The organism is Gottfriedia sp. NPDC058432, assembly GCF_042721555.1.
GTDB lineage: Bacteria > Bacillota > Bacilli > Bacillales > Bacillaceae_G > Gottfriedia.
Window position 1 is genome coordinate 173,014 of sequence record NZ_JBHXLC010000004.1, and the last position, 57,671, is coordinate 230,684.

General features: G+C 35.0%; 56 protein-coding genes and 2 pseudogenes (2 of these 58 only partly in view). 56 read left to right on the forward strand and 2 right to left on the reverse strand.

Annotated features, from left to right (window positions below; all coding sequences use genetic code 11):
- The 3 genes from icmF to ACFWM3_RS06575 all read left to right on the forward strand — a co-directional run.
- Positions 1–3,144, forward strand: the 3' portion of a protein-coding gene (icmF, locus tag ACFWM3_RS06565) for a fused isobutyryl-CoA mutase/GTPase IcmF (RefSeq protein WP_390310798.1). 96 nt of this gene lie to the left of the window's left edge; the window shows 3,144 of its 3,240 coding nt (coding positions 97–3,240); the start codon falls outside the window, past its left edge; the stop codon is at positions 3,142–3,144.
- Positions 3,145–3,412: 268 nt separating this feature from the next.
- On the forward strand, positions 3,413–3,961 hold the full coding sequence (rpoE, locus tag ACFWM3_RS06570; RefSeq protein ID WP_056469225.1) for a DNA-directed RNA polymerase subunit delta: 549 nt from the start codon (positions 3,413–3,415) through the stop codon (positions 3,959–3,961).
- A gap of 313 nt (positions 3,962–4,274) precedes the next feature.
- Positions 4,275–5,876, forward strand: a complete 1,602-nt coding sequence (locus ACFWM3_RS06575) for a CTP synthase (protein ID WP_056469227.1) — start codon at positions 4,275–4,277, stop codon at positions 5,874–5,876.
- A 70-nt stretch (positions 5,877–5,946) separates the two neighbouring features.
- Here ACFWM3_RS06575 and ACFWM3_RS06580 read toward each other — a convergent pair whose 3' ends face one another.
- The gene (locus ACFWM3_RS06580) at positions 5,947–6,471 is read right to left on the reverse strand and encodes a DUF2529 family protein (RefSeq protein ID WP_390310799.1); all 525 of its coding nucleotides are present in this window, start codon (positions 6,469–6,471) and stop codon (positions 5,947–5,949) included.
- A 201-nt stretch (positions 6,472–6,672) separates the two neighbouring features.
- On the opposite strand from ACFWM3_RS06580, the gene ACFWM3_RS06585 reads away from it, so the two are divergent.
- The 38 genes and pseudogenes from ACFWM3_RS06585 to ACFWM3_RS06770 all read left to right on the forward strand — a co-directional run.
- Positions 6,673–7,050, forward strand: a complete 378-nt coding sequence (locus ACFWM3_RS06585; protein WP_025671030.1) for a response regulator — start codon at positions 6,673–6,675, stop codon at positions 7,048–7,050.
- Positions 7,051–7,344: 294 nt separating this feature from the next.
- Positions 7,345–8,199 (forward strand): class II fructose-bisphosphate aldolase, encoded by an 855-nt coding sequence (locus ACFWM3_RS06590; protein ID WP_056469233.1) that lies wholly within the window; start codon positions 7,345–7,347, stop codon positions 8,197–8,199.
- Positions 8,200–8,644: 445 nt separating this feature from the next.
- Complete coding sequence (locus ACFWM3_RS06595; RefSeq protein WP_056469236.1) at positions 8,645–9,943, forward strand: UDP-N-acetylglucosamine 1-carboxyvinyltransferase; 1,299 nt, start codon at positions 8,645–8,647, stop codon at positions 9,941–9,943.
- 69 nt (positions 9,944–10,012) lie between these two features.
- Entirely contained in the window at positions 10,013–10,978 is a 966-nt protein-coding gene (gene glpX / locus ACFWM3_RS06600) for a class II fructose-bisphosphatase (protein WP_056469239.1), read from the forward strand.
- A gap of 355 nt (positions 10,979–11,333) precedes the next feature.
- Entirely contained in the window at positions 11,334–12,608 is a 1,275-nt protein-coding gene (gene rho, locus ACFWM3_RS06605) for a transcription termination factor Rho (RefSeq protein WP_056469242.1), read from the forward strand.
- A gap of 159 nt (positions 12,609–12,767) precedes the next feature.
- Complete coding sequence (locus tag ACFWM3_RS06610; protein ID WP_025671035.1) at positions 12,768–13,013, forward strand: type B 50S ribosomal protein L31; 246 nt, start codon at positions 12,768–12,770, stop codon at positions 13,011–13,013.
- Between the two features lie 206 nt (positions 13,014–13,219).
- Positions 13,220–13,834: a thymidine kinase gene (locus ACFWM3_RS06615; protein WP_056469245.1), complete on the forward strand. Its 615-nt coding sequence runs from the start codon at positions 13,220–13,222 to the stop codon at positions 13,832–13,834.
- 235 nt (positions 13,835–14,069) lie between these two features.
- Entirely contained in the window at positions 14,070–15,137 is a 1,068-nt protein-coding gene (gene prfA / locus ACFWM3_RS06620; protein ID WP_056469249.1) for a peptide chain release factor 1, read from the forward strand.
- A complete protein-coding gene (gene prmC / locus ACFWM3_RS06625) occupies positions 15,137–15,997 on the forward strand; it encodes a peptide chain release factor N(5)-glutamine methyltransferase (RefSeq protein WP_390310800.1) in 861 nt (286 codons plus the stop codon). Before prfA ends, prmC begins: the two co-directional genes overlap by 1 nt.
- 137 nt (positions 15,998–16,134) lie before the next feature.
- The gene (locus ACFWM3_RS06630) at positions 16,135–17,040 is read left to right on the forward strand and encodes an ATP-grasp domain-containing protein (RefSeq protein ID WP_390310801.1); all 906 of its coding nucleotides are present in this window, start codon (positions 16,135–16,137) and stop codon (positions 17,038–17,040) included.
- Positions 17,037–17,894: an ATP-grasp domain-containing protein gene (locus ACFWM3_RS06635; protein WP_390310802.1), complete on the forward strand. Its 858-nt coding sequence runs from the start codon at positions 17,037–17,039 to the stop codon at positions 17,892–17,894. Before ACFWM3_RS06630 ends, ACFWM3_RS06635 begins: the two co-directional genes overlap by 4 nt.
- A gap of 379 nt (positions 17,895–18,273) precedes the next feature.
- Positions 18,274–19,017, forward strand: coding sequence for a stage II sporulation protein R (gene spoIIR, locus ACFWM3_RS06640; RefSeq protein WP_483867258.1), 744 nt, complete (start codon positions 18,274–18,276; stop codon positions 19,015–19,017).
- 57 nt (positions 19,018–19,074) lie between these two features.
- A complete protein-coding gene (locus ACFWM3_RS06645; protein WP_056469258.1) occupies positions 19,075–19,533 on the forward strand; it encodes a GNAT family N-acetyltransferase in 459 nt (152 codons plus the stop codon).
- Positions 19,534–19,639: 106 nt separating this feature from the next.
- Entirely contained in the window at positions 19,640–20,683 is a 1,044-nt protein-coding gene (locus tag ACFWM3_RS06650; protein ID WP_056469260.1) for an L-threonylcarbamoyladenylate synthase, read from the forward strand.
- A gap of 172 nt (positions 20,684–20,855) precedes the next feature.
- Entirely contained in the window at positions 20,856–21,413 is a 558-nt protein-coding gene (locus tag ACFWM3_RS06655) for a manganese efflux pump MntP (RefSeq protein ID WP_056469263.1), read from the forward strand.
- Positions 21,414–21,535: 122 nt separating this feature from the next.
- Positions 21,536–21,976: a low molecular weight protein arginine phosphatase gene (locus ACFWM3_RS06660; RefSeq protein ID WP_390310804.1), complete on the forward strand. Its 441-nt coding sequence runs from the start codon at positions 21,536–21,538 to the stop codon at positions 21,974–21,976.
- A gap of 124 nt (positions 21,977–22,100) precedes the next feature.
- Positions 22,101–22,550, forward strand: a complete 450-nt coding sequence (gene rpiB, locus ACFWM3_RS06665; RefSeq protein ID WP_025568584.1) for a ribose 5-phosphate isomerase B — start codon at positions 22,101–22,103, stop codon at positions 22,548–22,550.
- A gap of 72 nt (positions 22,551–22,622) precedes the next feature.
- On the forward strand, positions 22,623–23,234 hold the full coding sequence (locus ACFWM3_RS06670) for a TIGR01440 family protein (protein ID WP_390310805.1): 612 nt from the start codon (positions 22,623–22,625) through the stop codon (positions 23,232–23,234).
- A gap of 168 nt (positions 23,235–23,402) precedes the next feature.
- Positions 23,403–24,644, forward strand: a complete 1,242-nt coding sequence (gene glyA, locus ACFWM3_RS06675) for a serine hydroxymethyltransferase (protein WP_056469271.1) — start codon at positions 23,403–23,405, stop codon at positions 24,642–24,644.
- 226 nt (positions 24,645–24,870) lie between these two features.
- Complete coding sequence (locus tag ACFWM3_RS06680) at positions 24,871–25,389, forward strand: DoxX family protein (RefSeq protein WP_390310806.1); 519 nt, start codon at positions 24,871–24,873, stop codon at positions 25,387–25,389.
- Between the two features lie 271 nt (positions 25,390–25,660).
- Entirely contained in the window at positions 25,661–26,290 is a 630-nt protein-coding gene (upp, locus tag ACFWM3_RS06685) for a uracil phosphoribosyltransferase (protein ID WP_025568588.1), read from the forward strand.
- A gap of 240 nt (positions 26,291–26,530) precedes the next feature.
- Positions 26,531–27,472 (forward strand): DNA-binding transcriptional repressor DeoR, encoded by a 942-nt coding sequence (locus ACFWM3_RS06690; RefSeq protein ID WP_390310807.1) that lies wholly within the window; start codon positions 26,531–26,533, stop codon positions 27,470–27,472.
- A 315-nt stretch (positions 27,473–27,787) separates the two neighbouring features.
- On the forward strand, positions 27,788–28,453 hold the full coding sequence (gene deoC / locus ACFWM3_RS06695; RefSeq protein ID WP_335473517.1) for a deoxyribose-phosphate aldolase: 666 nt from the start codon (positions 27,788–27,790) through the stop codon (positions 28,451–28,453).
- Between the two features lie 139 nt (positions 28,454–28,592).
- On the forward strand, positions 28,593–28,997 hold the full coding sequence (locus ACFWM3_RS06700; RefSeq protein ID WP_056469282.1) for a cytidine deaminase: 405 nt from the start codon (positions 28,593–28,595) through the stop codon (positions 28,995–28,997).
- A gap of 121 nt (positions 28,998–29,118) precedes the next feature.
- Complete coding sequence (locus tag ACFWM3_RS06705; protein WP_056469285.1) at positions 29,119–30,303, forward strand: NupC/NupG family nucleoside CNT transporter; 1,185 nt, start codon at positions 29,119–29,121, stop codon at positions 30,301–30,303.
- A gap of 114 nt (positions 30,304–30,417) precedes the next feature.
- Positions 30,418–31,050, forward strand: a complete 633-nt coding sequence (locus tag ACFWM3_RS06710) for an AmiS/UreI family transporter (protein WP_335473515.1) — start codon at positions 30,418–30,420, stop codon at positions 31,048–31,050.
- 175 nt (positions 31,051–31,225) lie between these two features.
- Positions 31,226–33,430 carry a S8 family serine peptidase gene (locus ACFWM3_RS06715; RefSeq protein WP_390310808.1) on the forward strand — a complete coding sequence of 735 codons (2,205 nt, stop codon included), beginning with the start codon at positions 31,226–31,228 and terminating at the stop codon, positions 33,428–33,430.
- Positions 33,431–33,691: 261 nt separating this feature from the next.
- Positions 33,692–33,916, forward strand: a complete 225-nt coding sequence (locus ACFWM3_RS06720; protein WP_390310809.1) for an AtpZ/AtpI family protein — start codon at positions 33,692–33,694, stop codon at positions 33,914–33,916.
- A 4-nt stretch (positions 33,917–33,920) separates the two neighbouring features.
- Positions 33,921–34,301, forward strand: coding sequence for an ATP synthase subunit I (locus ACFWM3_RS06725; protein ID WP_390310810.1), 381 nt, complete (start codon positions 33,921–33,923; stop codon positions 34,299–34,301).
- 64 nt (positions 34,302–34,365) lie between these two features.
- Positions 34,366–35,037 carry a F0F1 ATP synthase subunit A gene (gene atpB / locus ACFWM3_RS06730; RefSeq protein WP_390310841.1) on the forward strand — a complete coding sequence of 224 codons (672 nt, stop codon included), beginning with the start codon at positions 34,366–34,368 and terminating at the stop codon, positions 35,035–35,037.
- 80 nt (positions 35,038–35,117) lie between these two features.
- The gene (atpE, locus tag ACFWM3_RS06735; protein ID WP_098118931.1) at positions 35,118–35,333 is read left to right on the forward strand and encodes a F0F1 ATP synthase subunit C; all 216 of its coding nucleotides are present in this window, start codon (positions 35,118–35,120) and stop codon (positions 35,331–35,333) included.
- Positions 35,334–35,507: 174 nt separating this feature from the next.
- Positions 35,508–36,032, forward strand: coding sequence for a F0F1 ATP synthase subunit B (gene atpF / locus ACFWM3_RS06740; protein ID WP_098170530.1), 525 nt, complete (start codon positions 35,508–35,510; stop codon positions 36,030–36,032).
- A complete protein-coding gene (locus tag ACFWM3_RS06745; RefSeq protein ID WP_056469304.1) occupies positions 36,029–36,568 on the forward strand; it encodes a F0F1 ATP synthase subunit delta in 540 nt (179 codons plus the stop codon). Before atpF ends, ACFWM3_RS06745 begins: the two co-directional genes overlap by 4 nt.
- A 22-nt stretch (positions 36,569–36,590) precedes the next feature.
- Positions 36,591–38,099 carry a F0F1 ATP synthase subunit alpha gene (gene atpA, locus ACFWM3_RS06750; RefSeq protein ID WP_056469307.1) on the forward strand — a complete coding sequence of 503 codons (1,509 nt, stop codon included), beginning with the start codon at positions 36,591–36,593 and terminating at the stop codon, positions 38,097–38,099.
- Positions 38,100–38,185: 86 nt separating this feature from the next.
- The gene (locus ACFWM3_RS06755; RefSeq protein ID WP_056469310.1) at positions 38,186–39,040 is read left to right on the forward strand and encodes a F0F1 ATP synthase subunit gamma; all 855 of its coding nucleotides are present in this window, start codon (positions 38,186–38,188) and stop codon (positions 39,038–39,040) included.
- A gap of 63 nt (positions 39,041–39,103) precedes the next feature.
- A complete protein-coding gene (gene atpD / locus ACFWM3_RS06760; protein WP_025568604.1) occupies positions 39,104–40,516 on the forward strand; it encodes a F0F1 ATP synthase subunit beta in 1,413 nt (470 codons plus the stop codon).
- Between the two features lie 83 nt (positions 40,517–40,599).
- Positions 40,600–41,001, forward strand: a complete 402-nt coding sequence (locus tag ACFWM3_RS06765) for a F0F1 ATP synthase subunit epsilon (RefSeq protein WP_390310811.1) — start codon at positions 40,600–40,602, stop codon at positions 40,999–41,001.
- Positions 41,002–41,774: 773 nt separating this feature from the next.
- Positions 41,775–42,230: pseudogene (locus ACFWM3_RS06770) on the forward strand (nuclease-related domain-containing protein); the annotation flags it as partial.
- 505 nt (positions 42,231–42,735) lie between these two features.
- Here the strand turns inward: ACFWM3_RS06770 and ACFWM3_RS06775 are convergent.
- A complete protein-coding gene (locus tag ACFWM3_RS06775; protein ID WP_082459427.1) occupies positions 42,736–43,356 on the reverse strand; it encodes a TetR/AcrR family transcriptional regulator in 621 nt (206 codons plus the stop codon).
- Between the two features lie 226 nt (positions 43,357–43,582).
- Between ACFWM3_RS06775 and ACFWM3_RS06780 the strand changes: the two genes are divergently transcribed.
- The 15 genes and pseudogenes from ACFWM3_RS06780 to ACFWM3_RS06850 all read left to right on the forward strand — a co-directional run.
- The gene (locus ACFWM3_RS06780; protein WP_390310842.1) at positions 43,583–44,227 is read left to right on the forward strand and encodes an HlyD family secretion protein; all 645 of its coding nucleotides are present in this window, start codon (positions 43,583–43,585) and stop codon (positions 44,225–44,227) included.
- Between the two features lie 12 nt (positions 44,228–44,239).
- A pseudogene (locus ACFWM3_RS06785) lies at positions 44,240–45,952 on the forward strand (DHA2 family efflux MFS transporter permease subunit); the annotation flags it as partial.
- Positions 45,953–46,406: 454 nt separating this feature from the next.
- Complete coding sequence (locus ACFWM3_RS06790; RefSeq protein WP_056469320.1) at positions 46,407–46,775, forward strand: NADH-quinone oxidoreductase subunit A; 369 nt, start codon at positions 46,407–46,409, stop codon at positions 46,773–46,775.
- The gene (locus ACFWM3_RS06795) at positions 46,766–47,284 is read left to right on the forward strand and encodes a NuoB/complex I 20 kDa subunit family protein (protein WP_056469321.1); all 519 of its coding nucleotides are present in this window, start codon (positions 46,766–46,768) and stop codon (positions 47,282–47,284) included. Before ACFWM3_RS06790 ends, ACFWM3_RS06795 begins: the two co-directional genes overlap by 10 nt.
- The gene (locus tag ACFWM3_RS06800; RefSeq protein WP_390310812.1) at positions 47,281–48,621 is read left to right on the forward strand and encodes an NADH-quinone oxidoreductase subunit C; all 1,341 of its coding nucleotides are present in this window, start codon (positions 47,281–47,283) and stop codon (positions 48,619–48,621) included. The genes ACFWM3_RS06795 and ACFWM3_RS06800 overlap by 4 nt, the downstream gene beginning before the upstream one ends.
- A gap of 8 nt (positions 48,622–48,629) precedes the next feature.
- Complete coding sequence (locus ACFWM3_RS06805) at positions 48,630–49,730, forward strand: NADH-quinone oxidoreductase subunit D (RefSeq protein ID WP_056469327.1); 1,101 nt, start codon at positions 48,630–48,632, stop codon at positions 49,728–49,730.
- Positions 49,730–50,731 (forward strand): NADH-quinone oxidoreductase subunit NuoH, encoded by a 1,002-nt coding sequence (nuoH, locus tag ACFWM3_RS06810; protein WP_390310813.1) that lies wholly within the window; start codon positions 49,730–49,732, stop codon positions 50,729–50,731. The genes ACFWM3_RS06805 and nuoH overlap by 1 nt, the downstream gene beginning before the upstream one ends.
- Before the next feature lie 31 nt (positions 50,732–50,762).
- Positions 50,763–51,182: an NADH-quinone oxidoreductase subunit NuoI gene (gene nuoI / locus ACFWM3_RS06815; protein WP_025568978.1), complete on the forward strand. Its 420-nt coding sequence runs from the start codon at positions 50,763–50,765 to the stop codon at positions 51,180–51,182.
- Positions 51,179–51,697, forward strand: coding sequence for an NADH-quinone oxidoreductase subunit J (locus tag ACFWM3_RS06820; RefSeq protein ID WP_056469334.1), 519 nt, complete (start codon positions 51,179–51,181; stop codon positions 51,695–51,697). Before nuoI ends, ACFWM3_RS06820 begins: the two co-directional genes overlap by 4 nt.
- Positions 51,694–52,008, forward strand: a complete 315-nt coding sequence (gene nuoK, locus ACFWM3_RS06825) for an NADH-quinone oxidoreductase subunit NuoK (protein ID WP_025568976.1) — start codon at positions 51,694–51,696, stop codon at positions 52,006–52,008. Before ACFWM3_RS06820 ends, nuoK begins: the two co-directional genes overlap by 4 nt.
- Before the next feature lie 17 nt (positions 52,009–52,025).
- Positions 52,026–53,882 carry an NADH-quinone oxidoreductase subunit L gene (gene nuoL / locus ACFWM3_RS06830; RefSeq protein ID WP_056469337.1) on the forward strand — a complete coding sequence of 619 codons (1,857 nt, stop codon included), beginning with the start codon at positions 52,026–52,028 and terminating at the stop codon, positions 53,880–53,882.
- Positions 53,879–55,387, forward strand: coding sequence for a complex I subunit 4 family protein (locus ACFWM3_RS06835; protein ID WP_390310814.1), 1,509 nt, complete (start codon positions 53,879–53,881; stop codon positions 55,385–55,387). The genes nuoL and ACFWM3_RS06835 overlap by 4 nt, the downstream gene beginning before the upstream one ends.
- 3 nt (positions 55,388–55,390) lie before the next feature.
- Positions 55,391–56,887, forward strand: coding sequence for an NADH-quinone oxidoreductase subunit NuoN (gene nuoN, locus ACFWM3_RS06840; RefSeq protein WP_390310815.1), 1,497 nt, complete (start codon positions 55,391–55,393; stop codon positions 56,885–56,887).
- Between the two features lie 157 nt (positions 56,888–57,044).
- Positions 57,045–57,281 (forward strand): DUF1146 family protein, encoded by a 237-nt coding sequence (locus ACFWM3_RS06845; protein ID WP_025568971.1) that lies wholly within the window; start codon positions 57,045–57,047, stop codon positions 57,279–57,281.
- Positions 57,282–57,361: 80 nt separating this feature from the next.
- A protein-coding gene (locus ACFWM3_RS06850; RefSeq protein ID WP_056469346.1) for a YwmB family TATA-box binding protein crosses the window boundary here: on the forward strand, positions 57,362–57,671 show its start. Its footprint extends 410 nt past the window's final position; 310 of the gene's 720 nt are visible here — the first part of the coding sequence; the start codon lies at positions 57,362–57,364; the stop codon falls past the right edge of the window.

Genomic DNA, 57,671 nt, shown 5'->3' on the forward strand with positions numbered 1-57,671 from the left:
TTATTGCAAGAAAATGGTGTTGAAGTTGTTCACTTAGGCCATAACCGCTCTGTTGAAGAAATTATTAACGCAGCAATTCAAGAGGATGTACAAGGTATTTCAATTTCTTCCTACCAAGGTGGACATATGGAGTACTTTAAATATATGTACGATTTGCTTCAAGAAAGAGGCGCATCCCACATCAAGTTATTTGGTGGCGGTGGTGGCGTAATTTTGCCTAAAGAGCAAGAGGAGCTAGAAGGATACGGAATCACTAAAATCTATTCACCTGAAGATGGCCGTATAATGGGACTTCAAGGAATGATCAATCATATGTTACAAAGCACAGATTTTCTTCCGCCTTTGAAGGACTTAGAAAACGTTCAAAAACTATCTGCTACAAATCATAAAGAAATTGCTAGATTTATTACTCTAGCTGAAAATAAAGGTTCTCTAGATTCAAGCTTAGAGATGGCTGCAACATTAGAAAAATCAGAAACTAGTAAAAGTGTAGTAATTGGTATGACTGGTACTGGTGGAGCGGGTAAGAGTTCATTAACAGATGAGCTAGTGCGCCGTTTTATTCAAGAGTTTCCAGAAAAAACTATCGGTATTGTTTCAATTGATCCAACAAAACGTAAAACAGGTGGAGCATTATTAGGTGATCGTATTCGTATGAATTCAATTCACCATCCAAATGTATATATGAGAAGTTTAGCTACTCGAGATAGTCAATCTGAAATCTCAAATGCATTAGAGGATACTATTTCAATCTTAAAAACAGCTGATTTTGATGTTATTTTTGTTGAGACAAGTGGTATAGGTCAAGGTGATGCTGCAATTACACAGTACAGTGATATTCATCTGTATGTTATGACAAGTGAATTTGGAGCACCTTCTCAATTAGAAAAGATTGATATGATTGACTTTGCAGATTTGATTGCAATTAATAAATTTGAACGTCAAGGCTCAGAAGATGCATTACGTCTTGTTCAAAAACAATATCAACGTAGTCGCCATCTTTTCCATGATGATATAGCTACAATGCCTGTATACGGAACAATAGCTAGCCAGTTCAACGATGCAGGAACAAATAATTTATTTTTAGCTTTAACAAAATCAATTGAAAAACACACTGCTAATGAATGGAATACGACATATATTAAGCCGGGTAATGTTGAGAAACAACATGTCATTATTCCAAGTAATCGTCGTTTTTATTTAAGAGAAATTGCTGAAACTATAAGAAACTATCACGAAAACACTGAACTTGAGGCAGCAAAAGCTTCAAAGCTTTATCAAATTGAAGGAACACTGTCTGAAATAGAGTCACAAAATATTGAAGATGCAAAACCTACATTAGTAGATTTGAAAAATAAATTTGAAGAATCTCTTGCTCCATCTACAAAACAAGCTCTAAATCATTTTAAATTAATTAAAGAAGCATATTCACAAGATCAATTAATTCAAAAAATTAGAGATAAAGAAATTAAAGTTGAGTTAACAACTACAACTTTATCGGGCACAAAAATACCGAAAGTATCTGTACCTACTTATCGAGATTATGGAGATTTATTAAGATGGGTAGCGAAAGAAAACGTGCCAGGATATTTCCCATTTACAGCTGGAGTTTTCCCATTCAAGCGCCAAGATGAAGATCCGAAGAGACAATTTGCTGGTGAGGGACCTCCAAGCAGAACAAATAAACGATTCCACTATCTATGTGAGAATGACCCAGCTAAACGTTTAAGTACAGCATTTGATTCAGTAACTCTATACGGAGAAGACCCAGCAATTCGTCCTGATATTTTTGGGAAAATTGGTGAGAGTGGTGTAAATGTATGTACTTTAGATAATATGATTGAGCTTTATAATGGTTTTGATTTATGTAGTCCTTCAACATCTGTTTCTATGACAATTAATGGTCCAGCACCAATTATTTTAGCTATGTTCTTAAACACTGCTATCCATCAACAAGTTGAATTAAAAGAAAAAGAATTAGGCCGAATTTTAACAGTTGAAGAATTCACTGAAATCAAGAGAGTAACTTTACAAAAAGTTCGTGGTACTGTTCAAGCTGATATTTTAAAAGAGGATCAAGGGCAAAATACATGTATTTTCTCAACAGAATTCGCTTTAAAAATGATGGGCGATATTCAACAGTATTTCATTGATAATAGTGTTCGTAATTATTATTCAGTTTCTATTTCTGGATACCATATTGCTGAAGCTGGAGCAAATCCAATTTCACAACTTGCATTCACTTTATCAAATGGATTCACTTACGTTGAATATTATTTAAGTCGAGGCATGAAAATTGATGATTTTGCACATAATTTATCGTTCTTCTTTAGTAATGGACTTGATGCAGAGTACTCAGTAATAGGACGTGTAGCGAGAAGAATTTGGGCTGTTACGATGAAAGAAAAATATGGTGCATCTGAACGTAGCCAAAAACTTAAATACCATGTTCAAACATCAGGTCGCTCATTACATGCTCAAGAGATGGCATTTAATGATATACGTACAACGTTACAAGCATTACTGGCTTTATATGATAACTGTAACTCACTTCATACAAATGCATATGATGAGGCTGTTACAACTCCTACTGAGGAATCTGTACGTCGTGCAATGGCGATTCAGCTTATTATTCAAAAGGAAAATGGTCTATCGAAAAATGAAAATCCAATCCAAGGATCATTTGTCATTGAGCAGTTAACAGACTTAGTAGAAGAAGCAGTATTAAAAGAGTTTGAGAGAATCAGTGACCGTGGTGGCGTATTAGGTGCGATGGAGCTTCAATATCAACGCGGTAAAATTCAAGAAGAATCACTTTATTATGAAACACTTAAACATAATGGTGACCTTCCTATCATAGGGGTAAATTCTTACATCAATCCGAACGAACAAATGGAATCAATCAATACAATGGAAATCGCTAGATCAAGCTACGAAGAAAAACAATCGCAAATTGATCATGTAGAGCAATTCCAAGTGAAACATAAATCAGAAGCACAAGTCGCTCTAGAACAATTAAAACAAGTTGCTCGTCAAAATGGCAATCTATTCGAAGAGCTAATGAATACTGTTCGCGTTGCTAGTTTAGGGCAAATCACTCAAGCATTATATGAAGTAGGCGGACAATACCGTAGAAATATGTAAAAAAGAATTGCGAAAAGCCACTTGTCCGCTTTAAGACAGCAAAAGGGGCATGTGACTGGAGCTAGATAGAATGGGCGTCTTTTTAGACGCTCATTTTACTATTTTCGCGAAAAATTAATCTAATATTGAAAAATATAGACAAGGTGCTAGCATATTTAACTTAGTTTTGTTTATAATGAAAGATATGTATTTTATAACTAACTAGTAAAATTTATACATAATGTTATTGAATTATGGTGAAAATATTATTTTTAAAGGAGTGCTTACCTTGAGTTTAAAGCAATACTCGGAAGAGCAATTAAAAGAATTATCGCTTATTGAATTAGCATATGAACTTTTTTCAGAAACAAAGGAACCTATTTCTTTTTATGATTTAGTTGACCAAATGGCAACAGTTTTAGGTGTAACTAGAGAGGCACTATTAGAAAAACTTCCTCAATTTTATACAGAACTAAATATTGATGGACGTTTCGTATGTTTAGGTGAAAATCGTTGGGGATTACGCGCTTGGTATCCATATGATCAAGCTGAAGAAGAAGTATTACCTGTTGCAAAACCTAAGAAGAAACGTAAACAGGTTGAAGAAGATGAAGAGTTCGAAGATTATGACAATTCTGATGAAGATGAGTTTGAAGAGGAAGAACTTGAATTAGACGAGATAGATGAAGATCTAGTTGATGATGATGAAACTGATGAGTTTGATGACGAAGAAATCGATGAAGACGATGAAGACATTGAAATTGATGATGAAGATTTAGAACTAGAAGATGAAGACGATGAAGAATTAGATGAATTTGAAGAGGAAGAAGAACGATAAGTTCTTGACTTTTAAGTACTGAATGAGTAGAATTCTTATTGGGCTCTTTAAAAAGAACGAAATATATTTTGACGCTCCCTATTTTAAATAGGGGGCGTCTTTGTTTTTTTACAAATACTTAATGTAATAAAACAATAAATGAAATGTTTGATTTAGATTCAAATGTTAAAAATTTGCATGAAAAAACCCAATTTTGGATGACAATAAAGCATGCATACAAAATGTTATTAAATAATTTTTTATAAAGGTTTAGCTTTGTAATTTCTTGTAAGGAAAATAAAATACGAATGCTAAAAATGAAAGGGGCTCAATTATGACAAAGTATATTTTTGTAACAGGTGGCGTAGTTTCTTCTCTTGGTAAAGGGATTGTAGCAGCATCTTTAGGACGACTACTAAAAAACAGAGGATTAAATGTAACAATTCAAAAGTTCGATCCTTACATTAACTTAGACCCAGGAACAATGAGTCCTTATCAACATGGTGAAGTTTTCGTAACAGATGACGGTGCAGAAACAGACTTAGACTTAGGGCATTATGAAAGATTTGTTGATATTAATGTTACTAAATTCAACAATATAACTAGTGGTAAAGTTTATTCTACAGTTTTACAAAAAGAACGTCGTGGAGATTACTTAGGAGGAACTGTACAAGTTATCCCACATATTACAAATGAGATTAAAGATAAAGTTTTCCGTGCGGGTCGCGAAACGAACGCGGATGTTGTTATCACTGAAATCGGTGGAACTGTTGGTGATATCGAATCATTACCATTTATGGAAGCTATTCGTCAAATTAAAAGCGATGTAGGCCGCGACAACGTAATGTATGTTCACTGTACGCTTGTTCCTTATATTAAAGCAGCTGGTGAGTTAAAAACAAAACCAACTCAGCACAGTGTAAAAGAACTTCGTAGCATTGGTATTCAACCAAATGTGATCGTATTACGTTCAGAAACATCTGTACCTCAAGAAATGAAAGATAAAATTGCTCAATTCTGTGATGTGGATGCGAAAGATGTAATCGAATGTGTAGACGCAGATACTCTTTACGAAATCCCATTAGCTTTACAAGCTCAAGGATTAGATAGCATCGCATGTAATCATTTAAAACTTCAAACAAATGAAGCAGATATGACAGAGTGGATTTCTTTAGTAGATAAAGTTAAAAACCTAACTAAATCAACAAAAATCGCTCTAGTTGGTAAATATGTAGAATTACAAGATGCTTATATTTCAGTAGCAGAAGCATTAAAGCACGCAGGATTTGCTTTTGATAGTGAAATTGAAATCAAATGGATTAATGCAGAAGAAGTTACAACAGCTAATGTAAACGAACTTTTAAGTGACGTAGATGGAATTCTTGTACCAGGTGGATTCGGAGACCGTGGTATAGAAGGCAAAATCTTAACTGCACAATTTGCTCGTGAAAATAACGTACCATTCTTAGGAATTTGTCTAGGTATGCAAATTGCTTCAATTGAATTTGCTAGAAATGTTTTAGGATTGAAAGGTGCTCACTCGGCTGAAATCGATCCTACTACTAACTATCCAATTATCGATTTATTACCAGAACAAAAAGATGTAGAAGATTTAGGTGGTACATTACGTTTAGGTTTATATCCATGTAAATTAGTTGAAGGTTCAAAAGCACACGAAGCTTACGGAGAAGAAGTTGTTTACGAACGTCACCGTCATCGTTATGAGTTCAATAATGAATACCGTCAACAAATGGAACAAGAAGGATTTATCTTCTCAGGTACTAGCCCTGATGGTCGTTTAGTAGAAATTATTGAGTTGCCAAATCACCCTTGGTTTGTAGCTTCTCAATTCCACCCAGAGTTTATTTCTCGTCCAAATAGACCACAACCATTATTCAGAGATTTTGTAGGAGCATCACTACAAAATCGAGGTTAAGGCAATAAAAAACACCCAACAGATTTTATTATAATCATGTTGGGTGTTTTTGTTATTTTAGAATTATTTTTCAGTCAAAATCTAATAGGATTTCACTCATTGTAAGTAGTAGGCAATGATAAATGAATAATCCTGTGAGTAGGGTAGGTAAACAGATTCGATCTCCCTCATCAGTTGGAACAAGCTTTCTTGTTAATTCATAGTTAATAAATACATCAGCTAGTTCTGATAAATGGTCTTCTCCATTGATTATGGTAGAGACGATCACTAATCCAATATTTGATTCTGATAGTTTATTAGCAAGAAGAATAGCTTCTTGATCATCCGTCTGTCTTGTAAATAAAAGCACTCGATCTACTGGTGATAATGACTGGATTTCACCGTTAATCATTAAAGGTTTAATTGAGTCGTTTTGTTCTGCGCCATCAGTTATTTCTGAAACAATACCAGCAAATTCTTTTGTACCATGAACATAAACGCATCCTTCTCCAATAACTGCCTGTGCTAAGAAGCGTGAAGCATCTTCAAATACTTCCTCTTGCTTTACTATTTTTTGAAAAACGCCATTCAATTGTGTCGAAAAAATTTTTAACATTAAATGATACTCCCTCTTATAAAAGTATGTTCTAACCATTATACTGTAATTTAGATAGATACAAAAAAATTTTAAAAAAGTAGTTTTTTGTAAAATTTTCAAACTAATGCAGGAAAAAAGGTTTTTAAGTAGAATGTAAAAATTTAGGGGATTTTGTGTTTTTTTAAGAACGTTATCTGGTTAAGAAAGGTGGTACTATTTTTGGGAAGTAAATTACTTATAGTAGACGATCAGTACGGAATTCGTTTGCTTTTACACGAAATTTTCAAAAAAGAAGGCTATGAGGTATTTCAGGCAGCTAATGGTTTTCAAGCTATTGATATTGTAGTGAAGGATTGTCCCGACTTAGTTATTCTTGATATGAAAATACCAGGTATGGACGGAGTGGAGATTCTAAAACGAATCAAAGAAATTAATAAAGATATTAAAGTTATATTGATGACGGCTTATGGTGAACTCGATATTATTGAAGAAGCTAAAAAATTAGGCGCACTACAATATTTTCCAAAACCATTTGATATTGATGAAATTAAAAAGGTTGTTAGAGAGCATACTTCACAACCACAATCTCAGCAGTAAAGTAGCAGATGGGTAGCGGACCATCTGCTTTTATTTTTATCTTGAAATTGAAAGCGTTTTCGGAAATACCGAATAAATCCGGTTGAAATTGCGTTTAATTATCCAAAATGTTACGATAATACGAACATTTGATGATATTTGTTGTGTTTTCATTTCATTTTTTGTATTCTTATGTTGTGATATAAATACCTAATAATTTACATAATAAAGAACGATTTGTAGCATTCTATTCTTGTTAGTAAAATTATGGGTGCAGATTAATTTTCATAAAAGAGTATATAAGGAGGGCTTAAAATGCCTTTAGTATCTATGACTGAAATGCTTAATAAAGCAAAAGAAGGTAAATACGCTGTTGGTCAATACAATATTAATAACTTAGAGTGGACTTTTGCTATTCTTACTGCAGCTGAAAAAGAAAAATCACCTGTAATTCTTGGTGTTTCTGAAGGTGCAGCTAAATACATGGGTGGATTTAACACTGTTGTAAAAATGGTAGAAGGTTTATTAATTGATTTAAAAATTACTGTACCTGTAGCAATTCATCTTGACCACGGTTCAAGCTTTGAAGCATGTAAAGCTGCAATTGACGCTGGATTTACTTCAGTTATGATTGATGCTTCTCATGATCCATTTGAACAAAACGTTGAAACAACTAAAAAAGTAGTAGACTACGCTCATTCTCATGGTGTATCTGTTGAAGCTGAATTAGGAACTGTTGGTGGACAAGAAGATCACGTTGTTGGAGACATTATTTATGCTAACCCAGCAGAGTGTAAAGACCTAGTTGAGCGTACTGGCATTGATTGCTTAGCTCCAGCTTTAGGATCTGTTCATGGACCATACAAAGGTGAACCAAAATTAGGTTTCGACGAAATGGAACAAATCGGTAACGAAACTAATGTACCATTAGTTTTACACGGTGGAACTGGAATCCCAACTGAACAAATTCAAAAAGCAATCGCTCGTGGAACTGCAAAAATTAACGTAAACACTGAGAACCAAATTGCTTTCAATAAAGCTGTTCGTGAATTTGTTGCAAATGATGAAAAACAATATGACCCACGTAAAGTTCTTGGACCAGGTCGCGAAGCAATTATCGCAACAGTAGCTGGCAAAATCCGTGAGTTCGGTACTAGCAACAAAGCATAATATTTTAAGTTTTTTAGCTTGAAATATGATATATTATAATAAATTAAGCCGTCTAAATCATGTTTAGACGGTTTTCTTGTTTAACAAATCCATTTTTTAGCAATAAATTTATATGTTTTTTCATTTAGACTTGAAGATATAAGATAATAATGATTAGAATTAGTTTAGGTCTAGTTAAGAAATTACCAAATATCTAATTCTACTTAATTAACTAATCAAAATTTATTTAAAGGTTCTACTCAATCTCAATTTTTATTAAAATTCATGATATTGTAATTAACCAAACAAAAGCAAAAGTCTTTACATTAGACTGTAGCTCTCGTATAAACTAAGATTAGAGAAGTAGAATTTTGGAGAAAATAGGTAAAAACTATTCGACAGTTGAGAAGATTAAATACTTTACTTCTCTACTATTTTCTTCTGCTCATTTAGAAGGGAGTATGCTATGGAAAAGCTTGTATTAGAAGGCGGTATACCTTTAAAAGGGACAATTCGTGTTAGCGGTGCCAAAAATAGTGCAGTGGCTCTAATCCCAGCAACTATTTTAGCAAGCTCACCTGTAACACTTGAAGGAGTTCCTTCTATTTCAGATGTTCAAACACTTTGTGACCTTTTAGAGGAAATAGGTGGTCAAGTAGAAGTATCTGATGAAAAAATAATGATTGATCCAACAAATATGGTTGCAATGCCACTTCCAAGTGGGAAGGTAAAAAAATTGCGAGCGTCTTATTATTTAATGGGTGCAATGTTAGGTAGATTTAAGCAAGCGGTTATAGGCTTACCAGGGGGATGTTATCTTGGACCAAGACCTATTGATCAACATATAAAAGGTTTTGAAGCATTAGGTGCAAAAGTAACGAATGAGCAAGGTGCAATCTATTTAAGGGCAGAAGAACTAAAAGGTGCACGTATATACTTAGATGTAGTTAGTGTTGGTGCAACGATTAATATCATGTTAGCAGCGGTTTTAGCAAATGGTAGAACTGTTATTGAAAACGCTGCAAAAGAGCCTGAGATTGTAGATGTAGCTACCTTATTAACTAGTATGGGTGCTAAAATTAAAGGTGCAGGTACTGATGTAATTCGAATTGATGGAGTAGAATCTCTATCTGGCTGCACACATACAATTATCCCTGATCGCATTGAAGCAGGAACATATACAATATTAGCTGCTGCAACTGTGCAAGATGGGGACAAGGTTATTGTTGATAATGTTATTCCTCACCATTTGGAATCACTTATAGCGAAAATGAGAGAAATGAATATAGATATTGATACGAATGACGATCAAATTATCGTTTCTGGATCAAATAAAGAACTAAGATCAGTAGATATTAAAACTTTAGTTTATCCAGGTTTCCCGACTGACTTACAACAGCCGTTTTCTGTGCTGTTAACGAAGGCAAATGGGACAGCCGTTATAACTGATACAATTTATGGTGCAAGATTTAAGCATATTGATGAGCTTAGAAGAATGAGTGCAACCATTAAAGTCGAAGGTAGTACGGCTATTATTTCCGGTCCTTCGCAGTTACAAGGCGGTCGTGTAAAAGCAAGTGATTTACGTGCTGGCGCAGCGTTGGTTATAGCAGGCCTAATTGCGGAAGGTAAAACAGAACTAACAGGTTTAGAACATGTTGACAGAGGATATGAGGATTTAGTTGAAAAGCTTTTAGGATTAGGAGCAAATGTATGGCGTGTTCAACTAACCAAGCAAGAAGTTGAACAATTAAAAAATGCGTAAAATTGGGTGTCTATATACTCATTAACATATTAAAGATAGTTTTCATTTACATCAAAGGGGGAGTTTTGAATGGAAAGAAGTTTATCAATGGAGTTAGTTCGTGTTACTGAGGCAGCAGCACTAGCATCTGCAAAATGGATGGGTTTAGGTAAAAAGGATGAAGCAGATGATGCTGCTACAACAGCAATGCGTGATGTATTTGATACGATTCCTATGAAGGGAACAGTTGTAATTGGAGAAGGCGAAATGGACGAGGCTCCAATGCTATATATCGGTGAGAAACTTGGTAATGGATATGGTCCAAGAGTGGACGTAGCAGTTGATCCACTTGAAGGTACTAATATCGTTGCATCTGGTGGTTGGAATGCTTTAGCAGTTATTGCAATTGCTGACCATGGTAATTTATTACATGCTCCTGATATGTACATGGAGAAACTTGCAGTTGGACCTGAAGCGGTTGGTAAAGTTGATATCAATGCATCTGTTCTTGAAAACTTAACAGCTGTAGCAAAAGCAAAAGGAAAAAATATTAATGAAGTTGTTGCAACAGTATTAAATAGAGAACGTCATGCGAAGTTAATTGAAGAAATTCGCTCAGCAGGAGCTCGAATTAAACTAATCAACGATGGTGACGTAGCGGGAGCAATTAACACAGCTTTTGATCACACAGGTGTTGATATTTTATTTGGAAGCGGTGGAGCGCCAGAAGGAGTTATCGCTGCAGTTGCTTTAAAATGCTTAGGTGGAGAACTTCAAGGTAAGTTATTACCTCAAAATGAAGAAGAGATTGAACGTTGCAAACGCATGGGTATAGAAGATCCAAACCGTATTTTATATATGGATGATTTAGTTAAAGGTGACGACGCAATTTTTGCTGCTACTGGTGTAACTGATGGAGAATTGCTAAAAGGTGTACAATACAAAGGGAATGTAGGATCTACGCAATCGTTAGTTATGCGTGCTAAATCAGGAACTGTTCGTTTTGTAGATGGACGTCACAGCCTAAACAAAAAACCAAACCTAGTTATTAAATAATTTAATCATTTAATAACTTGTTTATGATGTTCGTTAATAATGAATCAAAATTCTTTGTTATCGAAATCGAAATCTAGATATTAATTTAGTAGAATAATGACTCTTTCCTTTATTTACCGAAGGGGAGAGTCATTAAATAGTTTAGTCGAAAAATAGTTGGCATAAAAAACTCTTTCGAATTATAATCTCAATAGATAGTAAACCTATTAATTCTAATTACTTAGAATATTTTTAGGGGAAAAGGTTACACTAAAGAGTAATACTTTATGTAAGTTTCCTTCAAAAAACCTTCTAAATAACCTTCCGAATTAAGAAAACCCAAATTTGAACGAATAAAAGTAAAGAGTGGTGTTATATGAGTTTAACAATCTCTGCATTAGAAAACATGAAATTAAAAGATTTGTATGAACACGCGAAGGTAATGAAAATTTCGTATTACAGCAAATTATCGAAAAAAGAACTTATTTTTGCAATCCTTAAAGCGCAAGCGGAAAAAGACGGATTAATGTTCATGGAAGGTGTACTAGAAATTATCCCTTCAGAAGGATATGGATTCTTACGTCCGATTAATTATTCACCTAGTTCAGAAGATATTTATATTTCTGCATCTCAAATTCGTCGTTTTGATATGCGAAATGGTGATAAGGTTTCTGGAAAGGTACGTCCACCGAAGGAAAATGAAAGATACTTTGGTCTACTTCAAGTAGAAGCAGTCAATGGAGATGATCCTGAGAATGCTAAAGAACGAGTTCACTTCCCGGGATTAACTGCTTTATATCCTAATAGACAAATGAAGCTTGAAACATCTCCTGCAAAGTTTTCAACAAGAATTATTGATATGATCGCCCCAGTAGGATTTGGTCAACGTGGTTTAATTGTTGCCCCTCCAAAAGCCGGTAAGACTGAGTTATTAAAAGAAATTGCAAATAGCATCACAACAAATCACCCAGAAGCTGAACTAATTGTATTGCTAATTGATGAGCGACCAGAAGAGGTAACGGACATTGAACGTTCTGTAAAAGGAGACGTTGTAAGTTCGACTTTCGATGAAACTCCTGATAGTCATATCAAGGTTGCCGAATTAGTATTAGAGCGCGCTATGAGACTAGTAGAGCACAAGAAAGATGTAATTATTTTAATGGATAGTATTACTAGGCTAGCTCGTGCGTATAATTTAGTTATTCCACCAAGTGGTCGTACGTTATCAGGTGGTATTGATCCTGCTGCATTCCATAGACCAAAACGATTCTTCGGTGCTGCACGTAATATCGAAGAAGGTGGAAGTTTAACGATTTTAGCAACAGCTCTAATCGACACTGGCTCACGTATGGACGATGTTATTTATGAAGAATTCAAAGGTACTGGTAATATGGAGCTTCACTTAGATCGTTCATTAGCTGAACGTCGTATCTTCCCAGCAATTGACATTCGTCGTTCTGGAACACGTAAAGAAGATTTATTAATACCAAAAGATCATCTGGACAAGCTATGGTTAATGAGAAAAACAATGTCAGATATTCCAGACTTTGTTGAACGTTATTTCAGAATGCTTCGTCAAACGAAAACAAATGAAGATTTCTTCAACACGATGACTGAAGAAAGTAGAAAAACGCCTGTCTCTAATAAATAGTTGGAAGATATAAGCAATCTGAAAGAGAAATAGTGGGTTGCATTCTCCCGGGTTAGTTGCTATAATTTCATTTGTATGTGAAATGTAAATTATGTGTTAAACACATAGTTTCTTATAACTCTGATTTCAAGGATTTCAGGGCGGAAGGAGATGAAAGACATGAAAGCGAATATTCATCCTAATTACAAGAAAGTAGTGTTTATGGATATTAACACTGGTTTCAAATTCTTAAGCGGATCAACAAAATATTCTAACGAAACAATCGAATGGGAAGATGGCGAAACTTACCCTCTAATCAAAGTTGAGGTTTCTTCTGATTCACACCCATTCTACACTGGACGTCAGAAATTTGCTAACGCTGCAGGACGTGTTGAACGTTTCAACAAAAAATACGGCCTTAAGTAATATTGATGAAAAGCAGGCGAGTTATTGCTACTTTGCCTGCTTTTTTTACGCATTTATAGTCAAATAACATATAAGTTAAATTCAATTTAGTGAATTTTTATATAAATAATCAAGATACTTACACGAATTATAAATACAGATGAATTAACCATCGTTAAAAATAAATAAAATAGTCTTTGTACTGATATAGAAAGGTGAGACACATAATGTTCTTTATGATGAAAAAAAATGGTTGGATTGAAATGATTTGCGGAAGTATGTTTTCTGGAAAATCAGAGGAACTGATTCGCCGTGTTCGTCGTACGCAGTTTGCTAAGCAAAGCTGTGTTACATTCAAGCCATCAATTGATAATCGATACAGTGAAGTAGAAGTGGTGTCTCACACAGGTATGAAAGTACCTGCTTATGCAGTAACACACTCATCACATATTCTTAAATATGTTACAGAAGAAGTTGAAGTAGTTGCAATTGACGAGATTCAATTCTTTGACGATGAAATAGTTATGGTAGTTCAAGAACTTGCGAACTCTGGAAAACGTGTGATTTGTGCAGGTTTAGACCAGGATTTTAGAGGATTACCATTTGGTAAAGTACCTGAGATATTATCAATTGCAGAACATGTAACGAAATTAAACGCAGTTTGTGCTTCATGCGGATCGCCTGCAAGTAGAACTCAAAGATTAATAAATGGTAAACCAGCTTTATTTGAAGACCCTATTATTTTAGTAGGTGCATCTGAATCGTATGAACCAAGATGTAGACACTGTCACGAAGTACCAACGAAAACAATTCAACCAGCACTACAAAGTCAGAACGATTAATTAGACAGTAGGTTGAAAATTAGCTATTAAGACCATATACTAAGAAATGTGGAGAAAGTTCGCCCAGCTTTGAATGGAATATTATCGAAGAGCTAGCTTTCGGAACTGGACAATAATAATTGTGGATAAAGTGTTTTAGGCGCTTTTACCTTAGAATTAAAGAAGCGATTTAGAATCGCTTTTTTTCGATATATATTTAGAAACTATTTAAGACGAAAATGTCGAGGTGAAAATTATGTTTGATCGATTACAAGCTGTAGAGGATCGCTATGATAGATTAAACGATTTACTTAGTGACCCTGAAATTATAAACGATTCAAAAAAGTTACGTGAATACTCAAAAGAACAATCAGACATACAAGAAACAGTTGATGTATACCGTCAATACAAATCAGCTAAAGAGCAAATTAAAGATGCAAAAGCTATGCTTGAAGAAAAGCTTGATGCTGATATGCGCGAAATGGTCAAAGAAGAATTAAATGATTTAGAAAACGAATCAAAGGATTTAGAAGAACGTCTAAAAATACTTTTAATTCCAAAAGATCCTAACGATGATAAAAACGTTATTGTTGAGATTCGTGGTGCTGCTGGAGGAGACGAGGCTGCATTATTTGCTGCTACGTTATACCGTATGTACAGCCGTTTTGCTGAGGTTAACGGATGGAAAACAGAAATCATTGAAGGTAACTATACAGAGCTAGGTGGCTTTAAAGAGGTTATCTTTATGATAAATGGTAAAGGTGCATACTCAAAACTAAAATTTGAAAATGGTGCACACCGTGTTCAACGTGTTCCTGAAACAGAATCAGGTGGACGAATTCATACTTCAACTGCAACTGTAGCAGTTTTACCAGAAGCTGAAGAAGTAGAAATTGAAATTCATGAAAAAGATATTCGTGTAGATACATTTGCTTCAAGTGGTCCTGGTGGTCAATCAGTAAATACAACGATGTCTGCGGTGCGTTTAACTCATATTCCAACAAATACAGTTGTATCATGTCAGGATGAAAAATCACAAATTAAGAATAAAGAAAAAGCGATGAAGGTTCTTCGCGCTAGGGTTTATGATAAATTCCAAAGAGAAGTACAAGCAGAATATGATCAAAACCGTAAGCAAGCTGTAGGTACAGGTGACCGTTCTGAACGTATCCGTACTTATAACTACCCACAAAACCGTGTAACTGACCACCGAATTGGATTAACAATTCAAAAGCTTGATCAAATCGTTGAAGGTAAAATCGACGAAATCATTAATGCTTTAATTATGGATGATCAAGCAAAACGAATGGAACAAAGTCAATAATGACTACAAAGATATATGAAGCCCTAAAATGGGCTTCTTCTTTTTTACAAGAACACGGTCGTGATGAAAATGTGGGTGAAATTGTATTAAAACATCTTTTGGACTACAATCGAACAGAGTTATTGCTGAATATGAGAGAAGACTTAAAAGAGAATGATTGGATGCAGTTTCAAGAATTGGTTCATAAGCACGTAAAGGGCCAACCAATCCAGTATTTAATAGGATATGAATACTTTTATGGCCGAAAGTTCTTTGTTAATGAAGAAGTACTAATTCCAAGACCAGAAACAGAGGAGTTAGTGGAAGGTGTTCTGCATCGTATTCAAAAGCATTGGAAGAATACAGAACAACTTGAACTAGTAGATGTAGGTACAGGTAGTGGGGCGATTGCAATCTCGCTTGCGCTTGAAAGTAATCAACTAACAGTTCATACAGTTGATATTGCAGCAGAATCTATTCAAGTTGCAAAACGAAATGCACAAGAGTTAAAGGCAAATGTCCACTTTATACACAATGATTTACTGAATTACTTTATTGAAGAAAACAAGAGAGTTGATATTGTAGTATCAAATCCGCCGTATATTCCGCATGAGGACTGGTTGGGGTTAGATGAAGTAGTTAAGGAACATGAACCATACCGTGCTTTAGTAGGTGGCGAAGATGGTCTAGATTTTTATCGTCGTTTTGCAAATGACCTACCTAAAGTATTAAAAGAAAAATCACTGGTTGCATTTGAAGTAGGAGTCAATCAAGGTGAACAGGTTGCAGACATTTTAAGGGAAGCTTACCCGAATTCGAAGGTTGAAGTTGTTCTCGATATTAATGGAAAAGACCGTATGGTTTATATGGTAAATGGCTAATTTAAATAATGAATCGTAATGATATTGACTAGAAAAAGTCTATGTATTACGATTCTTTTTTTTGTGTTAAAGTTGTAAAAGATGAGGAAAATTTCAATCAAGAAAAAACAAAAACATTACGAAAGAAGATAGTTAGAATGAAAAAGTTTAAAGGTTGGATTGTATTTAATGGTCATATTACAGCTACAAAATTTACTGAACTTTTCGAATGGTTACGTGATACATCAATCTCAAAAGGAATAGATGTTACTTTAGTTAAACATTATGAACTAATCCCAGTAATCGAAAAGGGTCAAGCGATTTTAAAAGGGAAATTCGCGAATGAGAAACCTGATTTTGTAATTTTTTGGGACAAGGATGTTCATTTAGCAAGGCATTTAGAAAATATGGGACTAAAATTATATAATTCCGCGAGAACGATTGAAGTCTGTGATGATAAGGCTTTAACTTTTCAGGTGTTATCGAACTACGATATTCCCATGCCAAAAACAATTACGGCTCCGCTGCTTTTCCCTAATTGTGATTTAACAAACTATGATTTTTACGATGGAGTTATACAGGAATTAGGTTTTCCTTTAATTATAAAAGAGTCATTCGGTTCATTTGGTAGACAAGTTTATTTAGTTGAGAATAGAGAAGATTTTTATAAAAAGGTAGATGAACTAAAGCACAAACCTCACATTTATCAAGAGTTTATAGAATCAAGCAGAGGGACTGATATTCGCATCCAAGTAGTAGGTAAACAAGTAGTAACAGCAGTGTTAAGAAAATCAGAATCAGATTTTCGTGCAAATGTTACAAACGGTGGAAAGATGTATAAGTATGAGCCAACAGAAGAGCAAATCAATTTAGCGCTTAAATGTTCTGAAATATTGGGAGCTGATTTTGCAGGAATTGACTTATTGTTCGGCGAAGATGGAAAAACGTTTATATGCGAAGTTAACTCAAACGCACATTTCAAAAATATTTATCTATGTACAGACGTGGATACAACGAAATATATTATTGATTATATTACCTGGGACTTGGAGAAAAACGTATGATTGGTTGGCTAATCTATTCCGATTCAGATGCAGAAAGAAATAGAACGTATATTGACTGGTTAGTAAGCGGAGCATTGGAAAATGGATTTGAGTTAAAGTTATTATATATAGAAGATATTGTAATAGGTATTCGAAGCGGTGTTAATATACTTTGCTATCAAGGTGAAGAGTTAAGTAAACCGGCCTTTGTAATTATGAGGACGATATCACAATTATTATCTTCCCACTTTGAAGAAATGGGAATCAGAACTTTTAATAACCAGGCGATTTCAACAATGGCCAACCATAAGTTTCTAACACACCAGAAGCTTTCTAGTCTAGGAATTCCAATGCTAGACACATTTTATTATCAAAAAAATACAATTACAAAATCTTTAGATACAATCATTTTCCCTTGTGTGCTTAAAAATTGCACAGGAAGAGGCGGAAGTGAAGTATATTTTATAAATAATCAAGAAGAGTTACTGGAGACCGTACAGAACGCAAACTTCGATGAAGTATTAATTCAAAACGTTGCAGAGCAATTAGGTAAGGACTTAAGAGTTTTTATCATCGGTAAAGAAATTGTTGCAGCCGTTTTAAGATATTCAGAAAAAGATTTTCGAGCGAATTTTTCTCTAGGCGGAGGCGCAATACTATACGAACTTTCCAAAAATGAAAAAGAACTCATTCAAAAAATAGTAGATCACTTTGATTTTGACTTCGTTGGAATTGACTTCATGTTTGATGCAAACAACCAACTAATCTTTAATGAAATTGAGGACGTAGTAGGGAGTAGAACACTTTATACAGTATCAAACATAGATATTGTTTCGTTGTATATGGATTATATTAAAAAGCAGATAAATTGTTAGAGATAAAAGGAATTTCTAAACTGTGTATTTCATACGTTCCTTTTTAATAGATTGTTAGTCAGTTAGGGGAAATCTATGAGTAAATCTCAACGTAAGATGCTCGGCGGCTATGGAGACTGGGACGGCAAGGATCCTGAAGTAATGAAAGGCTCAACATCTCTACAACGGAAAACGGGTATCTAAAACTGGAAATCATCGTTTACTTCCTTGTCCAAAAAGAAACTATAAAAAAATAGAATACTAGTGTTTAAGAAATATTCAAATTGTCTACACTGTTCCTAGAGGGATGGTGGAGAGAATGAAAACTAAAAATAAAAATAAAATAACATATAAAATTATTTCTTTATTTATCATATTATTAATTAGTTCATCAGTGTTAATGCCACTTCGAGATACAAACGCTAAAGGTAATGAAATGGTTATAATTCCTAAGAAGGCTGTACGACTAAGAATTCTAGCAAATAGCGATTCTAGTGAAGACCAAGCTCTTAAACGTAAAGTTAGAGATGAAGTTAATGCTCAAATTAATACTTGGGTAAAAGATTTAACTACCTTTGAAGAGGGTCAAAAGGTTATTAAAAGTCATATTCCAGATTTACAAAAAACAGTTGCACGTGTTATTAAAGAAGAAGGCTCAAATCAATCATTTACAATTACTTACTCTAAAAAAGTTAAATTCCCTACAAAGTTATATGGAAGTTTCCTATATCCTGCAGGTGATTACGAAGCAGTTTTAATTAAACTAGGTGCTGGTCAAGGGGCAAACTGGTGGTGCGTATTGTTCCCGCCATTATGCTTCCTAGATTTTTCAAACGGTGATGCAACTTTAAGTAAAGAATCACTACAATCTCAACAAAAGGTTGATCAAGAAACAAAAATCGAAAAAGAACCAAAAATCGAAAAAGAACCAAAGAAAGAATTTAATAAACAAGAAGCATTACGTTTAAGCGATGATGATACTAATACTGCAACAAAACAAAACAATGAATCATCTTTGCAAGATGATAATGAGATCAAGAGCAGTGACGATGCGGTTGTGGCTTCTACTTTATCTAGCGATGAACCAAAAGAAGATATTAAGGTAGAGAGCTTCTTTGTACAAATGTTAAAGCAATTATTTTAGTTCTAGCAATCTCCCTATGTGCATAAAGTATTACAAGCATACTAGGGAGGTTTTTTTATGAAAATACGTTCAGCAGTTCAGGAAGATTTTGAGACAATTTTTTCATTCTTGGGACAAGCAGGATTATCCACAAACGGACTTGAGGAGCAACAAGAATCATTTTTCATAATGGAAGATGAGTTTGGGAAAGCACAAGCTGTAATAGGATATGAGCAAGATGGAGAAGAAGCGTTATTAAGATCACTAGTAGTTGCACCTACCATTTACTCACAGCATATGGTACTCTTTTTACAAAGTGTTCTTGAAAAACTAAAAGAAGAAATGATTAGTAAAGTATATTTATTAACAAGACAGCATGTAGTTCAAGACTTATTCCTTTTACTAGGTTTTGGTCAAGTCGAACAGGAAAATGTTTCGAATAGTATTAAAGAAATGAAGCATTACCAAACTACTATTACGAATGAAGAAGTATTAGTTTATCAAAAAGAACTATACACAAAGTTATCCACAAATTAGCAAGTTTTGTCCACAATTTGTGGATAAAACTTGCTTTTCATTCTTTGGATAATGTCTAAATTTGTAAAATATACACTATTATTCACTCTAGAGAGAGGTGCTACGTATGGAAACGAAAATATGGTATGTGGATAATCCTGTGAATAAAGAAGAAGTTTACCCACAGATTGTGGATGCAGCAAAAAATTTACAGTTAGGACAAGTTGTCGCTTTTCCAACAGAAACTGTTTATGGGTTAGGGGCGAATGCTCTTTCAGATGAAGCTGTTCAACGAATCTTCCAAGCAAAAGGTAGACCAAGTGATAATCCCCTTATTGTACATATTGCCAACAAAGAACAGTTAGATCATCTAGTTGAAGAAATTCCATTAGATGCAAAAAAACTAATGGATGCTTTTTGGCCAGGACCATTAACGTTAATTTTAAAAAGTAAGAAAAATGTTTCAAAATATGTAACGGCAGGGTTATCCACTGTAGGAATAAGAATGCCTGATCATCCAGTTGCTCTAGCATTAATTGAAGCTTGTAATTTGCCAATAGCAGCACCAAGTGCAAATACATCAGGGAAACCTAGTCCAACTTCTGCTAAGCATGTATTTGAAGATCTAAATGGACGAATTGTAGGAATTGTAGATGGTGGTAGTACAGGGGTCGGGGTTGAATCAACAGTTATTGACTGTTCTCAAGCTATTTTTACAATATTAAGACCAGGTAGTATTACGCCAGAAATGATAAAAGAAATAATTCCTACTGTTGAAGTAGATCCAGCAACTATGAAGGAGAACGAAGCACCAAAATCACCTGGTATGAAATATAAACATTATGCACCAGATGCTCAAATGCATCTTGTAAATGGAAGTATTGAGTTTATACACAAACTTATACACAATTCCAAAACAGAAGGAAAAAGAGTAGGGATATTAACAACTGAAGAAAATGCAACGAAATATGATGCAGATGTAATTCTTACATGTGGAAAACGTAGTGACTTATCAACCGTAGCTGCAGCATTATATGATTGCATTCGTAAATTTAATGAAGAACATGTTGATATCATTTATTGTGAAACCTTCCCTTATGAAGGCATTGGAATTGCGATTATGAATCGTCTGTGGAAAGCCTGTGGACATTCAGTTATTCAGGAAAAATAATAGATGCTAAGGTTCGGTCCATTATTATATTCATATTTAGACAAAGCTCATAAAACTTGATTTTCAGACTGATTGCAAGCGTTTGTCAACAGTCTAAAAAATTTTATTAATTTCCCTCATATCATTTATAGGACGTGCATATCTTTTAATAGCAAGTCCTAGGGGGGAAAGCATGAATAGCTCATTAATCAATGAACTAATTACATTAACTATTATGGGATCTGCGCTAGGTTTAGATGCATTCTCAGTTGGATTAGGAATGGGAGTTATACAACTTAAATTTAAACAGATCATCAATATCGGTATTGTAATCGGACTCTTTCATGTAATAATGCCCTTGTTAGGAATGATCATTGGATATGAGTTATCCGAGAATCTGGGACGATTTGCTGTATTACTCGGTGGATTCTTATTAATGGGGATAGGCTTTCACATGATCTACTCAACTTTATTTGGAAAAGAAGAAAATAAATATTCACCGACAGGAGTAGGGTTACTTCTTTTTGCATTTAGTGTAAGTGTGGACAGTTTTTCGGTTGGAATTAGCTTAGGAACATTCGGTGCTAAAACATGGCTAACAATTCTACTATTTGGTATTATCAGTACAATTTTAACCTGGGCTGGATTACTTTTAGGAAGAAGAGTAGAACAGGAACTTGGTAAATTTGGAGAACTATTAGGTGGTTCGTTCTTATTGATTTTTGGAATAAAACTATTATTTTTTTCTTAACAGATACATAAGGTGAATAAGAGCTAAGGATGGAGAAAATTGGAGACAATTGCCCCATCCTTTTATTTTTTAGTAAAATAGATTAAATAAAACGTTCAGATAAATGAGGGTGAGGTATTAAGATGAAAAATATATTATTTGTTTGTACCGGAAATACATGTAGAAGCCCAATGGCAGAAGCGCTATTAAGACATCATGGTAATGAGTTCTATCAGGTCAAGTCTGCTGGAGTATTTGCTATGTCAGGTGACCCTGCTTCTCAAAATGCAATATTGGCACTGAAAAATAAAGGGATAGAAACAAATCATTCCTCGCAGCCAATAAATGAGGATCTATTGGAATGGTCTTCTAAAGTCTTATCAATGACATTGAGCCATAAACAAATGTTAGTTTCTAAGTTTCCTCAGTATAAGGATAGAATATTTACATTTTATGAATATATAAACGGTCAAGCTAAAGATATTTCTGACCCTTATGGAGGGTCATTAACAACTTATGAAAATACTTTGAGCGAATTAGAAGAGTTGGTAAAACAGATTGTACAGAAACCAAACGAATATTAATTTAATCAGTGATTAGATGTTAATTAGATGCCCTAAATCTGAACATAATAGTGTAAGATAGAAATTGAAGTCGATTCAATACGATAGAAAATTAATTCAAAGATATCAATACGGGGGTTATCTAATGAAAGTAGCAATAGCGTCTGATCATGGTGGATTAAATATACGTCAAGAAATCATGAATTTAATGGATGAAATGGGCATTGAATACGAAGATTATGGTTGTGAGTGTGGTACATCTGTAGACTACCCAGATTATGCATTCCCAGTTGCACAAAAAGTTGCAAATGGAGAAGTAGACCGTGGAATATTAATTTGTGGAACAGGAATTGGTATGTCAATTGCCGCAAATAAAGTTGAAGGAATTCGATGTGCTTTAGTGCATGATACTTTTAGTGCGAAAGCAACTCGTGAACATAATGATACGAATATTCTAGCTATGGGGGAACGAGTAATCGGACCTGGTTTAGCAAGAGACATTGCAAAAATATGGTTAACGACTGAGTTTGAAGGCGGTCGACATGAAAATCGAGTAAACAAAATTAAAGACTACGAAAAGAATCACCAATTATAAAACCTAAATGAGAAGCCGTTAATCCAAAACATAATGTGAAGATTATCGGCTTTTTTAATAATGAATAATAGAATGTTAGTCAATTTAAAGAATGATTCTACGAAAGGGGCAAAACAAGTGAATGAAGAATTAAGGTTAGTAGCCGGGCAAATAAAATCATTATTACACGAGCTAAATGATCATGTGAATTTTACAAGTGAGCATGTTTTAGTCATTGGATGTAGCACTAGTGAGGTTAGCGGACAAAGAATTGGAACTTCAGGAACAATCGAAGTAGCGGAAGTCTTATTTAATGAGATTAAGGCTTTTCAAGATGAAACAGGAGTACAATTAGCATTTCAATGCTGTGAACATTTGAACAGGGCATTGGTTGTTCAAAGAAAAACGGCAAAAAGTTTACAATTAGATGAGGTAACTGTGGTACCAGTTCGTACTGCAGGAGGAGCACTTGCCTCATTCGCATATAGACATTTAGATCATGCTGTAATTGTTGAGCACATTAAAGCGGATGCAGGGATTGATATTGGCGATACTTTAATCGGTATGCATTTAAAGCACGTGGCAGTTCCTTTAAGAACAAGTATTAAACATGTTGGACAAGCCCATATTACGGTGGCAAAAACTCGTCCAAAGTTAATTGGTGGAGCACGTGCAGTTTACGCAATAGATGAAGACGTTAAATAATGTGTTTTTTATTATAATAGAATAGTTAAATGTTAGTTATTTGAAAGATATATCTTTCATTTTCAATACAAAACATGGTAAAATAGAAAGGAATTCGGTCGTTTTATCGAATAATATAGTAAATTTATACTAGTAATGTTCGTGTTTTACAAAAAGGGGGATATAACTGTGGAAAATTTAAAAAAGCAAGATCCATCATTGTATGAGGCAATACAGTTAGAGTTAGGTAGACAACGTACTAAAATCGAGTTAATTGCTTCTGAAAACTTTGTAAGCGAAGCAGTAATGGAAGCCCAAGGTTCAGTATTAACAAATAAATATGCTGAAGGATATCCAAGCAAACGATACTATGGCGGTTGTGAATATGTTGATATCACAGAAAACATTGCAAGAGACCGTGCAAAAGAAATTTTCGGAGCAGAACACGTAAATGTTCAACCTCATTCAGGTGCTCAAGCGAATATGGCAGTTTATTTCACTATTTTAAAACATGGTGATACAGTATTAGGTATGAATTTATCACATGGTGGTCATTTAACTCACGGAAGCCCAGTAAACTTCAGTGGGGTACAATATAATTTCGTTGAGTATGGAGTAGATCCAGAAACTCAAGTAATTAACTATGAAGATGTATTAGAAAAGGCTAAAGCGCATAAGCCTAAATTAATTGTAGCTGGTGCAAGTGCTTATCCAAGAGCAATTGACTTTAAAAAATTCAGAGAAATTGCAGATGAAGTTGGAGCTTACTTAATGGTCGATATGGCACATATCGCTGGTTTAGTAGCAACAGGTCTTCATCAAAATCCAGTTCCATTTGCTGATTTTGTTACAACAACTACTCATAAAACATTACGTGGACCACGTGGTGGTATGATTTTATGTAAAGAAGAATTCGCAAAAGCGATTGATAAATCAATCTTCCCTGGAATTCAAGGTGGACCATTAATGCACGTAATTGCAGCTAAAGCTGTAGCATTTGGTGAAGCACTACAAGAAGATTTTAAAAAGTATGCACAAGCGGTCATCGATAACGCTGCTCGTTTAGCAGAAGGCTTAAAATCTAACGGCTTGAATTTAGTATCTGGTGGCACAGATAATCACTTAATTTTAATTGATGTTCGTTCATTAGAGTTAACTGGTAAAGTTGCTGAGCACGTATTAGATGAGGTTGGTATTACATGTAATAAAAATACAATCCCATTTGATCCAGCAAGTCCGTTTGTAACAAGTGGTATCCGTATCGGTACAGCTGCTGTAACTTCAAGAGGGTTTACTTTAGAAGATATGGATGAAATTGCATCAATCATTGCTGATACATTAAAAAATCACGAAAACCAAGAAGTACTAGAAGCATCTCGTAATCGAGTTAATGCTTTATCAAGCAAATACGAATTATATCCTACATTTTAATAAATAAAGTATAAAGTAAGCTATCTTTAGAACTGTATTTTCAATTGCAAATAGCATTGAAGGTGCAATTATACTAAAGATAGCTTTAATTTTTTAAAAGTTTGTGATAAAGTTCACAAAAAGTTCATTTAAACTTGTGGAAAGCTTCACATTATTAATCGGAAATGGATTACAATAACTCATGTAAACAGTAATTAAAAATTTATATAAACGGAGGCAAAAACTTATGTTTATTAATTTTTTAAGAACTAATAAAATTGCATCTGGTTTCTTAACGATTATCCGTCTTTATTTAGGTTATGAGTGGATCCATGCAGGTTGGGGTAAGTTATCAACTAGAGGATTCGATGCTTCAGGATTTTTAGGATTTGCAGTTAAAAGTGCCACAGGTGATCACCCAGCAGTTCAAGGGTGGTGGGCAGACTTTCTAACAAACTTTGCAATACCAAACATCGATTTATTTAATATATTAGTTCCTATTGGAGAATTCGCAATCGGACTTGGACTTATTCTTGGATGTTTTACAAAAACAGCAATGTTCTTTGGTTTAATGATGAACTTCGCATTTATGTTTAGTGGTACAACTAGTACAAATCCACAAATGGTATTATTAGGAATCTTTATAATAATTGCTGGTTCTAATGCAGGACGTATTGGATTAGATCACTATGTTAGCAAGTTTATTAATAGAAAAACTTCTTTCGCTCCAAAAGTACCAGATCATAATTTAAGAAACGCATCTTAACTATGCAACGAAAGAGGGAACCAATAGGTTCTCTCTTTTTGTTTAAGATAAAAACTTCTCTGACTTATATTAATGAGGAAGAGGAGTTTTTTATTCAAAATGGGTCAAAATAGCAATTAGATTAATAAAAAAAGGCAATATTGAAGTTTATATGTAAAAAAGATCTAAATTAATTCTAAGTGATTGTATAATGTGGCTTGAATTATTTAACCGCTTTCGGTATTCTTTTTAAGAATAATAAATTAATAAGTATTTGCAAGGAGCGATAAAAGTGAGTAAAGTATACGTTTTTGATCATCCGTTAATTCAGCATAAAGTTTCTTTAATTCGTAAAAAAGACACTGGAACAAAAGAATTTCGTGCACTAGTTGATGAGGTTGCAGGTTTAATGGCATTCGAAATCACACGCGATCTACCACTACAAGAAGTGGAAATCGAAACACCAGTAGCAATTGCAAAGTCAAAAGTTATTGCTGGTAAAAAATTAGGGATTGTACCAATTTTACGTGCAGGTTTAGGGATGGTTGATGGATTCCTTCAATTAGTTCCTGCAGCTAAAGTTGGACATGTTGGATTATACCGCGATCCTGAGACATTAAAACCGGTTGAATATTACGTTAAACTTCCTACAGATGTTGAAGAGCGTGACTTCATTGTGATTGATCCAATGCTTGCGACAGGTGGATCAGCGGTTGAAGCAATCAACTCTTTAAAAACACGCGGTGCTAAAAACATTAAGTTTATGTGCTTAATTGCAGCTCCAGAAGGTGTTGAAGTTTTACAAAAAGCACACCCAGATGTGGACATTTACATTGCTGCCCTTGATGAAAAATTAAACGATCATGGTTATATTGTACCTGGTCTTGGCGACGCTGGAGATCGTTTATTTGGTACAAAGTAATTACATTTTTAAAGCTTTCCTAGCATAGGAGAGCTTTTTTCACATTAAGAAAGTATAAATTGGCAGCTAGGTAGCTTACTCGACGTAGTCGCTAATTTTAGGAATTAAGTATAAGTGCAACTACGCCTCTGCCTTTGTTTAAGGCTGGTCAGTCGACGAGTTTTCTTTAAATTAAAAGGGGTACAATAATTAAAAATTTGAACGTGAAATAAGGATGGGTAAGTTAAAGGGGATTAGGGAATGTCACTCGAAAAACAAAGGTTAATAATAGATGCTGCAAGACTATATTATGATTCTGACTTTAGTCAACAAGAGATCGCGACACAATTAGGAATCTCTCGTCCAACTGTATCAAGATTACTCCAACAAGCAAAGGAATTGGGATATGTACGCATTGAAATTATTGACCCCCTTGAAGGCAATCAAGATTTAGCCCGAGAGTTAAAGAAGAAATATAATTTACAATCTGTTGAAGTTTGCTATTCACCAATTGATGACTACAATGAAGTTTTGCAAACAATCACTAAAAAAGCTGCAGATGTATTAGTAGATTTAGTCCATGATGGTGACGTTGTTGGAGTAACTTGGGGAACTACGATGTATCATATTGCAACAAAGTTAAGTAATAAACAAGTAAAGGGTGTAGAAGTAATTCAGCTGAACGGTGGAGTAAGTTACTCTAAAACGAATACATATGCATCTGAAACGGTAAATTTGTTTGCTGAAGCATTTAACACCGTTCCAAGATATTTACCACTACCAGTTATATTTGATAATCCACAAGTAAAACAAATGGTTGAAGAAGATCGCCATATTGGTCGATTAATTGATTTGGGAAAACAATCAAACGTAGCAATTTTCACTGTAGGAACTGTTAAAAAGGATGCCTTGTTATTTAAAGTTGGCTACTTAAACGAGAAGGAAGAGACGGATTTACAAACATTCGCTGTAGGAGACATTTGCTCTCGCTTTTTTGATAAAGACGGAAATATTTATTCTGAACTCCTTGATCGACGAACGATTGGAATTGAGTTAGATGAGCTAAGAAGTAAAGAAAAATCTATTTTAGTCGCGGGTGGAGAAAGGAAAATAAATGCTATTCACGGTGCTTTAATGGGTAAATATGCAAGCATATTAATAACCGATCAATTTACTGCAAAAAGATTGTTAGAGCAAGGATAGGAAAGGAAGAGGTAAAGCTATTCCTTCCCTTTGTCATGTTCTCTATTAGACAAATTTTAAAAAGAGGGTGTCTTAAGAGTGGATATCCCCAAAATTAGATATTTTTACATTTAAAAAGGAGGCGTCTTTTTTGTCAGGTAACCTGACTTTGGAGACAGCCCCTTTTCTATATATATAAAAGGTAAAATTATCCTTGAACATAAGTTCAATTTGTATTTTACAAAATTTCATAGCGATGTTATAGTAAAGACATATTCAAAGTAACTTAGTAAATAAACATTTTTTATAATAAAACCAATAAGGGAGCGACTATATATGAATTACGCAAGTTTAGTAGATCACACATTATTACGAGCTGACGCAAAAAGAGAGGAAATTGCAAAATTAGCTGAAGAAGCAAAAGAATTTAGCTTTGCATCAGTATGTATTAATCCTACTTGGGTTTCTTATGCAAGTGAATTATTAAAGGATTCTTCTGTAAAGGTTTGTACGGTAATTGGTTTCCCTCTAGGAGCAAACACTCCAGAAGTAAAAGCATTCGAAACTACAAACGCAATTGAAAATGGTGCGGAAGAAGTTGATATGGTTATCAATATTTCTGCATTGAAAGAAAAAAATGACGAATTAGTTGAAAGAGATGTACGTGCAGTTGTTGAAGCTGCTAAAGGTAAAGCTTTAGTAAAAGTAATTATTGAGACTTGTCTTTTAACTGACGAAGAAAAAGTTAGAGCATGTGAATTATCAGTTAAAGCTGGCGCTGACTTTGTAAAAACATCAACAGGATTTTCAACTGGTGGAGCAACAGTAGAAGACGTTGCATTAATGCGTAAAACTGTTGGAGAAAACGTAGGCGTTAAGGCTTCTGGCGGTGTTCGTAGCTTAAAAGACGTAGAAAATGTAGTAGCTGCTGGTGCAAACCGTATCGGAACAAGTTCAGGTGTTAAGCTTGTTCAAGGTGAAGAAGCAAACACAGCTTATTAATTTCAAAATAATTTTAAAATAAAAAAAAGTGAGTGAGTTATTGCTCTTTAGCTCTTACGTTGGTAATATGGTAAAGCGAAGACAAAACTCACACACTTTAATTAAGAATTACCTAACAATTCGTTAAAGGGTGATAAATATGAATACACAATCATTAATCAATGAAGCTTTAAAAGTTCGTGAAAACGCATACGTTCCTTACTCGAAGTTTAAAGTAGGTGCAGCAATTTTATTGAATAACCAAACGGTCTACACAGGTTGTAACGTAGAAAATGCTTCTTATGGACTAACAAATTGTGCAGAAAGAACTGCTATATTTAGTGCGGTCGCTGCGGGTAACGGTTCAGCAAAAATCGAATCAATTGCAATAGTAGGAGACACTGAAGGTCCAATTTCACCATGTGGTGCATGTAGACAAGTAATCGCAGAATTTAGTGATGAAAATACAAAAGTATACTTAACTAACTTAAAAGGTGACATCACTGAAACAACTGTTAAGGAATTACTTCCTGGATCATTTAGTTCAAAAGATTTACAAGGTTAATCCTTGTCTGACATCTAACTTCTAAATGATGTCTGACATCCAACAAATAAAAAAGTTGTGTTCGTTTTGAAAGCGCTTAGATTAATTAAAAACAAATTTATTGGATTTTCGGGGGAGAAACATGAAATATATTATAGCTCTTGTTGGATTACTAGTTGTTTTCGGTCTAGCATTCATCGCTAGTAGTGATCGTAAAAAAATTAAATATCGTCCAGTTGTTATCATGGTCGTTGTTCAAATCATTTTAGCGTTCTTATTATTAAATACAGAAGTAGGTTTAATTTTAATTAAAGGAATTTCTAACGGATTTGGAAAGTTATTAGAATACGCTGGTGAAGGTGTTAATTTCGTATTTGGTGGTATGGCAAATGAAGGTGCTTTCCCATTCTTCACAGGAGTATTATTACCAATCGTATTTATTTCTGCATTAATTGGTATTTTACAATTCACAAAGATTTTACCGTTTTTTATTAAATACATTGGTTTAATTTTAAGCAAAATCAATGGTATGGGTAAATTAGAGTCTTATAATGCAGTAGCATCTGCAATTTTAGGACAATCTGAAGTATTTATTTCAGTAAAAAAACAATTAGGTCATTTACCAAAAAATCGTTTATATACTCTTTGTGCATCAGCAATGTCAACAGTATCTATGTCAATCGTAGGTGCATATATGACGATGGTTGAACCAAAATATGTAGTAACGGCAATTGTATTAAACTTATTTGGTGGATTTATTATTTCTTCAATTATTAATCCTTACACTGTTACACCTGAAGAAGATATCTTAACGATACAAGAAGAAGAAAAACAAACATTCTTCGAGATGCTTGGTGAGTATATTTTAGATGGTTTCAAAGTAGCAATCATCGTTGCAGCAATGTTAATCGGTTTTGTTGCATTAATTGGTGCAATTAATAATATTTTTGATATGATTTTTGGAATCTCATTCCAAGGGATTTTAGGTTATGTTTTTGCTCCATTCGCATTCATTATGGGTGTACCATTTAAAGAAGCGGTTGATGCAGGTAGTATTATGGCAACAAAACTTGTTTCAAATGAGTTCGTTGCAATGATGGATCTAGCAAAACATGGTAAAGAGTTCTCAACTCGTACATTAGGAATTGTGTCAGTATTCCTTGTGTCATTTGCTAACTTCTCATCAATTGGTATTATTGCAGGTGCAGTTAAAGGTTTACATGAAAAGCAAGGTAATGTTGTAGCCCGTTTCGGTTTAAAATTATTATTTGGTGCAACATTAGTAAGTGTTTTAACGGCAATTATCGTAGGTATCGTTTTAAAATAATTTAATCCAAGCGTTTGACTTAGATCAGGCGCTTGTATTTTTTTTTCTAATCTTAAAGTAGGAGGGTTGAGTTAAAAAGTGAATTTCTAACAATTTTCTTTTTAACAAGTCACTATGGGATCTGTAGGTTTACTTTTATCTGGCGCAACTCTGTTTTTAAATAGTCTTGTTTTATTAAATAAAGCGAATGCTAAAAGTGCAGCTTTATTAAACTTATTTGTTGGTACATTACAAATCGTTTTTCCTTTCTATTTATTAATGCATTTAGGTGCTGGTAAATGGGAATTATTTAATACCGCAAGCATTTTCTTTTTTGGTATTACTTATTTATATAATGGATTTACAAATCTTAAAGGTTTTAATGGAACTGGCTTAGGTTGGTTCTCACTTTGGGTATCAATCATGTCTGTACTTTGGGCTTTCGTGAACTTCGCTATTATTCATGATGTTGTGAACGGACTATTATGGGTTATGTGGGCATATTTATGGTATCTATTCTTTGCTGGCCTAGTATTAGGTAAGAAAATAGAACGATACACAGGAATCGTTGCAATGATACAATCTTGGACTACAATTACTCTTCCTGCATTTTTTATGCTTTTAGGGATTTGGCAGGAGACAGTCATTTCAAATGCATGGATCGTAGTTTTAGGAGCTTCGATTTTGTATTTTGTCATACACGAGGTTAAGGCGTATGTTACAAATAAAAGATTCCAGTTGTTTAACCAACCTGAATTAAAAAATTAATGATAATACAAAAAGACTAACTTTTTAGGGAAGCTTAATGCTTTACCTAGAGTTAGTCTTTTTTTATTTTGAAAACTTTGTAGGTTCTAGAGAAAATTACCTTTTTATACATGAATGAACGATTAGTGAGAAAGCTAAAAAGAAAATATCTTATATAAAGGAGAACCTGCATTGAATGAAAAATTACTTTCTTAAAATAATTATTTGTTTAGTTTTTTTACTAGTTCCATTTAAAGATGTTTATGTAAATGCACATGAACAACAAAAACAAGTAGCTTTAATTTCGGTTAAAGATGGAATGATTACACAGGCGATAAAATATATTGCTGAACGTTTCCCTAATGTAACCGTAAGACAACAATACACTGAGACGTACTATGGTTTTTCTGTATCGGGTTCTCTTGAAGAGTTATCACAGTTAGCTAAAATGCCGTTAGTAAAGGATATGCACTTTGTTACAACTTATAGAGCTCATTTAGAAGATAGCATCCCTTTTATTGGAGCGGACGAAGCTCAATTATATAAGGATCAAAGGGGGAGAAAGATTACTGGTGAAGGCGTAAAGGTAGGAGTAATCGATACTGGTGTAGATTACAGGCATCCTGATTTGAAATCAAATTATGGTGGCGGTTACGATACGATTGATTTAGATAAAGATCCAATGGAGACTAAGCTTGAAGAAAAAAGTACATTCCATGGTACCCATGTAGCTGGTGTAATAGCGGCAAATGGAAAAAGAAAAGGCGTTGCCCCTAAAGCTACAATCTATGCATACCGTGCTCTTGGACCTGGTGGCGTTGGTACATCTGAAACTGTTATGGCTGCAATTGAGCGAGCAGTGAAGGATAAAGTAGATATTATAAATTTATCGCTAGGAAATGATGTGAATGGGCCGGACTGGCCGACAAGTATTGCCTTAGATAAGGCAGTAGAGAAGGGTGTACTTGCGATTACGGCTGCTGGAAACTCTGGACCAGGACTATGGACTGTTGGTTCTCCCGCTACTGCATCAAAGGCTTTAACAGTTGGTGCGAGTTATCCACCTGTTCTTTTCCCATCTATACACGTGAAAAATAAAGAGACAATTATTAGTCCTATGATTGGATCTGCTAAATGGGGTAAAGGTTTAAATGGGCGATTTGTATTTAAGAAATATGGTGAAAAGCGTGATTTAAAAAGGGTAAAAGACAAAATTGTCTTGCTTGAAAGAGGAAAAATCACATTCACTGATAAAGTAAAAAATGCTCAAGATGCTGGTGCAAAGGCGGTTATTGTCTTTAATAATATTGATGGAAATTTCATCGGACAAATTAAAGGGAAATTTACTGTTCCAGCTGCGACTATTTCAAGAAAAGAAGGCTTATTGATTAAGAAAATCATTGAAAAAAGTAAAGTGGAAGCTAAGACTGGACATGAAAAGAAAGTTGATATTCTTGCAGATTTCAGCTCTAGAGGGCCGGTAACAGGTACTTGGCAAATGAAACCGGATTTATTAGCTCCAGGTGTACAAATAAAAAGTACAATTCCGGGTGGGTATTTAGCGCTTCAAGGAACGAGTATGGCAAGTCCACATGTTGCTGGAGCAGCAGCTCTAGTAAGACAACTGCACCCAGATTGGAGTATGGATGATTTAAAAAGTGTGCTAGTCAATACAGCAACACCATTATATAAGAATAATAAAAAGATGTATCATGCGTACGAACAAGGAGCTGGAAGATTAGATATTGAAAAGGCACTTGAGACTGAGACAACATTATTTCCAACGTCTTTATCTTTAGGAGTAACTAGAAAAAAAGATTTACAAATTAAGAAAGATTTTGTCGTAAGAATATCTAATAAATCAAATATGCCAAAACAAGTTACAGCAATAAATAATCAGCCAGCCACTGGAATACAATGGGTATTACCTAAGCCTTTTACAATTCCAGCGAACACTAGCAAAAAGATTAGCCTTACTGCAACAGTAGATACGAAAGTATTAAGAGATGGATTTTATGATGGGGCAATTACGTTCAGTACAAATGATGATGAAAATCTAAGAATGCCGTTTTTATTACTACAAGGAGAACCGAACTTTCCTTCAGTAATGGGATTCCACTTTGGAAGAGTAAAAGGTAAAAACCGCTATAAATATGAACTCTATTTACCAAGTAAGGTTGAGGAATACAAAATCGCAGTTTTTGAATCAGAAACATTCCGTTTGTTAGGTGTGATTGATGAACAGGAAAATAGTAAAAGGGGGATTATCAAGAAAGAATTAGTTTTAAAAGACTTTCCTAAAAGCGGAATTTATAAGTTTGTGATTTTTTATAAACGTAAACAATATGAAAGTGCAACGGAATCTTACGTAAATGTCGCAAAAATTTATGTAGAAGACTAAAAATTGGTAAGTATTTTTTAATAGTTTTTTAATTTAGGTAATTGACACTTTTTTGTAACATATTGTATGCTTAACATGAATGTTTAAAAGGGTTTTCAATGTATGTAAATACTATGTTGTTAAAATTTTTTGAACGTTTTGTGAACAATTTGTGAACGTTTTCAATGTTTAGAGATTTTAGGAAACAATTGTTGTAGAATAAACCATGATAAGACTTTTGGCAATTTTTTGAGAATGAAAATTGACATGGAGGGATTTTGTATGAAAAAAAACAATCAACATCCTCTTAAAGCAATGACACTCATGTCTTCCATTCTAGCTCAACTTGTCGGTTCTATTCTTATAGGCATCTTTCTAGGAAGATGGATTGATTCATTTTTTAATTGGCCAGTACCAGTATTTATGATCATCTTTTTACTGTTAGGATTATTTACTGGAATCTATGGCACGCTTAAATTAGTTAAGCAATTTACTCCAGGGGACTAGTTACATGCAAAAAGATCAATTTAGACGATTTATACGAGATATGTTGTACATTATTGCTTTAGCTGTTTTAGGTTGGGCATTTACCGACTATAAAACAATATTCACAGGTTATATTCTCGGAACCGTAACTAGCTTTTATTGTATATGGATTCTACACAGAAAGATAAATACCTTCTTTGACCGAGTTTTAAAGCAACAAAAAGTTCGATCTTTAGGTACTGTAATTTGTCTTTCAGCGGTGGCTCTAGCTATGGTCATCGCGCTTCGGTATGAAAATTTTGTGAGCATACCGGCACTAACTGCGGGACTAATGACAGGACATCTTGTCATTATGATACATTTTGCAATACATCAAACGTCTTTTGCAAGGAAGAGAGGTGAATAAATTGGAACACGGCACTTATGGTTTTAAATTTATTGGTTTAGATTTTACGTTAACAAATGTTCTAATGACAACCATTGCTGCATTAATCGTCTTTATCATCGCAGTTACATGCGCTAGAAGTCTACAAATACGTCCGTCAGGAAAGCAAAACTTTATTGAGTGGATTATAGACTTCGTTAAAGGCCTTATCAACAGTACAATGGATTGGGAAACTGGTGGTCGCTTCCTTACACTAGGTGTGACATTACTTATGTACATATTTGTTTCAAATATGTTAGGTCTACCATTCGATATCTCATTCGATGGAAACTCAGTTTGGAAATCACCTACATCAGACCCAGTCATTACTTTATCATTAGCAATCTTTATAGTTGGTTTATCACATTATTATGGTATCAAAATGAGAGGCTTTAAGGCTTATGGAAAAGGATTTTTCCAGCCGATGGGATTCTTATTTCCATTAAAAATTATTGAGGAATTAGCAAACACATTAACGCTAGGTCTTCGACTTTACGGTAACATATATGCAGGGGAAGTATTATTAGGTTTACTTGCAACAATGGGTACACATGCATATGCGACAAGCGTAGGGGCAGGTGTGATTTGGACAATCGCGGCAGCAATACCGATGATTGTTTGGCAAGGATTCTCTATATTCGTTGGTTCAATCCAAGCGTTTATCTTCGTAATGTTAACAATGGTTTACTTGTCACATAAAGTGGCGGACGAGCATTAATCTGCTCATTAAATTTGGTAGTTAGATAAAAATTATAAAAAAAAATATATTTCTTATGATTAAGAAGGAGGAAATTTAAAATGGCTTTAATAGCAGCGGCAATCGCAATAGGTTTAGGTGCACTAGGTGCAGGTATTGGTAACGGTTTAATTGTATCACGTACAGTAGAAGGTGTTGCTCGTCAACCAGAATTACGTTCAACTCTACAAGCTTTAATGTTCATCGGGGTTGCTTTAGTTGAGGCACTTCCAATCATCGCAGTAGTTATCGCATTCATGGCATTTGGTAAAGCATAAGATAATACAAATTATTAAAAAATGGCGAAGTTTGTGTTCACATTTACTTCGCCATTCCTTTATGACACTTTGTTTTGAAGGATTCCTTTTGAAAGTTAAGTCCAAGTCGGTAAGAGATTAGGGCTATGTTATAAAAAAATAAATAAATACAACCCTTGAAGGGAGTGAAAGCTTGTGTTAAACGGATCACAATTCGTATTAGCTGAGGCAGGACATGGTGTACCTTGGGGTAATGTCGTGTTTCAACTAGTAATATTTCTAATTTTACTTGCTCTTCTGAAAAAGTATGCATTAGGACCTGTAATGGGAATTATGAAACAACGTGAAGATCACATCGCTAATCAATTAGACTCAGCTGAGAAAAACAACGCTGATGCAATGAAACTAGTTGAAGAGCAAAAGCAAGAGTTAGTTGCTGCTCGAACTGAAGCTCGTGAGCTTCTTGAGAAAGCTAGAAAGCAAGCTGATGTACAACGTGAAGAAATCGTTGCCGCAGCAAAAGCAGAAGCTGAAAACTTGAAAGAAAGCGCTAAACGTGAAATTACTCGTGAAAAAGAGCTTGCAGTACAATCAGTTCAACAACAAGTTGCTTCATTATCTGTATTAATTGCTTCTAAAGTACTTGAAAAAGAAGTGAAGTCTGAAGACCAATCTGCTATTTTTGATCAATATCTTAAAGAAGTAGGCGAAGCTAAATGAGTAACGAATTAGTTGCAAAACGCTACGCAAACGCTCTTTTTGAATTAGCGACTGAACAAAATTTAGTAGAAACTGTTGAACATGACTTACAAGTAGTGAAAAAGGAGTATGTAGAAAACTTAGAATTAAATAAGTTTTTACAACACCCTGGTATCACAAAAGAAAGCAAAAAGTCTGTCTTAAATGACACGTTTGCTTCAATCTCTGAAACGGTATTAAATCTAGTATGCTTATTAGTTGATCGTGGGCGAATGAGCACTATTTCTAACTTAGTAACTGAATATGTAAAAATTGCGAATGAAACTCGTAATATTGCAGATGCAACAGTTTACTCTGTAACGGCAATGTCTTCTGAAGAACTAGATAAAATTGGAGCGTTATTCGCTTCTAAATTAGGTAAAAACTCAATACGTTTGAAAAACGAAATTGACCCATCTTTAATTGGTGGTTATAAAGTTCGTGTTGGAAACCGTATTTTTGACGGCAGTTTAAAAAATAAACTTGTTCGAATTGAACGTGAATTAATCGCAAAATAGTTTGTAGATAGGGGTGAAATGCATGAGCATCAAAGCTGAAGAAATCAGTGCGCTGATTAAAAAGCAAATCGAAAATTACCAAACTGAAATAGAAGTTAGTGATGTTGGTACAGTTATCCAAGTTGGTGACGGTATCGCTCGTGCTCATGGTCTTGACCAATGTATGTCTGGAGAGCTAGTTGAGTTCTCTAACGGCGTTATGGGACTAGCACAAAACTTAGAAGAAAACAACGTAGGTATTATCATCTTAGGGCCATACACAGGCATTAAAGAAGGCGACGAAGTTCGTCGTACTGGACGCATCATGCAAGTTCCAGTTGGTGAAGCATTAGTAGGACGTGTAGTAAACTCATTAGGTCAACCAGTTGATGGTTTAGGCCCAATCGAAACGACTAAATCTCGTCCAATCGAAAATGCTGCTCCAGGCGTAATGGCACGTAAATCAGTACATGAACCATTACAAACAGGTATCAAAGCGATCGACGCTCTTGTACCAATCGGACGTGGACAACGTGAGTTAATCATCGGTGACCGTCAAACTGGTAAAACAGCTGTTGCTATCGATACAATCCTTAACCAAGCTGACCAAAACATGATCTGTATCTATGTTGCAATCGGTCAAAAAGAATCAACAGTTCGTGGACTTGTTGAAACTTTACGTAAGCACGGCGCATTAGATTACACAATCGTTGTAACTGCACCTGCTTCATCTCCAGCTCCAATGTTATACTTAGCTCCTTTTGCTGGTGTAACTATGGGTGAAGAGTTTATGTACAATGGTAAACACGTATTAGTAGTATACGATGATTTATCAAAACAAGCGGTAGCTTACCGTGAGCTTTCATTACTATTAAAACGTCCTCCAGGTCGTGAAGCATATCCAGGGGATGTATTCTACTTACACTCTCGCTTATTAGAGCGTGCAGCTAAGTTAAATGATGAGTTAGGTGGCGGTTCTTTAACTGCATTACCATTCATCGAAACACAAGCTGGTGATATCTCAGCTTATATTCCAACAAACGTAATCTCGATTACTGACGGACAAATCTTCTTACAGTCTGACTTATTCTTCTCTGGCGTACGTCCAGCGATCAATGCAGGTCTTTCTGTATCACGTGTTGGTGGTTCAGCGCAAACTAAGGCGATGAAATCAGTAGCAGGTACTCTACGTCTTGACTTAGCGTCATTCCGTGAGCTTGAAGCATTTGCTGCGTTCGGTTCTGACTTAGATAAAGCAACTCAAGCTAAACTTAACCGGGGTGCTCGTACAGTTGAAATCCTTAAACAAGGTTTACACAAACCGTTAAAAGTAGAAAAACAAGTAACATCTTTATATGCGTTAACACGTGGTCACTTAGACAGCGTAGCAGTTGAAGACATTACTCGTTTTGAAGAAGAAATGTTAGCTTGGATGGACGCTAACGCAAAAGGTCTTTTAGATGCTATTCGTGATACTGGTAAATTACCAAACGAAGCTGACCTTGACGCTGCAATCACAAGCTTTAAAAAGAACTTTATTGCTTCTAAATAAGAAGGCGATTTAAATATCTGGATTTGAAGGATCGGGCTCATAGCTCGTCCTTCATTTAACTGTTTACCAAAAGGTGGTGAAAACCTGTGGCATCATTACGCGATATAAAAACAAAAATTAATTCAACAAAGAAGACAAGCCAAATCACAAAAGCGATGGAGATGGTATCTGCTGCGAAATTAAACCGTGCTGAGCAAAACTCTAAGCAATTCGTTCCTTACATGGAAAAAATGCAAGAGGTAGTTGGTAGCGTGGCAAAAGGCGTAAACAGTAGACATCCGATGCTAGTAACTCGTCCAGTTAAAAAGACTGGTTACATTGTCATCACTTCTGACCGTGGTTTAGCGGGTGCATTTAATAGTAACGTATTACGTGCGGTAACTAATACAATTAAAGAGCGTCATAAATCGAATGATGAATTTGCAATTATTGTACTAGGTCGAGTTGGACGTGACTACTTTAAGCGTTTAGGTTACCCAATCGTTGAAGAGGTTCTTGGGCTTCCAGATCAACCTTCATTCGATGATATTCAACAATTTGCTAATCGTACAGTTCAAATGTATACAGACGGCATTTTTGATGAGCTTTACTTATCATATAACCATTTCGTAAGTAAGATTTCTCAAGAAGTTACTGAGAAAAAGCTATTACCTTTAACAGATATTGACACAGGTAAGGCAACAACTAACTACGAATTTGAACCATCTGATGATGAAATCTTAGAAGTTTTACTGCCTCAATATGCAGAAAGCTTAATCTTTGGTGCATTATTAGACAGTAAAGCTAGTGAACACGCTTCACGTATGACAGCGATGAAAAGTGCAACTGATAATGCGAAAGAAGTTATTAGTAAGCTTACTCTTCACTATAACCGTGCGCGTCAAGCAGCTATTACACAAGAAATTACTGAAATCGTCGGTGGAGCAGCAGCACTTGGCTAATCTGCTTACAACGGCTATATAAATTGAACGGCTTTTAATGAAACAATGCTAGGAGGAAAAGCGATGAGCAATGGTATTATTACTCAGGTATTAGGTCCAGTAGTAGACGTAAAGTTCGAAAACGGCCAATTACCACAAATATATAATGCGTTACGTGTTCGTAAAGAAGCGGGCGACGCAAACGAAGTAAACATTGATTTAACATTAGAAGTTGCTCTTCACTTAGGTGACGATACTGTTCGTACAGTTGCAATGGCTTCAACTGATGGATTAGTACGTGGAATGGAAGCAGTTAACACAGGGAAACCAATTTCGGTTCCAGTTGGTGACGCTACATTAGGACGCGTATTCAATGTGTTAGGTGACAACATTGACTTAGACGAAGAACTTGGAGAAGACGTACGTCGTGACCCAATTCACCGTCAAGCACCTAAATTTGAAGAATTAACTACAAAAGTAGAAATCCTTGAAACTGGTATCAAAGTAGTAGACTTATTAGCTCCTTACATCAAAGGTGGTAAAATCGGTCTATTCGGTGGTGCGGGTGTAGGTAAAACTGTATTAATTCAAGAATTAATTAACAACATCGCACAAGAGCACGGCGGTATCTCAGTATTCGCTGGTGTAGGTGAACGTACTCGTGAAGGTAACGACTTATACCACGAAATGAGCGACTCTGGCGTTATCAAGAAAACAGCGATGGTATTCGGACAAATGAACGAGCCACCTGGTGCACGTCAACGTGTTGCCTTAACTGGTTTAACAATGGCTGAATATTTCCGTGATGAGCAAGGACAAGACGTGTTATTCTTCATCGATAACATCTTCCGTTTCACTCAAGCAGGTTCTGAGGTTTCTGCCCTATTAGGTCGTATGCCTTCTGCGGTAGGTTACCAACCAACTCTTGCTACTGAAATGGGTCAATTACAAGAGCGTATCACTTCAACAAACAAAGGTTCTGTAACTTCGATTCAAGCGATTTACGTTCCTGCCGATGACTATACGGATCCAGCACCAGCTACAGCGTTCGCTCACTTAGATGCAACAACTAACTTAGAGCGTCGTTTATCTGAGATGGGTATTTACCCAGCGGTAGATCCATTAGCATCTACATCTCGTGCATTAAACCCTGAAATCGTTGGTGAAGAGCACTATGAAGTAGCTCGTCAAGTACAATCAACTTTACAACGTTATAGAGAACTTCAAGATATCATCGCAATCTTAGGTATGGATGAGTTATCAGAAGAAGATAAATTAGTCGTAGCTCGTGCTCGTCGTATTCAATTCTTCTTATCTCAAAACTTCCACGTTGCGGAGCAATTCACAGGACAAAAAGGTTCTTACGTACCAGTTAAAGAAACTGTTAGTGGATTCAAAGAGATCTTAGAAGGTAAATATGATACTCTTCCTGAAGATGCATTCCGTCTAGTTGGACGCATTGAAGAAGTAGTAGAAAAAGCAAAAACATTAGTATAATAATTGTCTAATCGAAAGGCTTGTTCATCATTCTATTTGAATGAACTTGATTAGCTCACGAAGCTAGACAGGAGGAGTTCACTATGAAGACAATGAAAGTCAGTATCGTCACTCCTAATGGACCGGCTTATGAAGGCGAAACAGAATTCGTTAGCACGAAAGCAACTAGCGGTGAGCTAGGTATTTTACCTGGACACATTTCAACTGTGGCACCGTTAGCAACAGCACCTGTTAAAATTAAATCACCAGCTGGAACTGATTTCGTTGCAGTTAGTGGCGGATTCATTGAAATTCGACCTGAAGCCGTTACAATATTGGCTCAATCTGCTGAAGCATCAACTGAAATCGACGTTGAGCGCGCAGTAGAAGCAAAAAAACGTGCAGAACAACGTCTACAAGAAAGACGCCCTGACACAGATATCAAACGTGCAGAACTTGCTTTACACAAAGCAATGAACCGTTTAAACGTAGCACAATATAAGTAATTAAAAAAAGAGCCCTTGGTTGGGGCTCTTTTTTTGTTGGGTTAAGTTGGGTGGATTAGTAAACTGGTGGGTGTAAATAAATTGGAGTAGGTGCAATTATGTATTATGGAAGTGCAAATAAATACGTTTAGTGTGCAAATATTTAATTGAGTGAAGGATAGACTGAAAGGTGCAAATTAAGTTGGAGTAGCTGCAATTAAGTATTATGAAGGTGCAAATAAACACGTTGAGCGTGCAAATAAACTTAAATGAGTAGCAAATAATCTGATAGGTGCAAATAAAATCGGGGTAACGACAATAACCCGTACAAGTGCGCAAATAAAATCGGGGTAACGACAATAACCCGTACAAGTGCGCAAATAAACTATGAATAACGCAAATAAAATTGTACTCCGCAAATAAAATTGAAGAATCACAATTAAAAATTGAAAATAGCAATTAAAAATGGCAAATCGCAAATAAATTGTGTGAATCACAAATAAATAAGCAAAATAGCAATTATTATAAGGGAATCGCAATATAAAACAGATGAATCGCAAATAAAGTACATTACCCTTTAAAATTAATCAAAAATTTTCCTTCTAGAATATTATTTTGACTAGATTTAGTACGATATTCCAAAGAAATTAATTAAAATAAGGCAATATTGCTCTAAAACATATAAAAAAACTGAAGAATAGACACCCATTCACTTTAACTTTTCGCAATCTAGATTAGGAGGTGACACAGAAATTATGTCGAATTTTATCATAAAATAAAAAAGAGGTGATTAAATGATTTTGAAAGAAAGAACTGTTCCTTTGACTATTAGGAAACTTGAAGCTCTGCTTAGAAGATTACCCGTAGAGCACAACCAAAGAGTAAGAATAGAAGATGATCTTGCAAAATTTAAAGCGGGGTTTCATGGTGAAAGATCACTAGATTATCATTTGAGTTTTTTCAATAAAGAACGGTATATTATAATTCAAGATTTAAGATTGTTAGACAACGAAAAACGGTTTTTTCAAATCGATACAATAATTCTTTCACCAAGCTTTATTTTAATTATTGAAGTGAAGAATTTAGTTGGAATACTTTATTTTGACCAAAGTTTCAATCAACTTATTCGAATGAATGAGGGAAAGGAAGAAGCTTTCATGAACCCAATTATTCAAGTTGAGCGGCAAAAACGGCAACTTCGAAGTTGGTTAGAGCAAAATAAGTTTATGAATTACCCAATAATTCCATGGGTTGTATTGAGTAATTCTAAATCGATCATAAAAGCATCTTCTAATGTAAAACAGATAGCTAACACGGTTATTCATTCAGATTCACTCTATAGAAAACTTGAGGAATTAGAAAAAAAGTTGCCTATAAACATTTTCACACCTAAAGAAATTCGTAAGCTAGCAAAACTCTTAATAAAACAAAATCAACTACTAGATCAAAATATACTCGAGAAATACAATATATCTAAAAATGAATTATTGACTGGAGTAATTTGTGAAAAGTGTAAATTATATTCGATGCTCAGAACTAAGGGATCTTGGTATTGTCCGCATTGCTCCATCGTTTCAAAAAATGCCCATTTACATTCGTTATATGATTTTTATTTATTAATTGGAAATACCATTAAAAATAGCCAACTTCGCGAATTCCTACATATATCTTCAATATACTCAGCTTCAAGACTCCTACGCAAACTAAACCTACCATCATCGGGAACAACGACGAGTTGTCACAGCAATCCTCTTTTTAGTTTAATTCCAACCCCGCTGTTGTTAAAATTCCATTTCTTGAGATTTTTAAAAGGTATTCTGCCATGTGTTTTTTTGTGTATGGCATGTCATTTTCAACCCAAAATGAAATTACGCTGAGCGTTGAGCCTGAAATATAACTTACTAGTAGGTCACCTGGGACAAGGTATTTATTCTTTTTTGGCTGTATGAATGCAATGCCTCTTTCGAATGTTGTTGATAATACTTCGTAAAGTCTTCTTCTAAAAATATTTGGTCCTTGTCGTTTTAGGAGGACTTTGTAGAAGTAACTGTTTTTTTCGATGTGTTCGAATAGATGGTAGTAGGATTGTAAGGCCATTCCATCGAGTGAGTTTGGATTTCCGTCATACATGCTAAAATCTACATTCTTCATGGCGCTGTCTAAATCAACTAGTTTTTCTTTAACGATTTGGCGGACCATTTGGTACTTGTCTTCGTAGTGGCTATAAAAGGTTGCTCTATTGACGTTTGCTTTTTTAGTTATATCTTGTACACTGATCGCTTCGAATTCTTTATCTGCTAATAGTGTAATTAATGCATCTTGTAAAAGTTGTCTAGTTCGAATGACACGAGGGTCATGATTATTTTTTATGCTCATTTTAAAACTCCTTTATTAAATAACTTTAAGAAATTAAACAATTAATAATAGTAGTGTTGCTTAAACAACAAATTTTAAATTATTAACGGTTGAGTACGTTTATAAATCAATTATAATTAAAAACTATGAGAAGTAAAACGACAATGTGTTGCTTTACTTTTGTTACCTATATAGAGAAACGATTAAAAATTTAGGAGGAATTTTATTTATGGGGAACATGAAGAAAATGGTGTTTGTTAACATAATTACTTTAATCATATTAGTTGCTGGTGGATTTGCTGGTTATTACTATTATGATCAATCAACAAATTATATAAAAACGGATAATGCAAAAATAGATGGGCAACAAATTGTCATTTCATCTCCTGCTGCTGGTAAGCTTGAGTCATGGTCAGGTTCATTCGGAAAAACATTTTCACCAAATGAATCAATTGGTAAAGTTTTAACTGCGCCTCAAGCAGCTGGAGATACTGCACATGAAGTATCAGTTTCAGTACCTACAAATGCTACGATTGTTCAAGCAAATGCAATTAAAGATCAATTGGTTGGTACAGGTTCAACTCTTGGTTATGCATATAACTTAGATAATCTTTGGGTTACTGCAAACATTAAAGAAACTGAAGTGGAAGATGTGAAAAAAGGTCAAGTGGTTGATGTATATGTTGACGCATATCCAGATACAACTTTAACAGGTACTGTAGAATTTGTTGGATTAACAACTGCAAATACATTTAGTTTATTACCTTCTGGAAACTCTAATGCAAACTATACGAAAGTAGAGCAGGTTGTACCTGTAAGAATTGCTTTAGATCATAATAAGTCATTTGAAATTGTTCCAGGAATGAATGCTTCTGTTCGTATCCATAAGTAAGGAGGAATTTCGATGTCTACAGGAATGATCATAGCATATGGAGGGTTTTGCTTAATTGTTTTCTTTATTATTAATCGAATTGTATTAAGGAATAAAGAAAATGACCTAAAAATAGATAAAAGAGATGAAATGGTTCAATCTGAAGAACCAAATAAAATAGAAAAAACTGAAGAAACTCAAAAGAAATCAATTCCATCTGAGTCAAGTGAAAAACAGAGCTTTAGCATGGGAAAAGTTTTGACAGTACTATTACTAGGTATGTTCATATCGATTTTAAATCAGACGTTAATAAATGTTGCTTTACCGAAGTTAATGGCAGATTTTAATGTAACAACTTCGACTGCACAATGGTTATCTACTGGTTTTATGTTAGTGAACGGTATTTTGATTCCAGTCAGTGCTTATTTAGTTGATACATTTACGTATCGTAAATTATTTATCTTTTCGATGATTGCTTTTACGATTGGTTCAATTATTTGTGCTTTATCAGGTAACTTCCCAATTATGATGGTAGGTCGTGTAGTTCAAGCTGTCGGAGCTGGTATTTTAATGCCACTTGGTATGAATATCTTTATGACGATCTTCCCACCTGAAAAACGTGGGGCAGCAATGGGATTAATGGGGATCGCAATGATTTTAGCGCCAGCTATTGGCCCTACAATAACTGGTTATGTAGTTCAAGATTATTCTTGGCATTTCTTATTTTACGGAATGGCTGTGTTAGGTGTCATTTCAATCATTTTGTCTAACGCTTGGTTTCATATATCACGTAAACGTTCATTCCCAACATTAGATATTTGGGGAGTAATCAGTTCGTCACTTGGATTCGGAAGTTTATTATATGGATTCAGTGAAGCCGGTAATAAGGGTTGGGGTAGCACTGAAGTAGTTCTTTCTTTGGTAATTGCATGTATCAGTTTAGGTTTATTTGTGTGGAGAGAATTAACTGCTAAACAACCGTTAATAAATTTAAAAGTATTTAAATCTTTTTCATTTACTTACACATTATTAATTAACTTAATCGTTACAACAGCATTATATGGGGGGATGATTTTACTACCTCTTTATTTACAAAACATTCGTGGGTTTACACCAATTAGAGCAGGATTATTATTACTTCCTGGTTCATTGATAATGGGTGCGCTCGGACCACTTACGGGTAAATTGTTTGATAAATATGGTATCCGTCCTTTAGCTATTTTTGGTCTACTTATTATGACTTATACAACTTATGAGTTCACTAAGTTGTCTATTGATACACCATATTTAAAAATTATGTTTTTCTATACTTTACGTTCATTCGGTATGTCATTTATTATGATGCCAATTATGACGGCTGGTTTAAATAAGTTGCCTGTTAAGATGATTTCTCACGGTACTGCAACACAAAATACACTACGACAAGTTGCAGGTTCGGTCGGTACAGCGGTGCTCGTTACAATTATGACGACTCAAACGACAAATCATTTGGCTGACTTTTCAAATGAAGTGACTTCAACGAATTCTTTCATTATGGATTGGGTTCATCAAACAGGCGCACAGTTAGCCGCTGCAGCTGGAGTAACACCTTCCCAAGGCGGAGCTTTAGCAGTTACAACGCTTTATAGTCAGGCGTCTAAATTAGCATCTATCAATGGAATCAATGATGCATTTATTTTTGCAACTGTATTATCAGGTATCGCATTAGTGCTTTCATTCTTTATGGGAAGTACAAAGAGCAGAAAGGTTGCACAACCTAAATCTAAATCTAAAAATCAAAATAAGCAGCAATCTTCAGAAACGATTGCATCTTAAAAATGAACCAGTTCATGTATTGAACTGGTTTTTTTTTCGACAATTATCACTATATTTTAACTTGTGGGAATTGTGAATAACTTTCTGTGGATTTGTGGATAACTCTTATACTAATATAAAGTTATAGTTAGTGATTACAATGATCAAAATATTAGAATTTTATTAGAACGACATACATATAAGATAAATAAAGAGTAATGGAAATTATTTTCCAACTATATCATTCAATTTTCAGATTAATGGCAATAAATATCGACACGTTTTTGTCACATTTGTTATAATGGATACGATTACAAAACTGAATAGTAAAAATTAATGAAAAATACATTATATTTATAATAAGTATATAATGTAGAGCTCTGTAGTTAGAGGAGGGACAAGTTTCGTGAATGCTTATTTAAATAATTATGTGATCGTAGTTGTGTTTCTAGTTATAGGAATTGCGCTTCCAGTTGTCGCACTCTCGGTAATAGGTAAAATTTTAAGACCGAATGTACCAACTGAAGCAAAAGCAACGACCTATGAAAGTGGTATTGAACCATTTCATGATGCGAAGGTTCGTTTCCACGCTGGATATTACATTTTTGCACTATTATTCGTTATTTTCGATGTTGAAACTGTTTTCTTATATCCGTGGGCGGTTGCATATGATCAATTAGGCCTTTTTGCTTTTGTAGAGATGATTATTTTTATTCTTATGCTACTACTTGGACTTATTTATGCTTGGAAGAAGAAGGTGTTGAAATGGTTATGAAGTTAGATGGAATTTCTGTTGCTGAAATGGAAGAACTCCAAAAGAATATTTTTTTCACGACTTTGGAAGAAGTGAAGGCATGGGCAAGAAGTAACTCGTTATGGCCATTAACATTCGGGTTAGCTTGTTGTGCAATTGAAATGATGGGTGTAGGTTCTTCTCATTATGACTTAGACCGATTTGGATCATTTTTCCGTACTTCTCCTCGTCAATCTGACTGTATGATTGTTTCTGGAACTGTTACGAAAAAGATGGCGCCGATTGTTAAACGCTTATATGATCAAATGCCTGAACCAAAATGGGTAATTGCGATGGGCTCATGTGCCACTGCAGGTGGACCATATGTTAACTCGTATGCAGTTGTTAAAGGAGTGGACCAGATCGTTCCTGTGGATGTGTATATCCCTGGATGTCCTCCGAATCCAGCAGCACTAATTTATGGAATTAACAAATTGAAAGAGAAGATTCGTTACGAAGCTAAAACTGGAAAGCAGGTGACGAATAAGTGAGTGAAGATAAGTCAAAAGAACAGTTAAAGAAAGAAGCAGCCGAGAAGGCAAAAGAAGCAGCTCGACGTAAGATGGAACAGTTGAAGGCTGAAAAGGAAGCTGCAAAAAATACTGAAGTTCAAAAAGAAGAAGTTCCTGTAGTTGAGGAACCAACTGTTGAAAATGAAGTTAAACAAGAGGAACCAGCTTCAGAAGATGAAAAAGCGAAAGCACTTGCACTGGCTAAAGCAAAAGCAGTAGCAGCAGCGAAGGCAAAGGCGGCAGCAATCGCAAAACAAAAAGCTGCTGAAGCTAGCGAACAAGCTGAAGCAGAAGAGCCAGAGCCGACTTCTGATGATGATAAAGCAAAGGCCTTAGCAGCGGCGAAGGCAAAAGCAGTAGCGGCAGCAAAAGCAAAGGCAGCAGCAATTGCGAAACAAAAAGCAGCGGAAGCGGGCGAACAGGCTCAAGCAGAAGAGCCAGAGGTGACTTCAGACGATGATAAGGCAAAGGCCTTAGCAGCGGCGAAGGCAAAAGCAGTAGCGGCAACAAAAGCAAAGGCAGCGGCATTAGCGAAGCAAAAAGCATCAGAGGGTGGAGAAGCTCCGGCAGATGGTGCAGATGATGAAAAAGCGAAAGCACTTGCAGCAGCAAAGGCAAAAGCAGTAGCGGCAGCAAAAGCAAAGGCAGCGGCATTGGCGAAACAAAAAGCAGCAGGTGGAGAAGACACTGCAACTGCTGGATCGGACGATGAAGCTGCAAAAGCAAAAGCAAAAGCGAAGGCCATTGCAGTTGCGAAGGCAAAAGCAGCAGCAACAGCAAAAGCGAAAGGTAAAACAGATGGCGGTAAAGAGGCTCCAATTGAAGAAGTGAAAGCTTCTCATAACCAACCATTATTAGATGAGGTAAAGGCATTAATTGAAAAAGAGTTTGGAGCGGAAGTTTTTGAGGAAGCAATTATTAATACGCTATCTAAACATGATCCAACTTTTACAATTAAAAGAGATGCTTATTTTAAGGTAGCACAGTTCTTAAAGAATAATGAACAGCTACAATTTACTTATTTATCTGGATTACATGGAACTGATTTTGTAGAGTACATGGAAGTTTACTCTTACATATATTCATATAAACGTAAACATGGAATCGCTTTAAAAGTAAGAGCAGACCGTGAACAACCTATAGTTGATAGTATTACTCCAATTTGGGAAGGTGCAAACTGGCCAGAGCGTGAGACTTACGACTTACTTGGAATTCAGTTTGAAGGACATCCAAAGTTAGAGCGTATATTACTGCCAGATAATTGGGTTGGCTATCCACTAAGAAAAGATTACGTTCAATTTGACGAGGGGGTGTAGGATAAGCCATGATTCGTACGGAAGAAATGCTATTAAATGTCGGACCTCAGCATCCAAGTACACACGGTGTATTTCGTCTTGTGTTAAAGATTGATGGAGAGATCATTAAAGAGGCGACACCTGTCATCGGTTATCTACACCGTGGTACAGAGAAAATCGCTGAAAATCTTCAATATACACAGATTATTCCATATACAGATCGTATGGATTATCTATCAGCAATGACCAATAACTATGTTATCTGCCATGCTGTTGAAACAATGATGGATATTAAAGTTCCAGAACGCGCGGAGTATTTACGCGTTATTTCAATGGAATTAGGGCGCGTTGCTAGTCACTTAGTTTGGTGGGGTACAAACCTTCTAGATATTGGAGCAGTGAGTCCATTCCTTTATGCTTTCCGTGAGCGTGAAATGATTATCAATCTATTAAATGAGCTTTGTGGAGCGAGGTTGACTTTTAACTACATGCGTGTAGGTGGGGTTAAGTGGGATGCTCCTGAAGGTTGGATTGAAAAAGTAAAAGAATTTATTCCTTATATGAGAGAGCAATTAAAAGGATATCACGATTTAGTTTCTGGTAATGAAATCTTTATTAATCGTGTAAAAGGTATTGGTGCATATTCACAAGAAGATGCAATTAATTTTTCATTAAGTGGTGCAAATCTTCGTTGTACTGGTGTTAAATATGATCTACGAAAAGATGCTCCTTATTCTATTTACGATCGCTTTGATTTTGATGTACCAGTAGGGACAGTTGGCGATGCATGGGATCGTTATATGTGCAGAATGCTAGAAATTGAAGAGTCATTAAAGATTTTAGAACAAGCTGTTGAACAATTCCCTGCTGAAGGTGATATTTTAGCAAAAGTTCCTAAAATCATCAAAGCTCCTAAAGGTGAAGGGTACGTTAGAATCGAGTCACCACGTGGAGAAATCGGTTGCTATATTGCAAGTGATGGAAAAAAAGAGCCGTATCGTTTGAAATTTAGACGACCATCGTTTTATAACCTGCAAATTCTTCCAAAGTTATTAAAAGGCGAAAACATCGCGAACTTAATTACTATTTTAGGTGGTATTGATATTGTACTTGGGGAGGTAGACGGATAATGATAGAAAATCTTCTACAAAGTACACCGTCTTGGATTAATTTTCTCATCTATTTAGGCTTAGGCGTTATTTTTCTATTTGTAGTTTTAGGTTTCGTTACGTTTGGAATCCTATCAGAACGTAAAGTAATGGGTTTCATGCAAGGTCGTATTGGACCTAACCAAGTTGGTGGACGTTATGGTTTACTTCAAACTGTTGCTGACGTATTAAAACTACTTTTAAAAGAAGATACAATTCCAAAAGCGGCAGATAAACCATTATTTATACTTGCACCGATCATTGCATTTGCACCAGCGTTTATGGTATTAGCAACTCTACCTTTTACAGATAACTTACAGTTTGCTGATATTGGTGTCGGATTACTTTACTATATTGCTGTTTCAGGATTAACAACAGTTGGTGTTGTTACAGCGGGGTGGGCTTCAAATAACAAGTACTCACTTATTGGTGGTATGCGTGCTGCAGCACAGATGATTTCATACGAAATTCCGTTAGTAATGAGCGTATTAGGTGTTATTTTATTAACTGGAAGCTTAAATTTAAATGATATTGTTAATGCACAAGGGAATGTATGGTTCATTGTAACTCAGCCGATTGCTTTTATCGTTTTCTTAATCGCAGCCGTAGCAGAATTAAACCGTACACCTTTTGACTTACCTGAAGCTGAGTCAGAACTAGTAGCAGGTTATCATACAGAGTTTTCAGGATTCCGTTGGGCATTCTTTATGCTTTCAGAGTATGTTTACTTTTTTGCAATGTGTTCGTTAATTACGATTCTATTTTTAGGCGGATGGAAACCAATTGCGGGTCTAGAATTTATTCCTGGAGCTGTTTGGTTCTCTTTAAAATTTAGTGTAATTTTATATTTATTAATTTGGTTCCGTGTAACATTCCCACGTTTACGTGCTGACCAATTAATGGAGTTCGGTTGGAAAGTATTGTTACCAGTTTCATTAGCTAATATTTTAATAACTGCATTAGTAAAAAGCTTGTTCTTCTAAACAAATAGACCAATCTAAAGGGGTGTGAGTCATGATTGGGTTAGTAAAAGGTTTAAAATATACTCTTCAAAATTTAACGCGCGAGAAAGTGACGTATGATTATCCAAATCAGCCGATTCCGTTACCAGATCGTTTTCGTGGAATTCAAAAGTTTTATCCAGAAAAATGTATTGTTTGTAATCAGTGTTCAGCAATCTGTCCAACAGACTGTATTACATTAACTGGGAAAAAACATCCTGATCCTACGAAAAAAGGAAAAATTATCGACACATATGATATTAATTTCGAGATTTGTATTTTATGTGATTTATGTACAGAAGTTTGTCCAACAGAAGCGATTATTATGACTAATAACTTTGAACTTGCTGAATATTCACGTGATGAATTATTTAAAGACCTTCAGTGGCTTGATGAAAATGATCAAAACATTCGAAAGGAGAATAAAGCATGAGTGGTTTTGTAGTTGCTTTCTTTCTTCTTTCTTTATCAGCCATTTTAGGTGGCGTAATGATGTTAAACTCAACGAAAGTTATGCATATGATGCTTTCACTTGTTTTAACATTCATTAGTATTGCAGGGATTTATGTCCTACTATCAGCTGAATTCGTAGCTGTTGTTCAAATTCTTATTTATTCCGGTGCAGTAACAATCTTAATGATTTTTGGAATCATGTTAACGAAACATGATATTGAAAGTGAAAAGCCAAAAAGAAATTGGAGAAACATTGCTGCATTTATCGGTATTGTTGCATTTGGAGTCGTTATGTTTTTAGGTGTAAATGGACTTTCAATTGATGCACCAGATGTTGATTTAGCAACAAATAATACGAAGAATATCGGATTACAATTATTTACAAATCATATCGTGCCATTTGAAGTAATGTCCGTATTATTACTAATTGCTTTAGTAGGTGCGATCATATTAGCAAAATCAGATGATTCAAAAGAGGAGGGTACGAAGGAATGAGTTCAGTTCCAATTAATGCTTATCTTCTTTTAGCGCTAATTTTATTTTGTATCGGATTATATGGTGCATTAACAAAACGAAACACAGTAATCGTTTTAATTTGTATTGAGTTAATGTTAAATGCCGCAAATATTAATTTAGTGGCATTTAGTAAACTTGGTGTAGCACCGTCGTTAACAGGACAAATTTTTTCATTATTTACGATTTCAGTTGCAGCTGCTGAAGCTGCAGTGGGCGTGGCAATTTTAATTGCATGGTATCGTCATCGTCAGACAGTCAATATTGATGAAGCTGATTCATTGAAAAGATAAATAGGAGGTGGAATTTGATGATGCAGTATGCTTGGCTTGTTCCGGTACTTCCGCTAATTTCCTTTCTAATCCTAATATTAGCTGGTACAAGAGGAAAGAAAGGTAGTGGGATTTTAGGAGCAACTTTAACAGGAATCTCATTCATCATCTCCTTGTTCGTCTTATTTGACCGTCTACAAGGGGATACAGTGCAGAAATTATACACTTGGTTAACAATTGGAAATATCGATATTCACGTTGGATATGTAGTAAATGCACTAAATTCGTTAATGCTAGTAATCGTTACGTTCGTTAGTACATTAGTACATATTTATTCAACAGCATATATGGAAGAGGATGACCGAATTACAGTGTTCTTCGCATATTTAGGCTTATTTACATTTGCGATGTTAGCACTTGTCATTTCACCTAGCATTCTACAACTTTATGTATTCTGGGAGTTAGTAGGTTTAGGTTCATTTTTACTTGTTGGTTTCTACTTTTATAAAGAGGAAGCAAAAGCAGCGGCTAAAAAAGCGTTCATTATGACTAGAATAGGGGACGTTGGTTTATTTATCGGGATGGTACTTTTATTTTGGAAAACAAAGAGCTTTGATTTCGATCAAATTTTCAATGTAATCCAAGGTGGACATGTGAGTACCGGTATGTTAACTCTTATTGCGATCTTGATTTTCGTAGGAGCAATGGGTAAATCAGGTCAGTTCCCACTTCACACATGGCTTCCTGATGCGATGGAAGGTCCAACACCTGTTTCAGCATTAATTCACGCAGCAACAATGGTAGCAGCCGGTGTTTACTTAGTAGCAACGACTTATCCAATCTTTATTGCAAGTGGAACTGCTTTAACTGTAGTTGCGATTGTCGGAGGATTTACTGCGATCTTTGCAGCAAGTATTGGTCTTGTGCAAAGAGATATTAAACGAGTACTAGCATACTCTACGGTCAGTCAATTGGGCTATATGATGCTTTCATTAGGTGTAGGTGGTTATACAGCAAGTATTTTCCACTTAACTACTCATGCATTTTTTAAAGCATTGTTATTCTTAGCTGCAGGTAGTGTTATTCATGCCGTACACACTCAAGACATCTTTAAAATGGGTGGATTACGTCAGAAAATGAAATGGACATCTACACTATTCTTAATTGGTACATTAGCTATTACAGGTGTACCATTACTATCTGGTTTCTTTAGTAAAGATGAGATTTTAGCTGCAACTTGGGAAAACGGAAATTACGTTTTATTCGTAGTTGCTTTAACTGCGGCATTCTTTACTTCATTCTATATGTTCCGATTATTTTTCTTGGTTTTCACTGGAGAAGAAAAGACAAAAGGTGCGCACGAGTCACCGATGTCAATGGTTCTTCCAATGTCATTATTAGGGATCCTTGCTATCTTTGCAGGTTATATTAATTCACCATTCTTTGGTCGTCACTTAAATGATTTTTTATTAGACGGAGCTCCATTTACAATTGCTGAGCATAGTCATGAGCCGGTTTGGATTATGATCGTAGCAACACTTGTTTCTTTAGCTGGAATTACGCTTGCTTACAATATGTATGGCAGAAAAGTGAAACAAACTAAACAAGAAGAAAATGGATTATTCTATGAAATTCTTCTTAATAAATACTATATTGACGAAATATATAACGGTTCAATCGTAAAAGGTATGTTTGCAATCGGGCATGTAATGTTTGCAATTGAGCGTTTTGTCATTGAAGGGCTTGCAGTTCTAGTAAAAGGAATTGTAAGTACTATCGGTGGAATTGGTTCAAGGCTTCAAAGTGGCCAAGTCCAAACTTATGGATTTATTACATTACTTGGTCTTGCGCTAATCTTATTAGCAATCGTTGTGACAGGGGGGTACAACTTATGATGTCTCATTTCTTATTATGGGTTGTTTTCTCACCTTTATTGGGATTATTACTAGTTTCTTTTGCTCCAAAGAATTCTTATAAGCTTTGGGCATTATTGACTTCGGTTTTATCATTTGCGGTTACTATACTAGCTTATATAGCAGGTCATAATCATTCTAGTTTAAAAGATTGGAATATTTCATATGATTGGTTTTCATTTGGAAAATTTTTCGCTGGATCAACTAGATTGTTTCAAGTTAAGTTTGAACTTGGAGTAGACGGTCTATCATTAGTGATGATTTTACTTACTGGTATTATCTCATTGATTGCTGTAATAGCAGGTTACTCTATTAATAAAGGTTCAAAAGGCTTCTATCAACTATTATTTATTTTACAAGTAGGTATGTTCGGTGTATTTGCAGCTCAGAACCTAGTGTTATTCTTCTTATTCTTTGAATTAACACTAATTCCAATGTTCTTCTTAATTGGTAAATGGGGACGCTTTGATAGTGAACGTGCTGGATACCAATTCTTAATTTATAACGGGTTAGGATCTGCATTCTTATTATTTGTTATTGCTGTCTTATTTGCTCGCACAGGCACAACAAATTATGAAGTTTTAGCTAACATCATTCCAGCTGGACAACAAACAATTAGTCCAATTTCAGAGCATTTAAAAATGGTTCTATTAATTTGTTTATTAATTGCATTTGCAATCAAACTACCATTATTCCCGTTCCATCGATGGATGGTGAATGTTCATACACAAGCAAATCCTGCTGTAGTGATCATTCATGCTGGTATCCTATTAAAAATTGGAACTTACGGTTTAATTCGTTTTGCTTTAGGTATTTTCCCAGAGCAATTTGAAAAAATGTCGGTAGCTCTTGCGATTATCGGTGTAATTAATTTACTTTACGGAGCTTATATTGCTTTAATTCAAAAAGAGTTACGTTCTGTATTGGCATATTCAAGTTTCTCCCACATGGGAATTGTTATTATTGGATTAGCAGCAATGAATAGCGCTGGAATTCAAGGAGCGATTTTACAATCAGTATCTCACGGTTTAATTGCAGCACTTCTATTTTTAATAGTTGGAATGTTAGAAAACCGAGGTGATACTACTAGCTTTGACCGTATTTCTGGTCTTTCAAAATCAACTCCAAGACTAGCCGGCTTACTACTTTTTGGCGGTATGGCATCATTAGGTTTACCAGGTCTATCAGGGTTCGTAGGGGAATGGTTATCATTTGTTGGCCTTTTCCAATCTCATAAAGCAATTGCAACTGTCGGTACGTTAGGAATCATCTTAACTGCAGCTTATATTTTAAGAGCGATTTTACAATTAAGCTTCGGTAAAAGTAGTGAATTTATTTCATCATTCACTGATTTATCAAAACGCGAAGCAATCGCTTCAGTTATTTTAGTATTTGCGATTGTTCTGCTTGGTGTATACCCAGCTTTCGTAAATGATATGATTGTGTCATCAGTGGATTTTATCATTCAAGGGATTAGAGGTGTATAGAAGATGACTTGGAAAGCATTATCTGAATTTCAATGGGGAACAATGGGTCCTGAGATCATTCTAGTAGTTGCTGCGCTTCTTCTATTAACTCTTGAACTCTTATTACCTAAAAATGCGAGTCGTAAAATAGTCGGTTGGATTGGCTTGTTAAGTGTAGTTGGATCGCTTGTATGGTTAATCACACTTCACTCACATAAACCAATAAGTCTATTAGCGGGATCGTTTAAATTTGATTCGTTTGGGTTTTTATTTAAACTGATTTTATTAATTGGAGCAATCTTAGTTTTATTACTTGCACTAGGAGATAAATCAATCGCAGAACGCTCAGAATACTACACATTGTTTATTACAGCGTTAATTGGAACAATGTATATGGCTTCAAGTAGCGATTTAATTACCTTATTTGTTGGATTAGAGCTACTTTCGATTTCATCTTATATTCTAGTTGGAATTCAAAAGAGAAGAGAGGGCTCTTCTGAAGCAGCACTTAAGTATGTAATTAACGGCGGTATTTCAACTGCAATTACACTATTCGGATTAAGCTATACTTATGGCTTAACAGGTACAACAAACATTACTGAAATGAATTTGGCACTTCAACAAGGAATACCAAGCAGTAATGGGTTTCTAATGATCCTAGCATTTGTGCTAGTATTTGTAGGATTATCATTTAAACTAGCATCTGTTCCGTTCCATATGTGGGCTCCAGATGTATATGAAGGTGCTCCAACACCTGTAACAGCATTCTTAGCAACAGTGTCAAAGACAGGTGGGTTTATAATCGTACTTCGCATCTTCTTAGCAATTTTCACTGGTGCATTATTGATGAAGGAACAAAAATCTGTATTCGAAGTAATGCAACCAGTTGTTGCAACATTGGCTGCGTTATCGATGATTATAGGTAATACAATTGCTTTAAAACAAAACAGTCTAAAGCGCATACTTGCATACTCAGGGATTGCACACGGAGGTTATGTTCTAGTTGCATTTGTAAGTATTTCACCATTCATGTTTGAGGGGATCTGGTTCTATTTATTAGCTTATACATTCATGACAATCGGTATTTTAACAATTGTCTATAATGTACAACAACAAAGGGGATCTGATTCATTATCATCATTTGCAGGTCTAATTAAAACGAATCCATTTTTAGCGATTACAATGACAATATTTGTTTTATCGCTAGCGGGTATTCCATTAACGGCAGGGTTTATAGGAAAGTTAAATATTTTCTTGGGAGCCTTTGTCCAAGTTAAAGGATATTATGTATTAGGTGGAATTCTACTTTTAACTACAGTAGTATCTTATTTTTACTATTTCGGCATCCTTCAAAATATTTTCTTTAGAAGTGGTGAAGAGCGTAAAATTGTACTTCCTAAGACACATCTATTCGTTGTATTGGTTTGTGCTGTCATAACAATTCTATTAGGTATTAAACCGTCTTTAGCATTAGATGTATTTCATAAGCTAGACATTGTGAAAGACTTCTTTATGGCGTAAAATATATTTAAATTAAAAGTGTAGGATGATTCCTACACTTTTTAATTTGTAGAGAAAGTATACTATTTGGTTTTCAGACTGTTTGAAATTGCATGCACTTAAGAACAGCAATCTGAAAGTTTTTCTATAAAAATCGATCGAAAAGAGGACGTGAAAAATGGAAGCTTTAGTTGGGACAGAAGCGTTATTAGCAATAATTGTCCATTTATTTTTCATTATTTTAACTTGGTGGGCTTTAACCGCAATTAAGTGGGAGAGTATTATGAAAAAAGGTCATGTCGCCCAAATTCGACTTTTTATGGTGCTATTGACGATTACAATTTCCTCTGCTGTAAGTAGTTTTTTCTTAGACTATCTACAATATACAAAAAACATTACATATTTATTGAAATAATTTGTCAAAAAGTATGTTACGATGTATCGTATAAACCCCTCTCTACCTGTGAAAAATGGAAGTAAGAGAGGGGATTATTTATGAAAAAGACTGTGTACATATTTTTAATTACAATTACTTTTGCTTCTGCATTATTTTATAATTGGGGTAAAATCGGTATGGCAGACACAGGTATAGGTCAATTGAACCGTTTTGCAGACGTATTAAATAAAAAAGACATTTCGGTTACAAGTTGGAATTTATACGCAAGAGAAGCTAAAATGAATACTTCGGTGTCCAAAATAGTCGGTAAATATAAAGCGGATTTTAAAAAATTTAAGTGGACGAAATCTAATAATGGTAATAAAATAATTGGTACATTTAACCATAATTTGGTCACAGAAAGAATCG

What these genes read in the sequence shown, in the direction of transcription:
- ACFWM3_RS06725 (WP_390310810.1), top strand. Translation starts at nt 33,921, where the DNA reads ATGCAAAAAGATCAATTTAGACGATTTATACGAGATATGTTGTACATT.
- spoIIR (WP_483867258.1), top strand. Translation starts at nt 18,274, where the DNA reads ATGCCACTTCGAGATACAAACGCTAAAGGTAATGAAATGGTTATAATT.
- nuoK (WP_025568976.1), top strand. Translation starts at nt 51,694, where the DNA reads ATGAGTTCAGTTCCAATTAATGCTTATCTTCTTTTAGCGCTAATTTTA.
- ACFWM3_RS06680 (WP_390310806.1), top strand. Translation starts at nt 24,871, where the DNA reads ATGTTTATTAATTTTTTAAGAACTAATAAAATTGCATCTGGTTTCTTA.
- atpA (WP_056469307.1), top strand. Translation starts at nt 36,591, where the DNA reads ATGAGCATCAAAGCTGAAGAAATCAGTGCGCTGATTAAAAAGCAAATC.
- ACFWM3_RS06745 (WP_056469304.1), top strand. Translation starts at nt 36,029, where the DNA reads ATGAGTAACGAATTAGTTGCAAAACGCTACGCAAACGCTCTTTTTGAA.
- atpE (WP_098118931.1), top strand. Translation starts at nt 35,118, where the DNA reads ATGGCTTTAATAGCAGCGGCAATCGCAATAGGTTTAGGTGCACTAGGT.
- ACFWM3_RS06635 (WP_390310802.1), top strand. Translation starts at nt 17,037, where the DNA reads ATGATTGGTTGGCTAATCTATTCCGATTCAGATGCAGAAAGAAATAGA.
- nuoI (WP_025568978.1), top strand. Translation starts at nt 50,763, where the DNA reads ATGATTGGGTTAGTAAAAGGTTTAAAATATACTCTTCAAAATTTAACG.
- ACFWM3_RS06835 (WP_390310814.1), top strand. Translation starts at nt 53,879, where the DNA reads ATGATGTCTCATTTCTTATTATGGGTTGTTTTCTCACCTTTATTGGGA.
- ACFWM3_RS06660 (WP_390310804.1), top strand. Translation starts at nt 21,536, where the DNA reads ATGAAAAATATATTATTTGTTTGTACCGGAAATACATGTAGAAGCCCA.
- ACFWM3_RS06820 (WP_056469334.1), top strand. Translation starts at nt 51,179, where the DNA reads ATGAGTGGTTTTGTAGTTGCTTTCTTTCTTCTTTCTTTATCAGCCATT.
- nuoN (WP_390310815.1), top strand. Translation starts at nt 55,391, where the DNA reads ATGACTTGGAAAGCATTATCTGAATTTCAATGGGGAACAATGGGTCCT.
- rpiB (WP_025568584.1), top strand. Translation starts at nt 22,101, where the DNA reads ATGAAAGTAGCAATAGCGTCTGATCATGGTGGATTAAATATACGTCAA.
- ACFWM3_RS06630 (WP_390310801.1), top strand. Translation starts at nt 16,135, where the DNA reads ATGAAAAAGTTTAAAGGTTGGATTGTATTTAATGGTCATATTACAGCT.
- ACFWM3_RS06845 (WP_025568971.1), top strand. Translation starts at nt 57,045, where the DNA reads ATGGAAGCTTTAGTTGGGACAGAAGCGTTATTAGCAATAATTGTCCAT.
- ACFWM3_RS06670 (WP_390310805.1), top strand. Translation starts at nt 22,623, where the DNA reads ATGTTAGTCAATTTAAAGAATGATTCTACGAAAGGGGCAAAACAAGTG.
- ACFWM3_RS06795 (WP_056469321.1), top strand. Translation starts at nt 46,766, where the DNA reads ATGGTTATGAAGTTAGATGGAATTTCTGTTGCTGAAATGGAAGAACTC.
- rho (WP_056469242.1), top strand. Translation starts at nt 11,334, where the DNA reads ATGAGTTTAACAATCTCTGCATTAGAAAACATGAAATTAAAAGATTTG.
- ACFWM3_RS06765 (WP_390310811.1), top strand. Translation starts at nt 40,600, where the DNA reads ATGAAGACAATGAAAGTCAGTATCGTCACTCCTAATGGACCGGCTTAT.
- prfA (WP_056469249.1), top strand. Translation starts at nt 14,070, where the DNA reads ATGTTTGATCGATTACAAGCTGTAGAGGATCGCTATGATAGATTAAAC.
- prmC (WP_390310800.1), top strand. Translation starts at nt 15,137, where the DNA reads ATGACTACAAAGATATATGAAGCCCTAAAATGGGCTTCTTCTTTTTTA.
- ACFWM3_RS06575 (WP_056469227.1), top strand. Translation starts at nt 4,275, where the DNA reads ATGACAAAGTATATTTTTGTAACAGGTGGCGTAGTTTCTTCTCTTGGT.
- ACFWM3_RS06595 (WP_056469236.1), top strand. Translation starts at nt 8,645, where the DNA reads ATGGAAAAGCTTGTATTAGAAGGCGGTATACCTTTAAAAGGGACAATT.
- ACFWM3_RS06715 (WP_390310808.1), top strand. Translation starts at nt 31,226, where the DNA reads ATGAAAAATTACTTTCTTAAAATAATTATTTGTTTAGTTTTTTTACTA.
- nuoL (WP_056469337.1), top strand. Translation starts at nt 52,026, where the DNA reads ATGATGCAGTATGCTTGGCTTGTTCCGGTACTTCCGCTAATTTCCTTT.
- ACFWM3_RS06610 (WP_025671035.1), top strand. Translation starts at nt 12,768, where the DNA reads ATGAAAGCGAATATTCATCCTAATTACAAGAAAGTAGTGTTTATGGAT.
- ACFWM3_RS06650 (WP_056469260.1), top strand. Translation starts at nt 19,640, where the DNA reads ATGGAAACGAAAATATGGTATGTGGATAATCCTGTGAATAAAGAAGAA.
- glpX (WP_056469239.1), top strand. Translation starts at nt 10,013, where the DNA reads ATGGAAAGAAGTTTATCAATGGAGTTAGTTCGTGTTACTGAGGCAGCA.
- ACFWM3_RS06645 (WP_056469258.1), top strand. Translation starts at nt 19,075, where the DNA reads ATGAAAATACGTTCAGCAGTTCAGGAAGATTTTGAGACAATTTTTTCA.
- ACFWM3_RS06805 (WP_056469327.1), top strand. Translation starts at nt 48,630, where the DNA reads ATGATTCGTACGGAAGAAATGCTATTAAATGTCGGACCTCAGCATCCA.
- ACFWM3_RS06780 (WP_390310842.1), top strand. Translation starts at nt 43,583, where the DNA reads ATGGTGTTTGTTAACATAATTACTTTAATCATATTAGTTGCTGGTGGA.
- deoC (WP_335473517.1), top strand. Translation starts at nt 27,788, where the DNA reads ATGAATTACGCAAGTTTAGTAGATCACACATTATTACGAGCTGACGCA.
- ACFWM3_RS06775 (WP_082459427.1), bottom strand. Translation starts at nt 43,356, where the DNA reads ATGAGCATAAAAAATAATCATGACCCTCGTGTCATTCGAACTAGACAA.
- atpB (WP_390310841.1), top strand. Translation starts at nt 34,366, where the DNA reads ATGACAACCATTGCTGCATTAATCGTCTTTATCATCGCAGTTACATGC.
- ACFWM3_RS06590 (WP_056469233.1), top strand. Translation starts at nt 7,345, where the DNA reads ATGCCTTTAGTATCTATGACTGAAATGCTTAATAAAGCAAAAGAAGGT.
- ACFWM3_RS06700 (WP_056469282.1), top strand. Translation starts at nt 28,593, where the DNA reads ATGAATACACAATCATTAATCAATGAAGCTTTAAAAGTTCGTGAAAAC.
- ACFWM3_RS06720 (WP_390310809.1), top strand. Translation starts at nt 33,692, where the DNA reads ATGAAAAAAAACAATCAACATCCTCTTAAAGCAATGACACTCATGTCT.
- ACFWM3_RS06705 (WP_056469285.1), top strand. Translation starts at nt 29,119, where the DNA reads ATGAAATATATTATAGCTCTTGTTGGATTACTAGTTGTTTTCGGTCTA.
- ACFWM3_RS06655 (WP_056469263.1), top strand. Translation starts at nt 20,856, where the DNA reads ATGAATAGCTCATTAATCAATGAACTAATTACATTAACTATTATGGGA.
- ACFWM3_RS06710 (WP_335473515.1), top strand. Translation starts at nt 30,418, where the DNA reads ATGGGATCTGTAGGTTTACTTTTATCTGGCGCAACTCTGTTTTTAAAT.
- ACFWM3_RS06690 (WP_390310807.1), top strand. Translation starts at nt 26,531, where the DNA reads ATGTCACTCGAAAAACAAAGGTTAATAATAGATGCTGCAAGACTATAT.
- ACFWM3_RS06615 (WP_056469245.1), top strand. Translation starts at nt 13,220, where the DNA reads ATGTTCTTTATGATGAAAAAAAATGGTTGGATTGAAATGATTTGCGGA.
- ACFWM3_RS06580 (WP_390310799.1), bottom strand. Translation starts at nt 6,471, where the DNA reads ATGTTAAAAATTTTTTCGACACAATTGAATGGCGTTTTTCAAAAAATA.
- nuoH (WP_390310813.1), top strand. Translation starts at nt 49,730, where the DNA reads ATGATAGAAAATCTTCTACAAAGTACACCGTCTTGGATTAATTTTCTC.
- atpD (WP_025568604.1), top strand. Translation starts at nt 39,104, where the DNA reads ATGAGCAATGGTATTATTACTCAGGTATTAGGTCCAGTAGTAGACGTA.